This window comes from Pedobacter humicola (assembly GCF_056490705.1).
On the sequence record NZ_JBWJIG010000028.1, the window covers coordinates 1 to 43,409 of the forward strand.

39 protein-coding genes are annotated in these 43,409 nt (G+C 40.5%); 8 read left to right on the forward strand and 31 right to left on the reverse strand.

The window, feature by feature from the left end; translation table 11 throughout:
- Positions 1 to 64: 64 nt before the first annotated feature.
- The 4 genes from AC04Q1_RS25670 to AC04Q1_RS25685 form a co-directional block, all read right to left on the reverse strand.
- Complete coding sequence (locus AC04Q1_RS25670; RefSeq protein WP_478367391.1) at positions 65 to 742, reverse strand: YiaD family glycine zipper/OmpA-like lipoprotein; 678 nt, start codon at positions 740 to 742, stop codon at positions 65 to 67.
- 177 nt (positions 743 to 919) lie between these two features.
- Positions 920 to 1,612, reverse strand: coding sequence for an ABC transporter ATP-binding protein (locus tag AC04Q1_RS25675; RefSeq protein WP_478367392.1), 693 nt, complete (start codon positions 1,610 to 1,612; stop codon positions 920 to 922).
- Between the two features lie 2 nt (positions 1,613 to 1,614).
- Positions 1,615 to 3,087, reverse strand: coding sequence for a DUF5687 family protein (locus tag AC04Q1_RS25680; protein ID WP_478367393.1), 1,473 nt, complete (start codon positions 3,085 to 3,087; stop codon positions 1,615 to 1,617).
- 67 nt (positions 3,088 to 3,154) lie between these two features.
- Complete coding sequence (locus AC04Q1_RS25685; RefSeq protein ID WP_478367394.1) at positions 3,155 to 4,435, reverse strand: replication-associated recombination protein A; 1,281 nt, start codon at positions 4,433 to 4,435, stop codon at positions 3,155 to 3,157.
- Positions 4,436 to 4,553: 118 nt separating this feature from the next.
- Between AC04Q1_RS25685 and AC04Q1_RS25690 the strand changes: the two genes are divergently transcribed.
- The gene (locus AC04Q1_RS25690; protein ID WP_478367395.1) at positions 4,554 to 4,934 is read left to right on the forward strand and encodes a VOC family protein; all 381 of its coding nucleotides are present in this window, start codon (positions 4,554 to 4,556) and stop codon (positions 4,932 to 4,934) included.
- A gap of 99 nt (positions 4,935 to 5,033) precedes the next feature.
- Here the strand turns inward: AC04Q1_RS25690 and AC04Q1_RS25695 are convergent, their stop codons facing one another.
- Complete coding sequence (locus AC04Q1_RS25695) at positions 5,034 to 6,329, reverse strand: MFS transporter (RefSeq protein WP_478367396.1); 1,296 nt, start codon at positions 6,327 to 6,329, stop codon at positions 5,034 to 5,036.
- Between the two features lie 177 nt (positions 6,330 to 6,506).
- Between AC04Q1_RS25695 and AC04Q1_RS25700 the strand changes: the two genes are divergently transcribed.
- Positions 6,507 to 7,238: a class I SAM-dependent methyltransferase gene (locus tag AC04Q1_RS25700; protein ID WP_478367397.1), complete on the forward strand. Its 732-nt coding sequence runs from the start codon at positions 6,507 to 6,509 to the stop codon at positions 7,236 to 7,238.
- Between the two features lie 188 nt (positions 7,239 to 7,426).
- Here AC04Q1_RS25700 and hisS read toward each other — a convergent pair whose 3' ends face one another.
- The 7 genes from hisS to AC04Q1_RS25735 form a co-directional block, all read right to left on the reverse strand.
- On the reverse strand, positions 7,427 to 8,818 hold the full coding sequence (gene hisS, locus AC04Q1_RS25705; protein ID WP_478367398.1) for a histidine--tRNA ligase: 1,392 nt from the start codon (positions 8,816 to 8,818) through the stop codon (positions 7,427 to 7,429).
- Between the two features lie 169 nt (positions 8,819 to 8,987).
- Positions 8,988 to 9,602: a LytR/AlgR family response regulator transcription factor gene (locus tag AC04Q1_RS25710; RefSeq protein WP_478367399.1), complete on the reverse strand. Its 615-nt coding sequence runs from the start codon at positions 9,600 to 9,602 to the stop codon at positions 8,988 to 8,990.
- Positions 9,592 to 9,786: a hypothetical protein gene (locus tag AC04Q1_RS25715; RefSeq protein WP_478367400.1), complete on the reverse strand. Its 195-nt coding sequence runs from the start codon at positions 9,784 to 9,786 to the stop codon at positions 9,592 to 9,594. The genes AC04Q1_RS25710 and AC04Q1_RS25715 overlap by 11 nt, the downstream gene beginning before the upstream one ends.
- Before the next feature lie 404 nt (positions 9,787 to 10,190).
- Positions 10,191 to 10,934, reverse strand: a complete 744-nt coding sequence (locus tag AC04Q1_RS25720) for a LytR/AlgR family response regulator transcription factor (protein WP_478367401.1) — start codon at positions 10,932 to 10,934, stop codon at positions 10,191 to 10,193.
- Between the two features lies 1 nt (position 10,935).
- Entirely contained in the window at positions 10,936 to 12,693 is a 1,758-nt protein-coding gene (locus AC04Q1_RS25725) for a sensor histidine kinase (RefSeq protein ID WP_478367402.1), read from the reverse strand.
- Between the two features lie 305 nt (positions 12,694 to 12,998).
- Entirely contained in the window at positions 12,999 to 13,349 is a 351-nt protein-coding gene (locus tag AC04Q1_RS25730) for a translation initiation factor (RefSeq protein ID WP_090504011.1), read from the reverse strand.
- Positions 13,350 to 13,437: 88 nt separating this feature from the next.
- Positions 13,438 to 14,319: a diacylglycerol/lipid kinase family protein gene (locus AC04Q1_RS25735; RefSeq protein WP_478367403.1), complete on the reverse strand. Its 882-nt coding sequence runs from the start codon at positions 14,317 to 14,319 to the stop codon at positions 13,438 to 13,440.
- A 223-nt stretch (positions 14,320 to 14,542) separates the two neighbouring features.
- On the opposite strand from AC04Q1_RS25735, the gene metK reads away from it, so the two are divergent.
- A complete protein-coding gene (gene metK / locus AC04Q1_RS25740) occupies positions 14,543 to 15,793 on the forward strand; it encodes a methionine adenosyltransferase (RefSeq protein ID WP_478367404.1) in 1,251 nt (416 codons plus the stop codon).
- A gap of 686 nt (positions 15,794 to 16,479) precedes the next feature.
- Here metK and AC04Q1_RS25745 read toward each other — a convergent pair.
- The 6 genes from AC04Q1_RS25745 to AC04Q1_RS25770 all read right to left on the reverse strand — a co-directional run bounded on the left by AC04Q1_RS25745 (position 16,480) and on the right by AC04Q1_RS25770 (position 21,713).
- Positions 16,480 to 18,591, reverse strand: coding sequence for a peptidase domain-containing ABC transporter (locus AC04Q1_RS25745; protein WP_478367405.1), 2,112 nt, complete (start codon positions 18,589 to 18,591; stop codon positions 16,480 to 16,482).
- Between the two features lie 6 nt (positions 18,592 to 18,597).
- Positions 18,598 to 19,656 (reverse strand): HlyD family secretion protein, encoded by a 1,059-nt coding sequence (locus AC04Q1_RS25750; RefSeq protein WP_478367406.1) that lies wholly within the window; start codon positions 19,654 to 19,656, stop codon positions 18,598 to 18,600.
- A 163-nt stretch (positions 19,657 to 19,819) separates the two neighbouring features.
- Positions 19,820 to 20,026: a bacteriocin gene (locus AC04Q1_RS25755; RefSeq protein WP_478367407.1), complete on the reverse strand. Its 207-nt coding sequence runs from the start codon at positions 20,024 to 20,026 to the stop codon at positions 19,820 to 19,822.
- Positions 20,027 to 20,334: 308 nt separating this feature from the next.
- Positions 20,335 to 20,862 carry an ExbD/TolR family protein gene (locus AC04Q1_RS25760; RefSeq protein WP_478367408.1) on the reverse strand — a complete coding sequence of 176 codons (528 nt, stop codon included), beginning with the start codon at positions 20,860 to 20,862 and terminating at the stop codon, positions 20,335 to 20,337.
- Between the two features lie 66 nt (positions 20,863 to 20,928).
- On the reverse strand, positions 20,929 to 21,123 hold the full coding sequence (locus tag AC04Q1_RS25765) for a hypothetical protein (protein ID WP_478367409.1): 195 nt from the start codon (positions 21,121 to 21,123) through the stop codon (positions 20,929 to 20,931).
- Positions 21,124 to 21,182: 59 nt separating this feature from the next.
- Entirely contained in the window at positions 21,183 to 21,713 is a 531-nt protein-coding gene (locus AC04Q1_RS25770) for a superoxide dismutase family protein (protein ID WP_478367410.1), read from the reverse strand.
- Between the two features lie 119 nt (positions 21,714 to 21,832).
- Here AC04Q1_RS25770 and AC04Q1_RS25775 point away from each other — a divergent pair, with 119 nt between their 5' ends.
- A complete protein-coding gene (locus AC04Q1_RS25775) occupies positions 21,833 to 22,180 on the forward strand; it encodes a hypothetical protein (protein WP_316843503.1) in 348 nt (115 codons plus the stop codon).
- 113 nt (positions 22,181 to 22,293) lie between these two features.
- On the forward strand, positions 22,294 to 23,145 hold the full coding sequence (locus AC04Q1_RS25780) for an EamA family transporter (protein ID WP_478367411.1): 852 nt from the start codon (positions 22,294 to 22,296) through the stop codon (positions 23,143 to 23,145).
- Here the strand turns inward: AC04Q1_RS25780 and AC04Q1_RS25785 are convergent, their stop codons facing one another.
- Positions 23,146 to 23,430, reverse strand: a complete 285-nt coding sequence (locus tag AC04Q1_RS25785) for a putative quinol monooxygenase (RefSeq protein WP_478367412.1) — start codon at positions 23,428 to 23,430, stop codon at positions 23,146 to 23,148.
- Positions 23,402 to 24,031 carry an NAD(P)H-dependent oxidoreductase gene (locus tag AC04Q1_RS25790; RefSeq protein ID WP_478367413.1) on the reverse strand — a complete coding sequence of 210 codons (630 nt, stop codon included), beginning with the start codon at positions 24,029 to 24,031 and terminating at the stop codon, positions 23,402 to 23,404. Before AC04Q1_RS25790 ends, AC04Q1_RS25785 begins: the two co-directional genes overlap by 29 nt.
- Before the next feature lie 98 nt (positions 24,032 to 24,129).
- Here AC04Q1_RS25790 and AC04Q1_RS25795 point away from each other — a divergent pair, with 98 nt between their 5' ends.
- Together AC04Q1_RS25795 and AC04Q1_RS25800 are read left to right on the forward strand one after the other, a co-directional pair.
- On the forward strand, positions 24,130 to 25,032 hold the full coding sequence (locus tag AC04Q1_RS25795; protein WP_478367414.1) for a LysR family transcriptional regulator: 903 nt from the start codon (positions 24,130 to 24,132) through the stop codon (positions 25,030 to 25,032).
- Positions 25,033 to 25,120: 88 nt separating this feature from the next.
- On the forward strand, positions 25,121 to 27,616 hold the full coding sequence (locus AC04Q1_RS25800) for a PAS domain S-box protein (protein WP_478367415.1): 2,496 nt from the start codon (positions 25,121 to 25,123) through the stop codon (positions 27,614 to 27,616).
- Between the two features lie 20 nt (positions 27,617 to 27,636).
- Here AC04Q1_RS25800 and AC04Q1_RS25805 read toward each other — a convergent pair whose 3' ends face one another.
- Both AC04Q1_RS25805 and hutH read right to left on the reverse strand, forming a co-directional pair.
- Positions 27,637 to 29,643 (reverse strand): urocanate hydratase, encoded by a 2,007-nt coding sequence (locus AC04Q1_RS25805; protein WP_478367416.1) that lies wholly within the window; start codon positions 29,641 to 29,643, stop codon positions 27,637 to 27,639.
- Positions 29,644 to 29,662: 19 nt separating this feature from the next.
- Positions 29,663 to 31,198: a histidine ammonia-lyase gene (hutH, locus tag AC04Q1_RS25810; RefSeq protein WP_478367417.1), complete on the reverse strand. Its 1,536-nt coding sequence runs from the start codon at positions 31,196 to 31,198 to the stop codon at positions 29,663 to 29,665.
- 76 nt (positions 31,199 to 31,274) lie between these two features.
- On the opposite strand from hutH, the gene AC04Q1_RS25815 reads away from it, so the two are divergent.
- Positions 31,275 to 32,168 carry a LysR family transcriptional regulator gene (locus AC04Q1_RS25815; RefSeq protein ID WP_478367418.1) on the forward strand — a complete coding sequence of 298 codons (894 nt, stop codon included), beginning with the start codon at positions 31,275 to 31,277 and terminating at the stop codon, positions 32,166 to 32,168.
- A 52-nt stretch (positions 32,169 to 32,220) separates the two neighbouring features.
- Here AC04Q1_RS25815 and AC04Q1_RS25820 read toward each other — a convergent pair whose 3' ends face one another.
- From AC04Q1_RS25820 to tssD, 9 genes are all read right to left on the reverse strand, one after another.
- Positions 32,221 to 32,661 (reverse strand): hypothetical protein, encoded by a 441-nt coding sequence (locus AC04Q1_RS25820; protein ID WP_478367419.1) that lies wholly within the window; start codon positions 32,659 to 32,661, stop codon positions 32,221 to 32,223.
- Entirely contained in the window at positions 32,651 to 32,788 is a 138-nt protein-coding gene (locus tag AC04Q1_RS25825) for a hypothetical protein (RefSeq protein ID WP_478367420.1), read from the reverse strand. The genes AC04Q1_RS25820 and AC04Q1_RS25825 overlap by 11 nt, the downstream gene beginning before the upstream one ends.
- Before the next feature lie 68 nt (positions 32,789 to 32,856).
- A complete protein-coding gene (locus AC04Q1_RS25830) occupies positions 32,857 to 33,747 on the reverse strand; it encodes a hypothetical protein (protein WP_478367421.1) in 891 nt (296 codons plus the stop codon).
- A gap of 10 nt (positions 33,748 to 33,757) precedes the next feature.
- Entirely contained in the window at positions 33,758 to 38,392 is a 4,635-nt protein-coding gene (locus AC04Q1_RS25835; RefSeq protein ID WP_478367422.1) for an RHS repeat-associated core domain-containing protein, read from the reverse strand.
- A 49-nt stretch (positions 38,393 to 38,441) separates the two neighbouring features.
- A complete protein-coding gene (locus AC04Q1_RS25840; protein ID WP_478367423.1) occupies positions 38,442 to 39,725 on the reverse strand; it encodes a tetratricopeptide repeat protein in 1,284 nt (427 codons plus the stop codon).
- Positions 39,726 to 39,742: 17 nt separating this feature from the next.
- Positions 39,743 to 41,560, reverse strand: a complete 1,818-nt coding sequence (locus tag AC04Q1_RS25845) for a type VI secretion system Vgr family protein (protein WP_478367424.1) — start codon at positions 41,558 to 41,560, stop codon at positions 39,743 to 39,745.
- A gap of 23 nt (positions 41,561 to 41,583) precedes the next feature.
- Complete coding sequence (locus AC04Q1_RS25850) at positions 41,584 to 42,426, reverse strand: hypothetical protein (protein WP_478367425.1); 843 nt, start codon at positions 42,424 to 42,426, stop codon at positions 41,584 to 41,586.
- The gene (locus AC04Q1_RS25855; protein ID WP_478367426.1) at positions 42,426 to 43,145 is read right to left on the reverse strand and encodes a hypothetical protein; all 720 of its coding nucleotides are present in this window, start codon (positions 43,143 to 43,145) and stop codon (positions 42,426 to 42,428) included. The genes AC04Q1_RS25850 and AC04Q1_RS25855 overlap by 1 nt, the downstream gene beginning before the upstream one ends.
- Positions 43,146 to 43,228: 83 nt before the next feature.
- Positions 43,229 to 43,409 (reverse strand): type VI secretion system tube protein TssD (gene tssD, locus AC04Q1_RS25860; RefSeq protein ID WP_478367427.1); only part of this gene is annotated, 181 nt, incomplete at its 5' end.

Sequence of the window (43,409 nt, forward strand, 5' to 3'; positions counted from 1 at the left end):
CCCCGGTGGATGTACACCGGGGTTGCATATATAATGACCTCATAGGTAGAGGGAAATTGCAATATTATCCTTGTTTTTGTGCGGTAGCTTTTAATGCATCGTTCGCTACGATTACAATTTCTACACGACGGTTGGCTGCACGGCCAGCATCAGTTTCGTTATCAGCAATTGGCTCGGCAAAACCTTTACCAATGGTAACCAATCTGCTAGATGGCACACCTTGAGAAACTGCATAAGCTTTAACAGCTGCTGCCCTTCTTTCTGACAGGCCCATGTTATATTGTTCGGTACCGCGGCTATCGGTATGACCGATAATTTTGATATCTGTATCAGGATATTGATTCAATGAAGAAGCCAAACTCTGAACGTTTGCTTTCGCTGCATCTTTTAAAGCTGTTTTATCGAAATCGAATAAAATACCGCTATCAAATTTTACAATAATCCCTTCACCCTCACGAATAACTTCTGCATTTGGAATAGCTTTCTGGATTTCAGCCGCCTGTCTGTCCATTCTACGACCGATAAAAGCTCCGGCTGTACCGCCAATAGCACCACCAATTAAGGCACCAACTGCTGTATTACCGGCTTTTTTACCGATTAATGCACCAATTACACCACCTGCTGCAGCACCAATACCGGCACCTTTTTGTGTTTTAGTTAAACTATCACAACTTTGGAATGCCATAGATCCCACGGCTAATCCTATACTTAATGTCGCTATTCTTACTTTTGAAATACTCATGATATGCTAGATTTATAATTTCTACCCGGTATATTCAAACACAATGCCAAAAACACCATAACCTGTATTTTCTGCCTATTTTGGCCAATTTTGAAAGCAAAGCAGTAATCCTTGTGGCCAAAAAAGGGCGCTGAAGAATCAGCACCCTTTTATATTGTATCATTCTTAGTACAAAAACTATGCGGAGAAATAACTCTCCAGCTCTTTCAATGTATTTTCATCTGTTGTAAAATCCTTGATTACTTTTCCCTTTTCTACCAGGATAATCCGGTTACATACATCGGTCACATGGTTTAAATCATGACTGGAAATAAAAGTGGTCATGTTACCGGTATGCTCCTTCAACAACTTCTTTAAACGGATCTGCGTGGTAGGATCAAGGTTGGCAAAAGGCTCATCTAAAATCAAAATTTCAGGCTTCTGCATCAATGCCGCTGCGATACCTACTTTGTTTTGGTTTCCCTTACTAAAATCACGGATGTATTTTCCGCTGTTTAATATTTCGCCGTTAAAAAACTCGCCGTATTGAGTAAGGTAAGCGGAAACATCGGCCACACTCATATTGTGTAAGCTGCCAATAAAAATGAAATACTCTTCAGGGGTTAAATAATCGATCAGGAAACCCTCATCTAAAAATGACGCGGTATAATTTTTCCAGTTATCGCTCTGCATTACATTTTCGCCTTTTGATATTACCTCTCCATTGGTGGGGCGGATCAAATCTAAAAGCATGCGGAAGAAAGTGGTTTTACCAGCACCATTATTTCCAACCAAGCCCACAGTTTCGCCGGCAGCAATCTGCAAGTCTTCGATGTTTACAACGGTTTTATCGCCATAAACTTTCTGTAAATTCTTAACTTCTAAAATCATAATTATTCTCTAAAGCCTTCGGCTATTTTATATCGTTGTTTTTCAAATCTTTTTGCAATGTAGTTTACCCAGAAGCCACGCAACAATAACATGGCTAAACCAAAAACAGATACCGCAACCAAACCCCAATAAGGTTTATGCAATATCCCAAATGGCACATAAATTAAGATGGGCGTAAGGGCATAAGGAAACATCAGTAACCATTGTGTAGCGCCCGTTCCCTCGTAGTTAAAACTAGCTGCCTTCGTAATATCCAGTCTTTTATAATTCAGTGTAGCCAAATAAAGCACCACTACGGTTCCGAAACCGATATTGTATAAATAGGCAGCCAAATGCAACAGCAATAATTTCGGACTTAAAAACCCGTAAAAACTCGCCAATAGTGTAATAATGGTACAGCCAATGGTAAACAACAGGAATTTAGCCCTGATAAAATCCTTAAAATTGATTTTATTGGCCAGTAAACCATCAAAATGGGCACTTTGCCAGGCAAACATAAACTGTCCGTAAATAATAATCGAGACACCCGTCATAAAAATAGCACCGAACATCATTTGTCCAAAAGCATCGCTATTAATCGCTTTTTCTTTATAAAAGATAAAACCATAAAAAAGGAAGAAAAAACCAAGGATAACCGAAGAACGCGGACGTTTGTGGCGAAGGATTAACTTAAGCTCCAGGGCCGCCAGTTCGCCAACTTTACCAAAACGGTTAAGGAAGGCATAATCGGTACTGCCTTTTTTCTCCTGCCTGGTACTTAGCTCCTCAACATATAAGTTTTTACGCAGGAAATTGGAGTTAAAGAAGAATATCGCGACTGCAGCCAGTGTAAAGGCAAAACCATATAAAGGATGTGCAGCGATGGCCCTGAACACAAAATCGGAACCCGCCATGATGGAGATCACCTTATAGTATTCCAATGCTGCAAAAGCCGCGATAACCACCAGCCCCAAAAAAGTATATAAGGTATTGGTGATCGATTTCCGCTTGATGTACAACACCAGATAGTTATTAAAAATCATGATCGAAAGTATAGAGACGATGTACATGATCGTAACAAAGGCCCCATACTCACCAGAAATTTTAATAAAACAAAAAGGCAGAAAAATAAAGAATGGCCATATATTAAACGCCGAGAACAGTGCCTTAACATTTAAAAAATTAATAATCTTACTTTTCTGGATCTTGAGGTGAAGGTAAGGGATAATACTTAGGGTTGGCAATTCCTGGAACTGCAAACGCATGATAAAATCGAAGGCAAAATAATACAGGATAATTCCGTTAAAACTCGAGATTACCTCTTTGTTTGGGAAAATTTTTGGCAGGAAATGCGACATCCCAAAACCCACGCCAACGGCAATGGCAAAGAAATAGAGCATAAAGAAACCCAAAACAATCTGGCCGGCAATGCTACTGCCCCTGTTTCGCGAACGCCAGAAAGATTTTCTTTGATGGCTTAAAAAAGTACTCAGCATATTTAGTTTAGGTGTTTGATTTTTAGTCAATATACCTATTAGTATGCATTCGGCAGAAAATGTTACACTAATAGTTGTATTTGTCTTTCCAATTCTGACGAAGTTTCTCCCGCAGCTTCTCTTCTGCTGCGTTTTTACCCGGATCGTAGAGTTTCGTACCACTTAATTCATCAGGAAAATATTCCTGCGGCGAAAAATTGCCTTCATAACCATGCGAATATTGATAATCCTTTCCATAACCGATATTTTTCATCAGTTTGGTCGGCGCATTGCGGATGTGCAGCGGCACAGGTAAATTCCCGGTCTGTTTAACCAAAGCCTGTGCTTTGTTAATGGCTTCGTAAGAGGCGTTACTTTTAGGCGAACTGGCCAGATAGGTTACACACTGCGACAGGATAATCCGTGCTTCGGGATAACCGATTACGTTTACCGCGGTAAAACAGTTATTGGCCAAAAGCAGGGCATTGGGATTGGCATTTCCGATATCTTCTGAGGATAAAATCAATAACCTGCGGGCAATGAACAGTGGGTCTTCTCCTCCTTCAATCATCCGCGCCAGCCAGTAAACCGCTGCATTGGGGTCGCTGCCCCGGATAGACTTAATAAAGGCCGAAATGATATCGTAATGTTGTTCTCCGGCTTTATCATACAAGGCAAGGTTTTGCTGTGCATGTGCCAGCACATTTTCGTTGGTGAGCACAATCTTATTTCCGCCGATACCGTTAATGGCGATTTCGAGCACATTTAACAACTTCCGAGCATCGCCACCCGATAAACGGATTAAAGCCTCATGTTCTTTTATGGTAATCTTTTTCTCCGCCAGGATAGGATCCTTTTTAATAGCCGTTTGCAGTAAACCAGCCAATTCGGTTTCTGTCAGCGATTTTAAAATGTATACCTGACAACGCGAAAGTAAAGCGGAAATAACTTCGAATGATGGATTTTCGGTCGTGGCGCCGATTAACGTCACCAGTCCCCTTTCAACCGCACCCAATAAACTATCCTGCTGTGATTTACTGAAACGGTGAATCTCATCGATAAACAGAATGGGTAAACCCAAAAAACTATCCTTTAGCTGTGCCGCCCGGTCGATCACTTCGCGGATATCCTTCACGCCGCTGTTAATGGCGCTCAGATTAAAAAAAGGACGGTCTAACGCCTGCGAGATGATGTAGGCCAGGGTGGTTTTACCTACTCCGGGTGGCCCCCAAAAAATCATGGATGGGAGCTGGCTGCTTTCGATCGCTTTGCGCAACACTGCTCCCGCTCCTACTAAATGCTGTTGACCAACATATTCATCGAGATTTTGAGGGCGCATACGTTCGGCTAAAGGAGGCAGGTTTTGCATAATGGTAAATATATAAAAATTGAGTATTTTGTTGGTCGATATTTACTAACCAAATATCGGCAGCATAATTCCTTAGCCTAAAACAAAAGGATGCCTGCTTTAGTTCTAATTTAATATTATGGACATCAAAAACTTAGATCATCTGGTATTAACCGTTGCCAATTTAGAAAGTACCTGTAAATTTTACAGCCTGGCTTTGGGTATGGAAATCATCGAATTTGGCGAAAATAGAAAAGCCTTAAAATTTGGCAATCAAAAAATCAACCTTCACCAACATGGGCGCGAATTTGAGCCCAAAGCATTTAAACCTATGCCCGGAACCGCCGATTTATGCTTTATTACCGATTTTCCATTGCGCGAAGTGATGCAGGAACTGAAAGAAAAATGCATCGAAATTGAAGAAGGACCTGTAGAACGGACTGGTGCAAATGGAAAGATCGTTTCTATTTACCTCCGTGATCCGGATATGAATTTGATTGAGGTGAGTAATTATTTGTAGTTGGACGTCACCCTGAATTTATTTTCAGGGTCTTATCTTTCCTTTGATAGATGCTGAAATGAATTCAGCATGACGACATCTCCACATTCTGCTCGCAAATTAATCCTCAATCTTCGAGTGGTGTTTGGTATCCTTCATGGTGGTATACAAAATCAGCGAGATTAAAATACATCCGGTTACATACCAGTAGAAATAACTTTCGTGACCAATATTTTTAAACCAAAGCGCTAAATATTCTGCCGTGCCACCAAAAATGGCAACGGTTAAGGCATATGGTAAACCTACCCCTAAGGCCCTGATCTCAGCAGGAAACAGCTCTGCCTTAACCACCGCGTTAATACTGGTATAACCGCTCACAATAATCAAAGCGCCGATCATTAACAGAAATATGATGGTGGTATCCGTTTCTCCAGCTAAACCGGTTAATATTGGATAAGTACATAAAGTGCCCAAAACACCAAAACCGATTAACAAAGGTTTGCGACCGATTTTATCAGATAACAAGCCGAATAAAGGCTGCATAATAGCAAAAACCAGCAACGAAACAAACGATAAGGTGGTGGAGCTTTCTTTACTCAGATGCACGGTATTCACGAGAAACTTTTGCATATAGGTACTAAAAGTATAAAAGGCAATTGTGCCGCCCAAAGTTAAACCCACAACGGTAAAAACCTCTTTAGGATAGGTTAACAGCACCGCAATACCTCCTTTTTTATCTGCCGAACTTTTACTTTTAAAAGCAGAAGTTTCGTCAATATGCCGGCGTAGATATAAAGCAATAAAAGAGAGTATAGCGCCTATAAAAAAAGGAATCCGCCAGCCCCAATCGTGCAGTTCGGCAGATGTTAGCAACCAGTTCTGTAAAATTAACTGAATGCCCAAAGCCAGTAACTGTCCACCAATGAGGGTCACATATTGAAAGCTCGAATAAAAACCCCGGTGTTTTTTGGTGGCCATCTCACTAAGGTAAGTGGCAGAAGTTCCATACTCCCCGCCTGTACTCAATCCCTGGATCAGCCTCGCAAAGATGAGTAATAAGGGAGCGGCAATGCCTATCTGCTTATACCCGGGCGTTAAACCGATAATCAGGGAACCTATGGCCATAATGAATACTGAAAGCGTCATCGATCGTTTTCGGCCTAATTTATCGGCAATGCTGCCAAATAGCCAGCCACCAATCGGCCGCATTAAAAAACCTACGGCAAAAATTCCTGCAGTATCCAGTAACTGCGCCGTTGGATTACTATTGGGGAAAAAAGCCGGAGAAAAGTAAAGGGCAAAAGCCGAATAGGTATACCAATCGTACCACTCTACCAGGTTACCAACTGAACCACCGAAAATAGATTTCAACCGGTATTCTACATCCTTAATTTCGTTCTGTTGTGCTTTATCCATAGTTGAAAATGAGTGATGAGCGCATTATTGAATAACTGGGTTTTGAATGATCGAATGAAACTTAAATCAACACTACTTGTTATTCAAAAATATGATAATTTTATAAAGAAAGAGCGAAGTTATTTTCATCCTGATGCCATTCACTCCTTCTCGCACTTAACATTCAATCATTAAACCATGAAAGATAACTTTTCTACCCAATCTGCCGATTACGCCATCTACCGGCCAACTTATCCGCAAGAATTGTATGATTATCTGTTTGCTTTGGTAAAAAACAAAGAAACCGCATGGGATTGTGCCACGGGAAATGGTCAGGTGGCCCGCATATTGGCCTGGCATTTCGATGCCGTATATGCAACGGATATTAGCGAGAACCAATTAAAAAACGCATTACAGTTGCCCAATATCACCTACAAGGTTGAACCTGCAGAACAGACTTCCGTTAGTGATAACAGTTTTGATCTAATTACCGTAGCGCAGGCTATCCATTGGTTTAATTTCGAGGCCTTTTATGCAGAAGTTAAAAGAACACTAAAACCCGATGGACTTTTTGCGGTAATCGGTTATGGCATCATGTTTATCGATAAAAAAGTAGATAAAGCCATCCATAAACTGTACGAAGATATCCTTGGTAAATACTGGGACAGCGAACGCCGCTATATTGAGGAAGGTTATAAAACCATCCCCTTTCCTTTTGAAGAAATTATTGCCCCACACTTTCAGATCAAAACCACCTGGAATTTCAACCAAATGATCGGCTATTTAAATACCTGGTCTTCTTTACAGCATTATAAAAAGGCCAATGAACGGAACCCGCTTGAGTACATGTTTACCGAACTCAAAGAAGCCTGGGGCGACGATGCGGAGAAAGATGTTCATTTCCCAGTTTTATTACGGATTGGGCGATAGGGTTAACCACAGTGGGAATCGAACAAATAGAAAATTCACCAAGTCCATCGTACTGACTTATTTCAAGATCTTTAATGAGGGGAAAACCAGAAAATGTATTCAAGCGAGAATAGAAACAAGTTCAGGATGACGGCCGCACCTCCCGTCTCGGTGTATGAACTCAGCAATCTCTGTGGTTAAGTAAACGTCTATTTCAGCAACTCCAGTATACCTAAAACAGTCAGTTTTTTCTGCTCACCGCTTTGCATATCCTTTAGCGTAAGCTCGCCACTTGCAATTTCATCACCACCGATTAAAATTACATAAGGGATATGCTTCGCATCGGCATAGGTCATCTGTTTCTTCAGTTTGGCTGAGCTTGGATATAATTCAGCTGAAATTCCTGCGTTTCTAAATTGCTGAACAATCGGTAAAGCATACTTTTCCGCTTCTGCATCGAAATTGCTGATCAATACTTTTGTTCCAACCTCAGCAGATGCAGGGAAAAGATTTAATTCTTCCAATACATCGTAAATGCGGTCGGCACCAAAAGAAACACCCACGCCGGTTAAATCTTTCAAACCGAACATGCCTGTTAAATCATCATAACGGCCACCGCCACCAATACTGCCCATAGCCACTTCGTTGGTTTTAACCTCGAAAATACAGCCGGTATAATAGTTTAAACCACGGGCCAAAGTAATATCCAATTCCAATTTCGCAACCAATGGCAAACCATAAGAAATCAGACTTTCTACATATTCAAAAACCTGTTCAATTTCTGCTACACCCTTTAAACCGGTTTCCGATTGGTCCAAAACATCTTTTAAACTGGCCAGTTTTTCTTCGTTGCTGCCCTCCAATAAAATCACCGGACGGAGTTTTTCCAGATCGTCTTCAGTAAAGCCACGTTCCAGCAATTCTTTACTTACGCCATCCAAACCGATTTTATCCAGCTTATCAATGGCCACCGTCATATCGATGATCAGATCAGGTTTACCAATGATCTCGGCAATACCTGATAAAATTTTCCGGTTGTTAATTTTTATACTGAAATCTTTTAGTCCCAATTTGCTTAAAGCTTCATTGTAGATTAAAATAAATTCGGCTTCATTTAATAAACTTTCAGAACCCACTACATCCACATCACATTGATAAAATTCCCGGTAACGGCCTTTTTGCGGTCGGTCGGCACGCCACACCGGCTGCACCTGAAAACGTTTAAAAGGCAAGGTGATTTCGTGCTGGTGCATCACTACATAACGCGCAAATGGCACTGTTAAATCGTAACGTAAGGCTTTTTCGGAGATGAGCGGGATCAGCTTGTTGCTGTTGTCTTCTTCTGCAAAATCGAATAATTTCTTTTTTGGATCTTTAAGATACTCGCCGCTATTTAAAATTTTAAAAATCAGTTTATCGCCTTCATCGCCGTACTTTCCGGTTAAGGTAGACAGGTTTTCGAAACTTGGGGTCTGGATTTCTGCATAACCATATTTCCTGAAAACCGTTTTAATGGTATCGTAAATAAAATTGCGTTTTACCATTTCAACCGGGGTAAAATCGCGGGTACCTTTTGCTAATGAGGGTTTAATAACTGACATAGCCGCAAAAGTACAAAAATGTAAGGTTTAAAAATAAAGTTTCGTCATTGCGACAAGGAACAACGAAGCAATCTTAAGCACGAATCAGTTGTTGTAAGATTGTTCCCCGAAAAGTCGCGACAGGCAGTCGGCTGAAAAAGCCCTCTCGCAATGATGATCAAAGGAAAAATTACTTTCCCAGCATCTCTTTTACCATTTCCCTATTTGGTTTACTTACCGGAATTTTATCCCCACTATCCATTAATAAGGTTCCGCCATCTTCCTTTAACCAGCTTTTTACAAACTTTGGGTTTACGAGATGACTTTGATGTGCCCGTACAAAACCATGCGGTTTTAGCAGGTCTGCATATTCTTTCAATGATTTTGAAATCAACAGCTGATCCCCATCGCTAAAAAAGAAATTGGTGTAATTGTTATCCGCTTCGCACCTGATGATTTCTTCAGGGTTTACGTACCTGATTTCATTTTGCTGGGGCAAAGCAATCCTTCCATTTAATTTAACAGCTTCTTTTTTATCGGCCTTTTCATCAGTTTTCCGGCTTTGATAAGCAACCGGAGGAGGGAAATTAATCGCCACAGTATTGGGTGCCACATGTGGAGGCGTATTGCGGCTTTTTTTGATTAAAAAGTAGATCAACATAAAAATACCGCCAAAGAAACCAAAAAAGAGCAGTCCCGCAACCAAAAGTATGATGATTTCAGGTGCTCCTAACATGGCGGCATGAGCTACCTGTACGCCATAAACAAGGATAAAAATTAACCCGAAAATTATCTTATTTTTCATTTTGATCATGCTTAAGCTTCTTAATTAAATATAAACATAAGAAAACAAAACCGACCATCGCGGCAATTGCTACAAAACCAACAATGAACAGGATTATTAGTTCAGGTACGCCAATAGTTGCGGCATGCGCAACCTGTAAGCCAAAAGAAATGATAAAGAAGAATAAAAATAATACCTGTTTCATGTTAATTGATTTAAATGTTTAACGAAAGTACCGCTAGGGTATACATTTAAAAAATCAGTAATGAGAATCGGCAGGCCTCCAGTGAGTATTGGCAGCTGGGATTTTAGTATTTGATAAGCCGCCAATCCTGATGTGATATACCAAATAGGCATAACGGCACAAAGCAGTTTTGCTAAGGGAAACTAAAGTAAACCATATCAGATTTTGATACTGATCAAAACCGGACCATCATCGGACCTTTCGGGTTTTGATCCGATTAAAGTTGGATGGAAACCGATAAATATTGCATCTTAAATGTTCATTCATCTGAGGTGTCGAGAATAGGTATGAAGATGAGCACACAGAAGCATGAGCACACAGAAGCAATGGCCCTGGCATTCCTGGTATGTTAGTGGTTAATAAGACTACTTTCCCAACATCTCTTTTACCATTTCCCTATTTGGTTTACTTACCGGAATTTTATCGCCATTGTTCATCAGCAGGGTTCCGCCATCTTCCTTTAACCAGCTTTTTACAAACTTTGGGTTTACGAGATGACTTTGATGTGCCCGCACAAAACCATGCGGTTTTAGCAGATCAGAATATTCTTTAAGCGGCTTGGAGATCAGAATTTTATCTCCATTGCTTAAAAAGAAAAAAGTGTAGGTATTATCGGCCACGCAGCGTACAATGTCATCAACAGAAACATAACGGATTTCGTGCTGCTGGGGCAATGCAATTTTTGGAATACTTGCCTCGCTCTTTTTAATCTGACCCAATAAAAAACTGAGCTGTTCGCCCTGTATTTTGTTTTTGATCCTGATTTCGGCCTTTTCAACAGCCGCTTTCAGTTCGTCAGGATCAACAGGTTTGAGCAGATAATCCAGAGCCGCAAATTTTACTGCCTGGATGCCATAATTATCGTAGGCGGTTACAAAAACCACTTCAAATGATTTATCGGTAAGCTGGTTTAATAAATCGAAACCTGTTGTTTTACCCATCTGGATGTCTAAAAAAAGCAGATCGGGATGGTGAAGGTTCACTTGTGCAGAGGCATCGTTAATATTGCCAGCACTGGCTACCACTTTAATGTTTGGACAATGTTTATCCAGTAAAATCCTCAGATTTTCTAAATTGGCTACCTCATCGTCTACTAAAATTGCCCGCATCTTATAACCATTGGTTTAAGGTAATCTTGATTATCGTTCCATCTTTATCTGCTTTCATGTCCAATACAAACGGGGTTGCTTTATAGATGGAATTGAGTAAAGATATCCTGTTTTTGGTTAATGCCAAACCTAAACCTTCGTAATCTTGGCTTACATTAAACCCACTTCCATTGTCTTTTATACTTAAAACCAGGTCTGCTGATTGTGCTGTAAAATCAATTTCAATCCTACCATCGGCTCCTTTCTCTGCAATACCATGTTTTACAGCATTTTCTACAAAAGGCTGCAAAAGCATGGCTGGAATTTCGATATTCTCGGCATCTAAATCAGGTGAAGCTGTGATCTGGTACTGAAACCCAAAACGCAGTTGCTCCATCTGCAGGTAATCGTCAAGCAAGGTCTTCTCAGAAGTTAAACTGATGAGTTCTTTATGATCCAACACATTACGTGTTAAGCGTGCAAACTTAACCAGGTAGCGGTTAGCATTGTCGGTTTCGTTTTTGTTCATCAATGTTTGGATGCCTGCAAGTGCATTAAACAAAAAGTGTGGGTTTAACTGCGAGCGGACAGATTCTAACCGGAGTTTGGCGATTTCTTTATCTCTATACTGTAAAGCCAGTTTTTTAGCTTCTTTCTTTTTGATGTAGGTTACCGCGCCGCCAAAAATTACTCCAGCAATGGCACAAAAGATAAGACCGTAAATAATAAGTTGTTTTTCGGAGAAAAGTTTTGTTTTGTTTTTTTCTGGCAACACGGTGAACTTATAACTCGAGGCTTTTTCTTTTATAAAAGAAACCGGTGATCCGCCTGGAGCCGGCAATTTTGGTGTCAGGATAATTTCATATTCTCCCGGCTCTTTCCAAAATTCTTTATAAATGTAGAACCTGCGATCATAATTGCCCAAATCGAGGGTTTCAGTTCTTCCATTTATGCTCCTTACCAATTGAGCACGATAACTGTAATTAAATCCACCAAAGCTAACATTAAGACGTACCAGGGAATCTCCTAAAGAAAATCTCTGATCATCCAACGATCTTGTTTCTACAAAATTATAATACTTTTTATTGCCTACTTTATCTAATGAAGCGTAAAAAGGGTCACCGGAATTTTTTTTAGTCAAATATTCTACTCCTAACCTCAATTTTGCCGGCAATACCGGCCTCCAATCCACAATTATGGCGTCTCTTTCGCGGTAGTCGTTAACATTATAGATCTCGATTTTTAGATATCCATTTCTTTGACATTCATAATTTCCTAAATAGGCAAATTCTACTTTATCATCTGAAGTTTTTTTAAATTCAGAGGGAATAGTCCATCCTTTAATTTCTTTACTATCGTTAGTAATTACATGATAACGATAATTTTTAGCGGTTTCTCTGGTAATTCTAACATCTGCAAATTCAACATTGGCATTGCCATCAATTATAAATGATCCAAAATTACCCCAATTTCCCCAATACCATTTATTTCCCTCATAAACCTTTGATCTGGTATTTGACTGAAAACGAATAGCCAAACCCTGAAGGCCTCCATAAAGCTGTTCTCCGATTGAAAAATTGAATCTGTCACTTGAAATTGATTTCAAATGCTTTTTATGCGCAATCATAGCCACCTGCTTAGGTGTTGCATACCTGACATCAACCCGTTGATTTCCAGCAAATTCGAAGTACTTATTATCTACACTAATATTAGCTTTATGCTGCGCAACCAGGCCCTTTACCAAAAATATTAATATAACGAATAGTGTTATCTTTTTCATGCGTTTAATTTTTCATAAACATCTTGCAAAAAATCTGTTCATGAAACATTAAAACAGGATATGGCATGAATAAACTTGTAAATGGCAGGTTTGGGGTAGTATTTAGATTTTGGGAGGAACTAGTTTCCGGAAGACAAATACCGCATTCCCATTGATAGTTCAAAAGAAAAATCGTCCTCTCGACTGACGCATAGCGAGATGGTGAGATCTATGTTAGATGGATTTAGCTGCTGAGCAATCGTGGTTCCCCGGCTGCGTCTCACCCGCTCGAAATGACGGTGAGCAAGAATGACAGCTTTTTCCTGTTATCCCCCGGCTTTTTTTACTTTATAGCCATCTTTCTGCAGGATGCCCATTACTTTATCACGCACATCGCCCTGGATCATAATTTCGCCATCCTTAACCGAGCCACCCACCCCACATTTGGTTTTCAGCATTTTGCCCAGTACCTCTAAATCTTCCGAACGGCCTCTAAATCCTGTAATCAGCGTTACAGCCTTGCCGCCACGGTTTTTCTTATCGAGCATGACCCTTAAATCCTGCTGATTGTTCGGAGAAGTAACGGTATCGTCAACTTCTTCTTCGTATTCGAATTCCGGATTGGTAGAATACATAATTCCGCCAAGATCGCTTAAACTGTTTTTCTTTGGTTTCATGTTTGTAAAAGTTCACTGGTCAATGGTTCATTATATGGTGGTTAATCGGTTAACTGGTTAATCAACGCCAACCGCTAAACGCCTTACGCTATGGCACAATTACCTTCAGCGAAAGCGGCCTTATCACCGCTTCAATAGCTGTTCCCATTTGTAAGGGTTCGCCATCTACATGTACCGCACCCGCTGTTTCCCTTGTTATTTTTATATTTTTCCCTTTAATAATTTCAATCATATCCGATGTTTCGGCTTTGCCCCTCAACATCACATAACCCAATACCGGCAGTTTTATAATCGGGAAAGGTTTAATAATGCAAACATCCAGCAAGCCATCTTTTACCGAAGCATTTGGCGCGATGTATACATCATTTCCATATTGTGATGAATTGGCAATGCTGATGGCAAAAGCTTTTCTGGTGTACTCAGTACCATCGATGTTTAGCAGATACGTTTGTGCTTTATAGTTAAAAACCTCTTTAAAACCCAGCTTTACATATCCAGACAAGCCACGCTTTTTATCCTTCGAAAAAACAGCGCTTAGATGGGCGTCGAAACCCATTCCCGCCAGGTTGAAAAAACATTTTTGGTTAAACTCAGCGGTATCAATGTCATCAACATTAAAATTGTTGATAATGGAAAGTGCATACCTCAGGTTTTTAGAAATATTTAAAAACCTGGCAAGGCCATTTCCCGATCCAAGTGGCAAAATGCCTAAAATCTTTTTGTGTTTTAACACTTTGCTGGCCACTTCGTTAATCGTACCATCGCCACCCGCGGCCACGATTACATCGAAGTTTTTGGTGGCTGCTTCATCTGCCAGTTCGCCGGCATGACCAACATATTCGCTAAAAACGAAGTTCGGACTAAATTTTTCCTTATCCAGAAATTTATCGATAAAATCAGGGATACGCAGCTTCCCTCTCCCACCAGAGATAGGGTTTATGATGAAGAGGATATTGATCTTTGTATACAAAGTGTAAGAATGAGTGCACAAAATAATCTATAATTTTTGAAATAAAGAAAATATGCTAATTTTGCAACAGTTAAAAGTGGATTGATTTGCTATCCCGATACTTCGGGACCGGATTGCAACCACTTAAAAAAATTGCTAATACCTCCTTTCAATTAATTAACCACCTGTACATAAGGGGTTTGGCAATCTTAAATTTGTTTATTTATCACTAAATATTTAATAAATGTCATATTTATTTACATCAGAGTCTGTTTCTGAGGGTCACCCAGATAAAATTGCCGATCAAATTTCGGATGCATTAATTGATAACTTTTTGGCTTTCGATCCAGAATCAAAGGTTGCCTGCGAAACTTTGGTAACAACTGGTCAGGTTATTTTGGCGGGTGAGGTAAAATCTAAAACATATTTAGATGTACAACAAATTGCCCGTGATGTAATCAAGAAAATCGGTTATACCAAAAGCGAGTATATGTTTGAGGCCAACTCGTGCGGAATTTTATCCGCCATACACGAGCAGTCGCAAGATATTAACCAGGGTGTAGATAGAACAAACAAAGAAGAACAAGGTGCCGGCGATCAGGGAATGATGTTTGGTTACGCCACCAACGAAACTGAAGATTATATGCCATTGGCATTAAACCTTTCTCATAAATTATTACAAGAACTGGCTGTTTTACGCCGCGAAAATAAAGAAATTACTTATTTACGTCCGGATGCAAAAAGCCAGGTTACTTTAGAATACGACGATAACAACAAACCGGTACGCATTGATGCGATTGTAATTTCTACACAGCATGATGATTTTGATGAAGAAGCAAGCATGCTGGCGAAAATCAAAACTGATTTGGTGAATATCCTGATTCCCCGAATTATCAAAAGCAACCCTGCTTACGCACATTTGTTTAACGATAAAATTGAATACCACATTAACCCAACCGGTAAATTTGTAATTGGCGGTCCACATGGTGATACTGGTTTAACCGGAAGAAAAATCATTGTGGATACTTACGGTGGTAAAGGCGCTCACGGTGGTGGTGCTTTCTCGGGTAAAGATCCAAGTAAAGTGGATAGAAGTGCGGCTTATGCTACCCGTCATATCGCAAAAAACTTAGTGGCTGCAGGTATTGCCGACGAAATTCTGGTTCAGGTATCATACGCTATTGGTGTGGCAAAACCAATGGGTATTTACATCAATACTTACGGAACAGGTAAAGTGGGTAAAACGGATGGCGAGATTGCTAAAATTGTAGAATCGATTTTTGATATGCGCCCTTACTTTATCGAACAACGTTTAAAATTAAGAAACCCGATTTATAGCGAAACTGCTGCTTACGGACACATGGGCCGTACACCAGAAACCGTTACCAAAACTTTTAGAACACCAAATGGTGAAGAAAAAACAGTTACGGTTGATTTGTTCACCTGGGAGAAATTGGATTATGTAGATCAGGTTAAAGCTGCTTTCGGCATTTAATTCTTCGCATCAAATTATAGAAAAGGCGTTTTGCAGCATTGCAGAACGCCTTTTTTGTTGTCGTGCAGTCGGACGTTACCATCTGACCGGGTATTTGTGTCGGATGGTAACAGCCAACACCACCAGATCCCATGTTGGTGGCTCACCAAACAATAGCAAATATTAGTGAACAAAATAATTAACTGGTGTTTTTTTTGAAAAGCAGGGTTCTGCGTACATCGGTTTCGAAAGCCCTGCCATTTGCTTTACCTCTCTGCGTTCGGTGCCCGCTCCTGTCAGGTTTATTTAACGGAGGCTGGTGGTTCTTAAGTAGGAATCCCAATAGAAAATAAATATTTTGGGAACTGTGCAGAATTCCGCTCATCGTAGCAAATGCCTAACCTATCCAAACCTGATCCGATAGCTATCGGATGAAATGGAAAGCACGCAATGCCGATCCTTCATCGGCAGCGGACTTGTAATGAAAAGCAGGAGGGACATTAAAAAAGCTACTGCAACTGCTTTCCAAAAAAAAGCAATAGAAAAATTACCTACTCATAGTCTGATCAGATGCTAACATTTTAAAGTTCCAAAGTATAATAACGTTTTAGCATGACAGCCCCTGATCCCGATATGAAATCGGGACAGGTGACGGAACCAGGACTTACGAAGTTTTCCCTACGCTAATGCCTGACTAAACTTAGTAATTAGGCCAAATGGTATTTCAGTTCCTGATGGCTGCCCTGCTCTACCACTACGCCTTTATCCAATACGATAATTTTATCGGCATTGTTCAGCGTACTCGACCGGTGTGTAATGACGATTACCGTTTTCTGTTCGGCTTTTAAAAGTTCGATCATTCGTTGTACATGTTGCTCTGATACCGAATCAAGAGATGAAGTCGCCTCATCTAAAATCAGAATCTCCGGATCCCGGTACAAAGCCCTTGCGATGGCAATACGCTGTCTTTGCCCACCAGATAGTGCGGTTCCATTTTCACCTAAATAGGTTTGGAAACCTTTCGGCAAAGCTTCAATAAAGCCGATTAAACCAAGTTTGGTAGCGATGTCGATAATCCTTTGCATATCGGGTTCTTCTTCACCTATGGCAATATTATCGACTACATTGCCTGCAAATAAGTCGATCTGCTGGGGCACTACCGATACCACTCTACGCAGCGACGAATTGGTAATGTATTTTAGATCGTATTTGCCAATGCGCACGTTGCCCGCCTGTATCGGATAAATATTCTGCAGAATAGACATTAAAGTTGATTTTCCTGACCCACTCTCGCCCACAATGGCTGTAAATTTACCCTGCGGAATGGTTAAGTTCAGGTTTTCGAAAACAGGCAACCGCATTCCATAACGGAAGGAAACATTTTCGAAATGGATATCGCCAATTTTATCGGCACTTAATTCGATCTGGTTTTCATCACTTTCGCGTTCCAGGTCCATAATTTCAAATAAACGATCAGCAGCAATCACCGCATCCTGTACCGTTTTGTTCATCCCGATTAATGAGGAAACCGGTCCGGTAAAATACCCGATCAAGGTATAAAATGACAATAATTCACCTGGTGTAATCGAATTGCTCAGCACATAACCTGCACCCACCCAAAGCAATATAATGGTGATCAGGCGCGAAATAAATTCGGTAGAAGTACCGGATACTACTGCATTGATGTTCGATTTAAAACCGGCCTGAAGCAGTTTAATGAAACGGGTTTCAGTTTTATCATTGGCATGGTCTTCCAGGCCGAAACGTTTAATGGTACCAACGGCATTTAAACTCTCTACCAGTTGCGATTCGAGCTCGGCTGCATCTTCCATTAACCTGCGCTGGGTACGCTTGTTAAATTTATCGGTAATATAATAAATTACCAGGTACAGCGGAATAACGGTAAGCGTGATGAGTGCCAGTTTCCAGTAATAGGTAAACATCATGATGAACGAAAAGAAAACGATAAAGATGTTGACCACAAAATTTACGCATACATCGTTTAGAAATGTTCTGATCTTTACCGCATCGTTAATCCTCGAAATAATTTCGCCCACCCGCATGGTATCAAAAAACTGCTGAGGCAGGCGGAGCAGGTGTTTGTAATAGCCTAGAATAAGCTGGGCGTCTATAAGCTGACCCGTTTTTAAGGTAAAAACAGTTTTTGCCGAACCGATAAACATCTGCACCACCAGAATCACCATCATAGCGATGCTCATGAGATTAAGCAGGTTGCGGTTGCCATCCACCAGTACAAAATCGACCAGCTTTTGCACAAAAATAGAGGTAGATAAACCCAGTACGGTAAAAACAATTGCACCAAATAAAACCTGTGTCAGAATGCCTTTGTGCGGTTTAATCAAACTCCAGAACCTGCCCTGGATTGATTTCTTTTCATTACCGATCTGAAAATCTTCTGATGGCAACAATAGAACTAAAGCACCAGTCCACTCTTTTTTAAATTCATCGTGTGTTTTACGGTGCACTTTCCCATCTATAGGATCCATCACCTCTATAAACTTGCTGTTTACCTTATAAATTACGACATAATGCTGCAGAATATCATTTACAATAATATGTGCAATGGCCGGTGTCGGAATTTTAAATAAACTATCAAAGGGTGCTTTAACACCTTTCGCTTCAAAGCCTAATTTTTGGGCTGCTTCTACCAATCCTAAAACTGTAGTCCCCTTTTTGTCTGTTCCGGCAAGCTGCCTAATCCGCGCAACAGCCAGGTCTAATTTGTAGTGCGAGGCAATTGATGCCAGACATGCCGCACCACAATCTGTTATATCCCGTTGCTTAACCTTTGTACTCATTGCCTTTTATGTTTTTTGGATTAAGTTTGGATTTACCCAATCATCTACTTTATCGTAAAGTAACTGATATAAACTGCGGTCTGTAACCTTAAACCGGGCGGTAAAATTCATTCCCTTTTTGAGGTAACCTTTGTACCCGTTCTTTAACATCAGGAAATTTTTATCCATTAAACACTTTACCTTAAAGGCGGGCTGATTATTGTTCAAGATCACAATATCATCCGAAATATCGATCACTTTACCTACTGCCAAACCCCATTGGTTATAGTTATAGGCATTGATCTGAAAATGTACATCCTGTCCTTTTCTAATCAAACCAATATCAGCAGGGTTGATATAACAGTAGGCGGCCAAACCAGCATCAGGAGAAACCTCACCAACTTTTTGGTTGGCAAATACGTAAGCGCCCTGCTGTAAGCCAACCAGGTTCTGAACAGAACCATCTATTGGTGCCCGCAATACATATTGTTTTTTCTGTTCATTCAGCTCTGCCTGCTGACCTGAAAGCTGGCGCAGCTCATTCCGGTAACCATTGGCCTCAGTTTGCCATTGGGTTTTATATTTGGTACGCACCATTAAGTAAACCGATTCGGCCTGCTCCAGTTCGTATTTGTATTTTTCATATTCAGATTGTGTAATTACTTTATTTTGATAAAGCTTATTGTAGCGCGCAAAGTTACTTGCAGCTTGTCTTTTTGCAATACCGGCATTTTTCGACTCTTGAGTATATTGTTGCCAGGAGGCCACATACTGGCCGCTTTGCAGATTGGATCCGCCGTTAAATGATAACAGCGCGCCAATGTCTTGTAAAAAATGGGTAATCTGGTTTTTACGGGTTTCGACCAAAGCATCTTGTTGTTTGGGTAAACCGGCATCAATCGCGAGGAGCGTATCGCCCTGCTTAAGTCTTTTATTATCCGACAGCCGATACTGGATCAACCGGCCATTAACAGGTACAATAAGTTCTGTTTTTTCGATGGTAGACTGTAAAACACCAGTACCGTTTATGCTAATGGGTATCTTAATAAAGGGAAGTGCTGCCAGAACAACTAAGATAGCGACCACGGCAACTACATAAATTAATTGACTTGACTTACTAATTTGAGCGCGATAAACGAGAGCAGTATCTGAAATTTTTTCTGTGGAGTAGGTGGATAGCGGCATATGGGTTTAAATCGTAAAGAATCCGCTATTCCGGATAACCGGGACAGCGGATACTATGAATTGCTTATAAACTCCAAACGAGTTTCAAAACATTGGTTAATGTTTTAGATAAAAATGCTGAAGTATCGGCACCAACTGCATTTAAAGTTCCTGAAATTGAGCCCAAAAGTTGAGATAAAGTAAAGTTGATAATACCACCACCTTCTACTTGTGACATTTCAGTTGTGTTCATTTCTTTAACACCAAGATTTTTTAATTCTAAACTTTTCATACTAGATTTTTTTTGAGTTTTAAGATCCCTACTCTTTTAAAGGCTTTTCGGGATGCGCCTGATGCTTGGCCAAACACTTCAACGAATGTAACCATATTAGCTATACAGATGTAGTATTAAGCATCTAACACAAAGCTAACGATTCGTTTAATAAGAGGGATAAAACACCTTTCACGGCATCAAAAACGCAATCTCTACTAAAAAACTAGGGTATTAGTTCTCATATTCAATTTATTCATTAGCGAATACCTGCTTTATATTCTTTTTATTCGCTGTTTTTTAAGCACCTCCTTTAAGAAACAGCTGGTTTAGAGGCCGTTCTTTTTCATAAATTCGACCTCTTTCTCGGCGATATGATCATCGTCAATCGCATATGATTTAATATTTGCGATCTTCATCTCATCAATTACATCCACAAAATCCTGAAACCTGGCGGTTTTGCCCGGCTTGATAATGACGATCATATATTTTGCGGGATCGTGTTGATGGGTTTCGGCAACCTGCTTCTCATTTTTAATGATTTCTTTTTCAATATGCGCAACAGGTATAACTTGCATATTTGCCTTTTCTACCGTACCCATGTAGCAAACAGCCTTGTTATTTTTGCCCAACAAAATCGTCATCGTACGTGATTCGGGATAATTTTCTACTACATCAGTCTTAACGGGTTTGGCAATATCTGCCGCATTTAAGCTGCCCAACGAGGTGGTAAGCATAAAAAATGTGGTTAATAAAAACATCAGGTCTACCATTGCAGTAAGATCGACTCTTGGTGTTGGTTTTTTGGTTCTTCCTTTTGCAGCCTTGCCGCTTTGAGATTCGTTTAGCGTTGCCATAATGATTTAGGTTTTTAGTGATGATGACAGGCCAGATCAAATTGCATAAAAAAAGCGGTTAAAAATTTAACCGCTTCTTTCACTTTGTAATTCTCTTTGGATTAATGCCAGTGCAATCTGAAATGATTTGATTCTCCTTATCATCAAAGTATGTTGGGCCGAACCTTCTTTCAATTTGAGTATTGCCTTTTCACATTTACCAAGTGTTGAACCCAGAGACCTATGTGCTTCTTCAAATTCGCTTATGGAATACTTCGCCATTTACCCTATTTTTTAAGGCTTTTATTTTATCAATTGTAGCACAAAATACTAAATTTAGTCTATTTCACGGCCTCGATTACACCGCAGCCTACCCTTGGTCCCGAGTTTCCTGTTGGCTGGGTAGTATAATCGTCGGTACCGCCATGTACAATGATGCCACGACCTATAATATTTTTAATATCGCCCTCCTTAGTGCTCCATTTATCGGTGGTTACCGAAAGTGTAGCATGGCCTTTACTGTCTAGCATAATATTGCCGATATCTCCGCTATGATAGGCTCCGGAGCCCCACTTTCCATGAACCTCTTTGGTTGGATTCCAATGGCCGTGGGTATTTTCGCCCATATTGCCACAATCGCCATGTTCGTGAAAGTGAACGGCAACATTGCTATCAGCCCTGGCCGCAAAATTCATCTCGATATCCATTTTAATTTTTCCGTCGCTCAATTCGTAAAATTTTGCTGTTCCAATGGTTTTGGTGTTATCAGCAGTTTCGGTTAAAGTAGCCTGGGCAATTTCTTTGTCGGTTTTGGTGCAGGCACTTACAAATGCAAGCCCCGCAACAGCTAAGCTTAAAAGATATTTTTTCATGTGATTAAAATTTAGTTTAAATACGAAACACATTGACAATCATTTAGTTTGACCTAAAACAGATACGGCTAAAACCATTTGCACTACCACTTGTTTAATGAGTATAAAATCGTATAACTATGGAACAGCCAACAGCAATGAACACTTTGAGTCAAATTTTAGAGAAATTGAGGCTGAAAGGAAAAGATAACGAACTTAAAATGTCCGATCACGGTAAGATGCAAAGTAAATCGTTGGGAAAAATTTATAAACCTGAAGATTTAACTATTGTTAAAACTTACCGCTTTGAAGGAGATTCAGACCCTGCAGATAACTCTGTACTTTATTTGCTGGAAGATCAGGATAAAAACATCGGATATATACTAGACGCTTATGGTATTTATTCGGATAATGAAGGACCATCATTTGATGATTTCTTAAAAAAGATCCCCACCGAAAACAGAGACGAACAGGAATTGTTCAGTTAAATACCTTAAATATAAAAAAGGGAGAATTGGCGTAATCTGATTCTCCCTTTTTTATATTTAAAAAATTGGGAAGTTATATTTCCGTAATTTTGCGCCTCATTTACGAGCCCCAGATGAAAAGCAAAATCAATATTCCACCCATTCCCGCTGTTTTACTATCCATTATTAGTGTACAGTGTGGTGCGGCGATTGCTAAAGGGCTTTTCCCGCAAATTGGGGCAGCAGCAACTGCATCCTTAAGGATCGGGTTGTCTGCGGTGATCTTGTTGATTGCTTTCCGACCAAACCTGCTTAAACTAAATGCCAAACAGTGGAAATACGTAATTTTATATGGCGTTTGTTTAGGGGTAATGAACATGGTGTTTTACATGGCCATTGCCCGTATTCCAATTGGTTTAGGCGTAACCCTGGAATTTGTTGGTCCTTTAGGTCTTGCCATTTTCGGATCGAAAAAACCTGTTGATTTTCTTTGGGTAGTACTGGCCGCTACAGGTATTGCACTAATTGCACCCTGGACAAGTACAGGTTTAAATGTTGGCGGTGTGCTATTGGCCCTTTTGGCAGGTGTTTTTTGGGCGGCTTACATTATCCTTGGGGGGAGGATTTCGAAAATCATGAAGGGTGGTGATGCCGTGGCCATCGGGATGTTATTTGCAACCATAGTCATTTTGCCATTTGGTATTTATGGTGGTGGATTAGGCACTTTGAACCCGAAATTACTAGGTTTAGGCGCAGCGCTTGCATTACTATCAAGCGCCATTCCTTTTACCCTCGAAATGAGGGCCCTTAAACAGCTTCCCGCCAGGACCTTCAGTATTTTAATGAGCCTTGAACCCGCCATGGCATCGCTGGCAGCCCTGGTTTTTCTTCACGAATACCTCTCATTAAAAGAATGTTTTGCAGTGGCTTTTGTGGTCATCGCTTCTGCGGGTTCTTCTTTAACAGCCAGGCGTGTGAAATTATAACTAAGCCAGTTTTTCTGTTTTGTAAATTACAATCTCTTCTGTAAGTGCAGCGGCCTGTTCTACAAAGGCCAAAATATAGGGTTGTTCGTTATGTACATCCAAGCTGCTTTGATCTTTCCATTCTTCCTGAAAAATGAAAGTATGGTCGCTTGCAGATTCGTGCAGATCGTATTGGATACAGGCTTCTTCTTTGCGCGAATTTTCTACCATATCCAATAACACAGCCCTTAAGGTTGTAATGGTTTCTTTTTTACTTTTAACTATTGCTGTTAGATAAATGCTCATATACTTCGGTATTTAAAAAGTTTTGGGTTAAATGTTGCTGATGTAATTTTAAAGCGCTCATGATATCTGCGTTTTTTTCCACGTCATGGAAATGGATGCCATCTATTCTTTCCATTCCGGTAAAAGCGTTCATTCTATGGAAGCCGAATAGCACGCCATCATCTACACTCGTTTCCATAAAAAATTCTTCCGGAAGTGTAAAGGCTTCTTTTGGCGCGTTCCATGATGAAGTGACCATATATTTCCGACCATGTAACATGCCACCGGTACCATAATTTCGGGTAGGGTTATCCGCTTTGCGACCATCGCTTACATAAATCCCTTTTTTATGCCCTTCGGTAAATACCACATCAATATACTTTTTAAATCCATGTGGCAACTGGAACCACCAGATTGGGGTATGATAAATTACCACATCGGCCCAAACATATTTTTCTACTTCTTCCTTTGGGTCGTAATTGTGGTTAATGTTGGTTGTTTTTATTTCAAATCCTTCGGCTGATGAAAAGAAATCGGCGGTGGCGTTAGCTATTGTTTCGTTAAACAGGCCTCCAGAGTGACCAAATTTTTGTCCGCCGTTGATGATGAATATTTTTGTCATTTCGTTTTTCTATTTGATAAGACAAAATTACAGCAACCATATCTATTATTAAAACAAGTTAATTCATAGCTTTGTATCAGAATTATAATAACAAGATTATGGTTAATTTAGAGTGGTACAGAAGTTTTAAGGCGATTTATAAAACAGGAACCTTAACTGGTGCAGCAGAAAACCTGTTCATTTCGCAACCTGGTGTAAGTTTACATTTAAGTTCTTTAGAAAGTTATGTGGGTTACAAACTTTTCGAACGTACTGGCCGGAAAATGATCCCGACCGAAAAGGGGAAAGTACTGTATAATTTTATTGTAGAACCCCTCAGCAAACTCGAGGACGCCGAAAAACACTTCCAAAAAAGTACGGAAAAACATACCCCGACCATTAGTGTAGGCATGTGTTTCGAAACTTTTCAGATTACACTCGAACAATATATTTCGACCTTGCCTTTTAACGTGATCATCCGTTTTGGTGAGTATCCGGAAATGCTCGATCAATTGGACAAAGGCATTTTAGATCTTATCATTACACCTCAAAAGGGGAATTCACCAAATATTGAACATGAAGCTTTTTCTTCTGAAACCATCGTTCTGGTGGGCGGCATAGAAACAGACGGGCAAACTTTTGATTCGTTGGTGAAAAAGAAAGATTTGTCGGGAATGGAAGCCTGGTTAAAACAGCAGAAATGGTACGGCACCGCAGGAGACATGGAACATCTTTTACGTTTTTGGCAACTTAATTTTGGCAAACATGCCGATTTCCGCCCCAACTACATTGTTCCCAACCTCAATTCGATTGTCCGTTGCCTATCCGGCGGAAATGGCCTGGCGATTATTCCCGATTTCCTTTGCAGAAAAGAAGTTGAAGATGGAAAGATCAGGGTAATTTGGGAAGGGATGTCAAAACTCACCAATACTTTATACTTTGGATGTAGAAAAAACACGCAATATGCTTCAGAAATTCATATAATTAAAAACCTTTTTAAGGAGGTTATGGTTAGTATATAGTTTCTATAAAAAACGATCAGCTTAAGTCTGTTATTATTTTGAAACTTAGATAAAATATTTATTTTAGATCATCCCCTAAAATTCCATAATGAGTCAATCCAGTCATCTTTTAAGTAACGATCAATTAATAGAAGTATTTAATCTAACCCATACCGCAACGGCAGTGCATGTTGGAGAAAACGCGGTTATACAGTCGGCAAATGATGCGATGCTCAGGATTTGGGGGAAAGATAGAAGTGTGATCGGAAAATCGCTTGAAGATGCTTTACCCGAATTAAAGGGACAGCCTTTTATCGATATGTTTAGAAAGGTATGGCTCGAAGGTCTTGTTCTTGCGGGAAAAGATACTGCTGCCAATATCATGATTGATGGTGAACTGAAAACTTTTTATTTTGATTTTGAGTATCGTGCTGTAAAAAACAGGGAAGGAAAAACCATCTGCATTCTGCATACTGCCATTGATGTAAGTGAACGTGTATTAAGACAGGAAGCTGTCGAAAGAGAACGTGAGAAAGCTGAAGCGTTACAGCGCGAGCAGGCCCTGAACGAAGAACTGGCCGCCACAGTGGAAGAACTGGCTGCAACCAATGAAGAGCTTGTAGCCACAAACGAAGAACTACAGGAAACACAGGAAACTTTACACGTTTTAAATAATGAACTCGAATTAAGGGTCGTGGAACGTTTTAACCAACTTTCGGAAAGTGAAAAACGTTTCAAAACCATGGCCGAAGGAACTGATATTTTTATTGCTGTGGGCGACGAAAATGGTAGCGCAATTTATTTCAACAAACCCTGGACTATATTAACAGGCCGCTCGATGAACGATCTACTTGCTTTTGGCTGGGTTGATCTGATCCATCCCGAAGACCGTGAGGGCTATTTAAATATTTACCTTTCGGCCCTGGCCGAAAAGAAATCTTTTACAGGCGAATTTAGAATCCTGACCAAAAAAGGTGATTACCGTTGGCTGCTTGCCACTGGTCCACCCCGTTTCCATGCCGACGGATCTTTTGCAGGTTACATTAGTTCCTGTATCGATATCACCGAAAGGAAATTGATCGAACTGGAACGGCTTAATTTAAATAAACTCATTGAAGCCAGTTCCGAATTTATCGCTTTGGCAGGGCTAGACCTGTCTATCCAATATTTGAATCCTGCAGCTTTAAAAAAATTAGGCTGGGCAAATATCATAAACAGAACTATTTTAGACTGTATTTTCCCTGCAGACAGACCGGCAGCCCAAAAGCTTTTACCGGGAATTTTGCAGCGTATCAATTTCAGACAGGAAATCCGTTTCTGGAATGAAAAAACGGGAAATCCGTTTTGGATTGAATGGAATGGCTTTGCCATTAAAAATGACGAAACGGATGAGGTAATTGCCATTGCTACAGTGAGCCCTGACATTACGGAGCGAAAACTTTACCAGGAAGAACTTCAGGATATTAATATGGAAATGGCGGCAGCAAATGAAGAGTTGGCCACAACCAATGAAGAGCTCGCCCAAACACACGAAGACCTGATCCAATACACCAAAAAGTTAGCCGATAGCGAAGAAAAGTTACGTCAGGCCATAGATACAGGCAGAATGGGTACCTGGAGCATCGACCCTAAAACATTAGAAATTACCATGTCGGGCTTTGTTAAAAATTTACTCGGCCTTCCATTGGATAAACCTGCAGCGATGGAGGATATCATGAGCGCGATCAACCCTGATTATCATGATATGCTAAATACCGCTTTAAGCAATGCTTTAACAAACCATTCATCAAGTGATACCGAATACCCTATAAATAATTTAGTAACCGGCGAAGAAAAATGGGTTAGGGCAACCGGACGTGTGTTCGAAGATCAGCATGGCAATGCAACCGAGTATTCAGGGCTTTTTATTGATATTACCGAACAAAAATTAGATGAGCTCCGTAAAAATGATTTCATCGGAATGGTGAGTCATGAATTAAAAACGCCTTTAACAGCCATCAATGGATTTGTTCAGGTGTTACAGCGTAAGGCTAAAAAGGATGAGGATAACTATGCCATTATTGCTTTAGACAAAGCGCATAGCCAGATCAGGAAAATGACCACCATGATTAATGGTTTTTTAAATGTATCCCGTTTGGAATCGGGCAAACTACTGATCGAAAAAAGCAACTTTAATCTGGATGAGCTACTGAAAGAAACCATTGAGGAAACTTATATTTCGCAATCTTCGCATCAGATTATATTAAACCCAACCTGTAATGTTGTCCTTAATGCCGATCGGGATAAGATTGGAAATGTAATTTCGAACCTCATCAGTAACGGCTTAAAATATTCGGATAATGGCACACGCCTCGAAGTAACCTGTAAATTGCATGATACACAGGTTGAAATTCAGATCAAAGATGAAGGCATAGGGATAAAACCTGATGATATTGAGAAACTTTTCGAACGGTATTACCGTGTTCAGGGCAATCATACCATTTCAGGCTTTGGTATCGGGCTTTATTTAAGTGCCGAAATTATAGAAAGGCATGGCGGCCGCATTTGGGCAGAAAGTGAAGAAGGTAAGGGTTCTGTATTTCATTTTACCTTGCCTTTAAGTTAGCACATTTTTACCGCAAGCGACTATAAAATCTCTAAGCCATCCAACAAGGCATCATCAACCAAATTAGGCAGCGTAATTTTTAAAGTACCCGTGCGTTCCATTTCGCGTTCAATGGCAAAACGGGCTTCCTTATTACGGGCCCAGCTCCTTCTGGCAATGCCATTGTTTACATCATAAAAAAGCATATTCTGCAATTTCTCTGCGGCTTGTTCGCTTCCATCCAGCACCATTCCAAAACCACCGTTTATGACCTCTCCCCAGCCAACGCCACCACCGTTGTGGATCGAAACCCAGGTTGCGCCCCTAAAGCTATCGCCTATTACATTATGAATCGCCATATCGGCCGTAAACCGGCTTCCATCATAAATATTGCTTGTCTCCCTAAATGGAGAATCCGTCCCACTTACATCATGGTGGTCCCGGCCCAAAATAACGGCAGCAGATAACCTGCCTGTTTTAATGGCATCATTAAAACGCAAAGCGATCTTCGCCCTGCCTTCTGCATCAGCATATAAAATTCTGGCCTTCGAGCCAACCACCAGTTTATTCTCTTTTGCTGCACTGATCCAGTTGATATTATCCTGTAACTGTTGTTGTATTTCTGATGGGGCAGTCAATTTAATTTCTTCCATCACCTCTTTAGCCATTCGATCGGTTAAATCGAGGTCTTTTTCACTGCCCGAAGCACATACCCACCTAAACGGACCAAAACCATAATCGAAACACAAGGGACCTAAAATATCTTCTACGTACGAAGGATATTTAAAATCTATTCCATTTGCCGCCATTACCTCAGCACCTGCCCTACTGCATTCCAACAAAAAGGCATTCCCATAGTCAAAGAAGTAGGTACCCTTGGCTGTATGTTTGTTAATGCTTGCAGCTTGTCTTTTTAACGAATTCCGGACATCAATTTTGAATTGATCAGCTGCATTCGCCATCAGGTCATTTGCCTCTTCAAAACTTAAACCTACAGGGTAATATCCACCAGAATATGGGTTATGAAGCGATGTCTGATCTGAACCTATCGCCACTTCAATATTTTCTGCATCAAGCCGCTCCCAAACGTCAACCACATTGCCAATATAGGCGAGGGATACCGCTTCTTTCGCTTCCTGAGCAAGCTTTATCCTTTTTACCAGTTCATCTAAATGATCAATCAGTTCATCAACCCAGCCTTGTTGATGTCTTTTTGTTGCAGCCTGTGGGTTAACCTCCGCGCAAACCGTGATGCAGCCAACAATATTACCAGCCTTGGTTTGTGCACCGCTCATACCACCTAATCCGGCCGTGAGAAAGATTTTACCTGCTACATTTTTTCCATAAAACCCTTTCTTACGAAAGGCGTTCATTAAAGTAATTGCCGTTCCATGCACAATGCCCTGGGGTCCAATGTACATGTACGAACCTGCTGTCATCTGCCCATACTGGGTTACCCCTAATGCATTAAATTTTTCAAGATCTTCTGGTGCAGAATAATTCGGTATCATCATGCCATTGGTAACTACTACACGGGGTGCGGCAGTACTTGATGGAAATAATCCCTGAGGGTGACCGCTATAAATATTCAGCGTTTGCTGATCGGTCATCGTAGCGAGGTATTGCATGGTTAACAGATATTGCGCCCAGTTCTGGAATACACTTCCATTTCCACCATAGGTGATCAGCTCTTCCGGATGCTGTGCGATTGCCGGGTCCAGATTGTTCTGAATCATCAGCATAATTGCCGCGGCATGTGGCGTACGGCAAGGATATTCGTTTATTGGTCTTGCATAAATGGCATAATCGGGTATAAAACGATACATATAAACATGTCCGTAATTTTCCAGTTCATTTAAAAATTCATATGCCAGTTCTTCGTGCCATGCTACCGGAAAATAACGCAACGCATTTTTGATGCTCAGTCTTTTCTCTTCAGTATTTAAAACCGCCCGCCTCACCGGAGCATGGCTTAATTGCGTATTTCTTGTTTTGGCCCCTGGTAATGTGGCGGGTATACCAGCCAATAGCTGTACTTTAAAATCCATATTGTGTAATTTTAAATTCCTAATTCAATGTCGATTCTGCTTGGCTTGCAACGGCTACAATTTTGCCTTTTTGTACCATTTCAATTGCATTTCCCATGCGATCATACATGATCTGATCTTCTTCAAAATGATCAATTTCGGTACGCACAAAATCATGGACCGCAGCCAATATCTTTCCAGGTTTTAAGGGATGATGATAATCAATGGCCTGTGCGGCACAAAACAGTTCGATACCCAGGATCTTCTCTACATTTTCAATCACCCGAAGCGCCTTACGTCCGCTAATGGAGCCCATGCTAACATGGTCTTCCTGACCAAGCGAAGTTGGGATACTATCGGCGCTGGCAGGGAAACAAAGTCCTTTATTTTCGCTGGCCAATGCGGCTGAGGTATATTGAACAATCATGAAGCCCGAGTTTAATCCCGTTTCTTTCATTAAAAGTTTAGGCACACCGGGGGTATTTCCTTCCAATGAAAGATAAATACGCCTATCACTGATGTTCCCGATTTCCGAAGCGGCTAAACAGGCATAATCGAGTGGTAAAGCCAGGGGTTGACCATGAAAATTACCACCGCTGATCGTTAAATCATCGCTAAATATTACGGGGTTATCCGTTACCGAATTCAGTTCGATTTCTAAAGCTTCTTTTAAGTGTAACCAGGCCGTTCTGGAAGCGCCATGAACCTGTGGAATACACCTTAGCGAATAAGGATCTTGTACTTTGGCGCAATCGGCATGTGATTTCATGATTTCTGAATCCTGCAGCAGCTTTCTTACTTGCCCTGCCACAGCAATATTTGCCAGGTAAGGCCTCAACTGATGAAGTTCCGCATGAAAAGGTTTTTCAGAGCCCTGCAGGCCTTCAATCATCATGGCAGCAATAATATTAGCAGAATCCAGCACATTTTCCAGGCGTTGCACCACTTTAACCGCATGGGCAGCAATAAACTGGGTACCGTTAATTAAGGCCAGGCCTTCCTTTGGTCCCAAATGCAAAGCCTCCAGTTGATATTCTGCTAAAAGCTGCGCTGTAGCAATGATTTCATTTTTATAATGCACTTTACCTAAACCAATTAAAGGTAAAAACAAATGCGATAAAGGGGCAAGATCGCCAGAAGCCCCAACAGAACCTTGTTTCGGCACCACTGGTATAGCACCAATTTCTAAAAACCAGATCATACGGTCGAGCGTTTCGATCTGAATACCAGAATAACCTTGCGCCAACGCTTGTAATTTTAACACCAGCATCAACTTCGCTATTTCGCTATCTATCGGCTCACCTACGCCAACTGCATGGCTTTTCAAAATATTCTCCTGTAATTTACGGGTATCAGCCGCCGAAATCATGGAGGTACATAATGGACCAAAACCGGTATTGATGCCATAAACAGCCTGACCAGAAACGGCAATCCGTTCTACCACTTCACTACTCGCTATCACTTTAGCACGTGTGTTTTCACTCAAAACGCCTTTAATTTCACCATTGCTGATGGCCAAAGCCAGTTTAGCGGTTAAATGATCTGTTCCGTAATTAAAAGTCTGTTGCTCGCTCATGTTAGAAAGGTTTTAAACAAAAATAAGCCCTATATTTGATACCTATAAATACCAATTACATCATCATGTAATAACCATGGGTTATCAAATCGAACTTAGGCATTTAAAGTATTTTCAGGTATTGGCGGAAGAACTAAAGTTCAGAAAGGCTGCCGATCGCCTTTTTATTTCCCAGCCGGGACTAAGCCGGCAGATTAAACAAATGGAGGAAATTTTTAACGCCCCGCTGTTCGACCGGACGAAGAAAAAGGTGGAACTTACCGAAGCAGGCCTGTACCTTAAAGATGAGGTAGATTTTCTCTTCAGCCATATCGAAAACATCAAAAAACAGATCAGCAATATTAATGAGGGCAAACAGGGTGAATTACGGATTGGGTTTTTAGGCTCGGCAGCACAAAAAATTGTACCTGAGGTTATTTTTAAACTGAACAAAGATTTCCCTGAAATCAGAACCAACCTGGATGAAATGCCCAATAGGTTACAGGTTGAGTTATTGGAAAAAGATATGCTCGATGTGGGTTTTGTAAGGATGCAACAGTTTAAACCAGGTATTTCTAAACACATGATCCATCAGGATACTTTTTCGCTGGTTCTGCCTAAAAGCCACCCCATGAAAAAGGCAAGTTTTGAAGCGGTAAAAAAACTGGGTAACGAACCTTTTATCTTTTTCTCGAGTGATGATAGTCCCTTTTATTACGACCTGATGATGAGCATTTGTGAAGATCATGGTTTCAAACCCAAAACCTACCACAAATCGGTGAATGCGCTCACCATTTACAAATTGGTAGAAGAAGGTTTGGGCATTGCTATTGTACCCACTGCCCTGCAATATGGCTATCAGGAAAACGTAAAGTTTGTGGAACTCACCCATATTCCGCAACGAACAGAGCTATATATGATCTGGAAAGAATCGAACCGGAACCCAGCTTTAAAGAATGTGATTAAACTGTTGTTGAAGGATAAGGTTTAGCCGATAAAAAACTTTAAGCTTAACGGGCTTATAACGTTGCAACGAATTTCTGTTAAAGATCTTCGTTTGCTTGAATAGGGTTGGGCCGTTTTAGTAAAACGTTTTCAAAAAACGCCCTCATAGATATAGAATAAAGTGTGGGGGCAGATGACGATAAGGGAAGAATATCCTTCAATAGCGAATCGAAATTTATATGATTTAAAATAGATAATCTTCGTAATTCGTTAATGTAAATCATTAATTCTCTCATGTCATCATTCAAATTTTGAATAGCAATTGCCATTAATATATTGAATACATATTTTTTTTTATCCTCCACCTGCGGTAAAAAATCCTTATTGGGTAAAAACACCATACCAAAGTTTTCATATTCAGTAAGCTTAGCAATTAGTAGCTTTCGCAGAGGTGCATCTCCTTTAAGGTATGTCTCTAGAATTGTGTGCCGAAGAGTTAGTACTCTTTCCTTTAACGTTTCATATTCCTTAGCGGGCAAAAAAAGAAAAAATGGGTAATTCTTTTTTAATATCCACTTTGTCAAATGAAGAAGCAGGCATTTTATTTAAAATTTCCCCAATCTTTTTGTCAATAACAGCAAGATCTTCATAAATATTTTTAGACATTGATTAACCGATTTTTTTTCTACCTTTTCCTTTCAGTAGTTTTTTAATCTATCTTGCTCATCACATTTTCATAATATCCTAGATTCGAGCAATAAAGTTTCTTCAGATAGCTCAATAGGAAGATAAAAAAAGCTGTTCAAATCACTTACTAATGATATTTCTTTCAACAGCCTACCTCCATTTGACACAAATAACTTAATTAAAGATATTATTTCAATTGGCATATATTGCCATCTTTCGTGATTAAAAGGAAGTGTAAGATCTGCTTTGCTATTGGATAAATGAAAAGCAGCAAGCTCTTCAATAGCATCGGAAAATTTTTGTTCGTCATTCGAGATAACACTTTCAATGGCTTCCTGATAGCACAAAATCGGTTTTATGCAATATTTTGAAATTATTGCTGCATGAGCTGAGAAATCTCTCAATTTTAGCATTTCGACTACCAAATAAAGTAAACTTCCACGGCCAAATTCTTGCACTGAATATTTCTCTAGTTTTTGTGCGTTTTCTTCAAGAAATCTTATTAATTGATTTGAAATTATTTCGATCTTATCTGGGAAATAACTTAATGTGAATAAAAGGGTCATACATAGATCTGTATGCAGTACCCCATCTATCTGTTTACTTTCCGAAAAAGCTCTAGCATTCACCAATACATCGTAGTAGTAAGCGTTAAGAAGCTCCGAAAAACTTATATTATTACTATTGTTTTCAAAGTCAATTATCGCTTTAGGGATCTTAAATCCATATGAGTATTGTTGTAAAATTCGGCTAAACTCATATTTTACAATTTTTTCCCTTCCAAAAACAACTGTCTTAAATTCAAAATCGGATTTACCCGTTTTGAGATATTCCAAATAAAAATCCTCTAAGAAATTTGCTTGTTCTTTTTCTGATTGATAAACTTTAATAAAAAACTCTTTAAGTTTCTGTTTATGACTATTTAATTTGTTATTCATTTAAGATCATTTATTTACAACTAACTCTTGCCTTTTGTGTACGGGAAATTTCATCCCAATCTGACGATAGTAAAGATTTTAATTTAAACTGTCCTTTCGCATTGCGCCCAACAAATACGTCAACGACACGCTTGTTACCAATATTATCTAATATATCATCTGCTTCAATTCTCGTTAAACCAAAATCATTAATATTTGGTTTTGTCAAAATATCTCTAATAAAAAAGTCTGAATCTAGCTGCCGAGCTGATAAATCTCCAACATTCCCAGAAATATTAGTCTTCACTTCAAAAATATCATATTTCCCATCATTTCTAATACCTACTAAATCAATACCATGGTTTGATGCATTCTGAACACTTATAACATCCTGATACTTTCCAGAATTCATCAGCGCATCCTTTACCTGCTTCTCGCCCCAATTCCCGAGATTTTGTTGCATGGTTTTGAGGCCCCAAACATCAATCCAGCTATTAACGTCAGAGACATAACCATATAAAGTGGGGTTTGCTCCCCATAAACCGATCGGATCCTGAGAGATATAATTTCCCTGCTCCGGGTCATAATACCTAAAGCGATTATAATACAGCCCCGTTTCTACATCTTCATATTGCCCTTGGTACCTAAATGGTATAAATTCCCGATCACCGCTAAGTTTACGGATTTTTCCATAAATATCAAGTTCGCAATCCCATACTTTTTTGCCTACATGATCATAAGCCTGTATAGGAGTACCCAAATAATCACTAATGATAGAATAATATTGGCCATTAACAATTTTGGCACTTGGGGTAAATTTATTTTGATCGTACACCCAGGTAATTAAGTCATTGCCAAACGGCTCCGTTTTATCATAGCTAAGCAATCCATCTTCGTTTACCACCAGATTAGGTCGCTCTTTTAATGGATAATTCCATTCGTGGAGCAGTAAATTACCATCCCACACATAACGGTATACTTTATCTTTAACAATTTTGGCTTTCCTCCTGCCTAAGGCATCGTATTCGAAACTGATGATTTCACCCTGTGGATTTTTAACGGCTTTCATCATGCCATTGGCTGCCCAGGCATAAGCCCAGTCCCCCTCTTTCCATTCAGGTAAATCCGGTTCAGCATCTGCCAGAATATCCACTGCTTCCGCTTTCGGAATATCGGGATTAGCCATTCCCCAGTTTAGCTTTTTACCAAATAAGCTATTATCTTCTGGTGCGGCCACTTCTTCTTTGGCCAGACCTATAATATTGCGCTTGCTTTTTTGAACCAGGTTACCTTTGGCATCATAACGGTAATACCATTGGTCATCTTTAAGCAGTTTGCCTCCTTTATCGTAACGCCTGTCACTGCGGTCTGCGGTTTTATATAAGTTTCCTATCTCGTCAGGATTTTTATAGATTACCTTGCCATCATCACTGTAACTTGCCGAAGCCAAACTGCCAAAAGTATCGTACCTGTAATTGATGCTTCCACCGGTAATGCTGTTTAAGCAGTTATTAAGTTTATCATTTGGCCCCCAGGCATATTGTTTAAAAGCAGTGATCGAACCATTGGCTTCTACCTTTTGACTAATTGGATGGCCTTCGTGATCGTAATCGAATGTTGCCCTAACCCCACCGCTTAAACTGCGGCTGGTTTCCTGTCCGTTTTTATTACGGCCAATCCTTGCTGTCCATTCTGCTGATCCGCCACTTTTTGCGGCAATACCATTCAGATAACCTGTTTCATCATAATCGTATTGAATATCGGCCCCTAGTGAACTTTTTAAACTGGTCAGGTTACCAAAAACATCATATTGATAATTGATCTGGTAGCCATCCTGTATTTCCTGGGTAACCATACCCAATGGATTTCGCTTAAAATTAACCGAAGAAAGTTCGTTCTCTGCGGCAATAAGCAACCCAAGTTTATTGTATTGGAAAGCTTCGTAGGTACCATCTTCGTAGCTGCTATACACCAAACGGCCGCTTAGGTCGTAATTGTGATAAACAGCCTTTCCATCAGCCTGTATGGTTTTAATGATCTGCCCATCCTGGTTGCGGATATATTGTTGCTCTTGCCCGTCGAAACCAATTTCTTTTACCACGTCATCGTTTGCATCCCTTAAAAAGAGGTATTCTTCACCTTTTTCGTTGGTAATGCCTTTCAAATTTTCCCATTTATCGTAGGTAAAATGAAGGGTCTGGATATACTGACTGGATGTTTGACTGCTTCTTTTTTGTGTTTTTAGGCTACCCATAGGCGTATAAGCCATATACCATTCTTCACGGCCATCGGTAGCGTAAACCGGAAGATCATAAGCGTCGTATTCAAAGCGCAAAGGCTCTTCACCAAAATCTTTTACCAGGGTAACACGGCCCATTTCATCCCGTTCCCAAATGGTAGTTTGATCACCGTCGGGGCTAAAACGGATCAAACGACCGTAATCATCGTAAGTCCAACGGCGAATATTGCCTTCGCTCGAAACCGATTCGATCAGCTGGTTTAAACTGTTATAAGTCCAATGGATTTCATGCCCTTCATGATCACGGCAAAACACTGGTAATTTTTGCCCTTCGGTATAATAAAAATCGACTACCCGATTGTCTTTTTGCACATGTTTAAGCAATTGGTTCTGCTCATTATACAGCCAGGTTTCATTCGACCCAGCCGGATCACTCCTTAAAATCAGGTTATTGTTTTCATCGTAGGCATACTGGTATTGCTCGCCATCCGGGGTATGGTAAGTGGTAATGTTGCCCCGATTGTCGTACTCGTAACCGATTACTTTACCTTCAGGACTGGAAACCATTTTCTCTTCGTTGTAGCGATCGTGTTCATACCAGGTTTCGCCGCCCAAAGCATCTACTTTTTTGTAAACCAGGTCGTTTTCATCATAATAATAACGTTCTATTTTACCATCGCGATAGTATACCTCATTATATCCTTGCTCCGGGAAATAGCTTATCGAGCCACTCATGAAACCATCTCGGCCTTCCGTATGGATTACACGTCCTTCCGCATCATAAGCCCAGAAATAAGCCATACCGTTTCGGTTGGTCCTTTTCACTACACGGTTGTGGTCATCGTACTCGAAACTAATGGCTTTACCTGCCTGATCGTATACCTTGATCATATTGCCCAGCTGGTCGTAATCGTAACTCACCAGCAGATCGCTGGCATTTTTATAGTGATAGTAGACTGCTTTAATGGCCGTACTTGCTTCGTTATGCTGCATTTCGAGCACACGTCCCGAATTTTCTACAATGCGGGATAAAAGTTGTCTTTTATAATAAAATGTAAGGCTGGTACCGTTGGTGTATTCGATCTGATTAATGCGGTAGATATCACCATCTTGCCCGCCACTAAAAAGTGTATAAGTATAAATATCCTGATCAATGGTAAGCACCCAGGTATTTTCATCAGGCCTTTCCATCCAAACTTTCTGCGCACGGTCGTATTGCTTACCTGAATATGGCTCAATATAAGGCAAAGGCATCACCATATTTTCAGTAGGATGACTAAAACCCACAATTCCAGCTTCAGGATCAGGGTAAATGTAAAGGTCGTAATTGTTATAAACCTGATTGCCCAACATGCCCGCATAAGGTTTATCACTGCGCCAAACATTGTTCCAGGCCAGTGTTTGCCCACCCGGTAGTTCGAAATCTGTCCACTCGAAAAACATGGCACCTGAAACGAAATTAACAGGTTCTAAACCCCAATGGCAAAGCTTTTTGGATATGGGATTATTTTTAAACAAGCCTCTGAGTACTTTATTTACACCCTTTAAAGCCGCCTTAGATAGCGCACTTCCCAATTTGCTAAGCCCCCGCATAATACCTATGGCAGCAAAGCGCATTAAATATTCTTTCAGTGTATAATTGTGCGGAGCAAAAGTACCCCCGACCAGTACAGGTTTACCAGTATTAATCTGCACGTACATGCTTAATAAATCGCTATAAAATGCGAAGTATGCCAAAGGATTTTTCTTTAATTTCCCTGGTACGGTAGGTAAGGGCTTTAAGCCCATAGGCGGGCACCAGCAGGTAAGCACCTGCCCGGGATTAGAACCACTCATTTCCGATCCCTGCCCTTTTACCGTAGTAGAGCCCCAATACACTTCGCCCTCATGCGGCGAACCGGGTATGTTCACAATAAAATAGACCGGTATGGAAGTGATGTGCCTGAAAGGCAATAAAACCCCCATTACGCTGGTGGTGGTTGTAGCCTTATGCCTGCCATGCACAAAAATAGAACCACCCATCGGGATGCTGGCCGCACCGATTAAACCCTGCGCAAATTTTGGAATAGGAATGTTAAAACGCAGATAATCCATCGGATCGAACACCATGCCAATGAACGGATGAGGTAAGGGCAAAGGTATAAAACCGAAAGACGGCGGAATGGGAATGGTTGTCCAGTGAAAATCGATCGCCAATACCACATCAAAATGTTTACTTACATGCTGTACCGCCGTATTGGCCATCGCAGGTTTTTTGGCTTTTAAAAGCTTTAACGTACTCTTTGCCGCAGGTGGATTGCTTCCCAGGGCAACAGCTCCGCCACCGCCGCCACCAACAGCTTTTGGTTCGGCTTTGGTTAAGCTTGCAGATAGGCTGATTGACCTATCGATAGACATATTCGGTTTACTTGCTTTTACTTTTTTCATCCGTATAGTTTTTTTAAGGCAATGTTATTTTCAATTATTGCCAATCATCTTACGACAATGGATTGGCATGGTTTGCAGGCACTTCTGCCATCGATTTCCAGTCTTCTCCATAATCCTGTCTCATCTCCAAATCCAGTTTTTTACCTTCAGGGCTCTCTTCGCCATATTTTTTTAACATGATCGATGCGGTGTAAGCCATCGAACTTTGCCGCCGTTTTTCTATCGGCATTTTCTTTGCAATTTCCAGGCACCTAACATAATAAGTCATTGCTTTTGCCGAGCCTGTTATTTTGCTTTCCGAAAGTTGGCCAAGCAAACGGGTACATTCCATGGCGATAAAATCATTTTCAATTATTTTGGCAATCTGAATTGCTTTTTCAAAATATTTTTTGGCTTCATCCTTACCCGCATGCGCCAATAAAAAACTGCCATAACTCATATGGATATGCGCACTTAGCTGTGAGTGCTCTCCGGCCCGGGCCAAAGCCATTTCGTATTGTTGGCGCGCTTCGTTTTTTTTGTTTTTTATCGCTAAACTCTGTGCCAGCATAATCCTGGCGGCAACAACAGCTTCCTGCAATCCCTGTTTCTGGGCAATGACAATTGCACGTTCCAAAACGGCATTCGCCTGCTCGTGTTTACCTTTGCTCAAATAATTACTGGCAATCAATATCTGTTGCTGGTAATCGGCTTCAGGATCATTTTTTTCGCGGTTGGTATGCGCCGCGGCATTCTGCATCAGCTGGCTTACATCTATATTGAGCTTAAATTCTGTTCCCTGTTTTAATTTTTTTAAGGTACGGTGTATGTGGTGCTCGGTGTAAACGAGTTTAATATTATCGTTATTTAATGTTTTAATGCAAGTACAACACTCGTTAATCCATTCAGAAAGACCAGCAACATCATCGATAGCTGTTGGTGCCAGCTGAATATATATTTTCTTAAAGTTCAATTCAGGATAAAGCTTGCAAAGCCTTACCAAGGCCACAATAGGCACATATGCATCGGTCTTATAATCGTTTGCGTATTCACCTGACTCAATATCCCAAACAATGCCTTTGCCGGTGTCCTTCTGCCATAAATCAAAGATCTCTTTCCATTCCTTCACTAAACTTTTGCCATAATCGTTTTTGTTGTTAAAACCCTGATGATGGAGCAGGAACATGTCGTCGGTCCGGCTTTCTTCTGTTAACTGATATTTAAAATAAGCCTCGAATAAGTTTACCTCATGCCGCTCACCTAAACAGAGAAACAGGGTTTCTGATGGATGTTGTCTTACTACTTGTTGCCATTGTTTATCTATTTTAAATAGTTCGAGTTGTATCGGATTCATTGGAGCTTAAGTCGGCATTAGTTTAGGTTAATCGTTCCACTACTGATATTCGTTTCGCTTTCGCCACCTACGTTAATCTTTTTCGAAGCTAGGTTAGCCTCGGTTTCGCCACTCATCGAAAGTGTTTTGGTACCGATATCCAGGGTTTGCGCTTCGATACCGATACCAGAGGTTGGCGTACCGTCTTCGGGGCCAACACCTATACCAATACTTACAGAAGCTGAATTCCCAATGTTTTCGCCCAATGTTAAAATATCCTTCCCCTTGATGATAATCTTGCCTGTTTTATCCATAAAAATGCTGCTCTCCCCACATTTAATCAGGATCGATTCTTTGGTTTCAAAAACAGCCTTACCGGCTCCGTCCAATTCGATAAAATTGCTGTCTTTATCGCGCATAATCATACCTGCACCGTCATCCATGGTTAAAGTATGCCCACTTTTAGAAGTTAAACTTTTGCTGTTATTGCTGGCGCTGCCTCCGCTCCCACTTTTACCATGAAATACTGATCCTAATACAATCGGACGGGCAATATTCCCTTCTTCAAAAGTTAAAGCTACCTGATCGCCGATTTCCGGAATAAATACAAAACCCCTGTTTTTGCTAACCTTATCACTGCTTCCGGCATCTGGTGTAATTACCCGCAGCCACTCCGTTACATCGTTGGTTTTACATTCCCATTTAAATTTCACCTTAATGCGTCCCTGCCCTTGCGGGTCGGCATTATCAATCACATCTGCGAGTTGCATATCAGGGTTTGGCTTAGCATAGCTTTTTACCGAAAGCCGCTCTGTTGTAGCTACTACACCCTCGAAGGTATTGTAATATTTACCTGTACCATCAATGTCGTGGTTAATGCTCGTGATGAGGAATTTGCCAAGGCTTTCGGTAGAAAAAGATAGCTCTTTCCGCACACTCATCGTAATTTCTGCAATACTGCCTATACCTAAAGCAGCATTATCGCCACTGGCATTTACTTTTAACAGGTTACTGATATGTGCCTTTTCTTCATTCTGCACATGGCTTTTAATATCATTGTTATTGTCTACACGGATAAGCGCGGGCTGGTTAAAGGTTTTGCTGTACATGGCATTAGATACCTGTATGGCATGCGCCAGGTCTGGCGATCCATCACTTGCACCGCTGCTTTCGCTCTGCAGCATTTCATCCTGTTTGGGATTGTAGGCAAAACGTTTGTTTTTGATCGGCGCAATCTCCATGGCATACTGCAGGTTTTGTACATCGCGACCATAAATCAAGGCCACTTCTTTCTGATCATCGGGTTTGCCAAAATTCAGTTGTTTGCCATCATAATAAAACCATTCGTGGTATTCGCCCGAAAGCCTGTTCAGAAAATCGAAATCACTCTCCCTGTATTGGATCAGATAATCAATGGGCTCCTTTCTGGCTGCGTTGGCTACAATTTTAATGTCGTTTGAAGGTACATCCGAAGTAGCGAGATTTACAATGCTATTGAGATCTTTATCCAGATAAGAACCTAAATCCGGTCCGCGGTCGATCAGAATAGTAGGACTATAACCACTCACAATCAATACCCCGTGATAACCATGGCTTTGCGCCAGTTCTACTTTAGTTACGAGGCCGGCAAATTCCTGTAGACTACCAGAATCGTAGCCAAAGGAAGCGGTAAGGGTTTTACCCACAAAATCGCGACTATCATTTAAACTGATCATTCCAGGAGAGCCCATTTGATCGTGATTAAACCGCAGCTCGAAATAATGATGTGCATTAAAGGCCTGTTTTAAGCTAAAAGAAGCAAAATGTGTAATGGCCTTATCTTCTATGTTAATTTCGGTGATTAATTTCTTTTCCATATCAACTAAATAATAGTTTATGACTACTTGAACATTCCATCGTGATAGGTTAAAACGTTCCTTTTTCCAGTGAGCACAGCTCCATCCTTTGTTTCGTTAACCCCGGGATAACTGATGGTTTTACTGTCTGGATTATATGTTATTGCCAACCGGGCAATCAGCTTTTCCCTATCATCGTCTTCTTTAAGCGTTGCAGATGCGAATAGCTGTGTTTTAATTGCTTTGCCCGTTTTGAACAAAGGTTTATTGATGCTAAATTTTGCATGGTCGATTACCAAAGTGTGGCATACACTATAAGGTTCGGTGCCACTCATTTGCCCATACCCTGTAAGAAGATATGTTTTTTGAGGCAATGTATTTAAAGTATAAATGTGTTCAAAAAACGGAGTAGGACTGCCTTCATCGTCTTTATCCTCATAAAGGCTATTAAACGAAAGGGCCGTTGCCACATCATTTTCATCCTTATACTGCACAATATTTTGCACATGCCACATCGAACCCGAATAGGGTGAAAGCCAATAAAACACCCTAAGTTTGCCATCATCGGCAGTTAATACCTTAATTTCATATTTTTTCAGATTGGCAAAATCGGTTTCAAAAGACCCTGGTAGCTTTAATGCTTCAACAAATGCTTTGATAAATATTTCTTCGGCTTCAGTGTTCCCATCATTCCGGTAATTTTCTCCGGAAGCCACCATATTAGCGGCCAAATTTTCGAGCGAATCGGTTTTGGCAGGAACCGAATCTACTTTTCGTTTTACAACAGTATCGGCACTGGTTTTTCCAGGCTGCTGCTTATCATGCTTTGCTTCGCAAGAAAAGAGCAAAAACACCAGAGACAAGTATAAAAAGAGTGTTGCTTTCATTATTGTCTTGGTATATTGATTAATCCTCTGTTTTCCATTGCCTTTAAAATAACGGCCGTTCCAATCTGCTTGTTTACATAATCGAGACTAAAAAAATGATCTCTTGGGAAACCTCCTTTAGTATACAGATTGGAACCGCCCCATAAGTAAGGCGAATTGATATTGTTGTTCTGATAAGCTTTTGCAATCCCATTATATTGCTCTAAACGCAATAAAACTTTCGGCAGCGACCAAACGGTTTCCTTATCCAGACCACGTAGTTTTAGGGCATCAACTGCGCTTTCTTCAAAAGTAAACGGTGGCCCATGGTTTATTTTAGGCCGGTTAGCAGGATGCTGTCTGGTAAAACCACTTAAGGGATCGCCGTTATGCAGATGTTTAGTAAAATCAGAACCGCTTTCCCTATAGTGTACACAGGCAATAAAGTACCATGGGATGCCTGTATTTTCTGAAAAAATACTGTTGTTTACAAAGGTTCTGCTAAAAAAACTATTGCCAATTTTAGGATTCCTTTTGAGGAACAGATCATCAGGTTCAGTTACAAAACAGGTACTGCGATAGGTATATTTGTTTAAGTTTAATAGTTTATTCCTTACTGCCTGATATCTTGATTTATTAGTTATGATTTTATCATCAATAATCCGGTTGATCTCAACAGATTTCAACGGCGCTATTGTGCAGGAATTAAACAGCTTAATGTATTCTAAGTCGGTAGCCATAGTTAGCTCTTTATATCACACCTCTAAAGCCAAAAAAACCGTTATTAGGCCAGAAATCAGCAGCTAATAACGGTTTAAATGGATTAAGCCTTAGGCCAATCGTTTTCGTGTTCTGCATTGCCCAGCTTTAACTTACGGGCAGAAACTACAAAACTTAAAGTCATCGGTGTATTGTCGTTTACCGCAATACCCTCGTTATACTGGATGATGTAACCATCTTCGAATGACAGTTCCTTCATTTTTGAATCTTCTTCGCCTTTTTTG

Coding starts and splice junctions, on each gene's coding strand:
- AC04Q1_RS25835 (WP_478367422.1), bottom strand. CDS start 38,392: ATGAAAAAAGTAAAAGCAAGTAAACCGAATATGTCTATCGATAGGTCA.
- AC04Q1_RS25760 (WP_478367408.1), bottom strand. CDS start 20,862: ATGGCAACGCTAAACGAATCTCAAAGCGGCAAGGCTGCAAAAGGAAGA.
- AC04Q1_RS25685 (WP_478367394.1), bottom strand. CDS start 4,435: ATGCAAAACCTGCCTCCTTTAGCCGAACGTATGCGCCCTCAAAATCTC.
- AC04Q1_RS25815 (WP_478367418.1), top strand. CDS start 31,275: ATGGGTTATCAAATCGAACTTAGGCATTTAAAGTATTTTCAGGTATTG.
- AC04Q1_RS25825 (WP_478367420.1), bottom strand. CDS start 32,788: ATGTCTAAAAATATTTATGAAGATCTTGCTGTTATTGACAAAAAGATT.
- AC04Q1_RS25765 (WP_478367409.1), bottom strand. CDS start 21,123: ATGGCGAAGTATTCCATAAGCGAATTTGAAGAAGCACATAGGTCTCTG.
- AC04Q1_RS25680 (WP_478367393.1), bottom strand. CDS start 3,087: ATGCTGAGTACTTTTTTAAGCCATCAAAGAAAATCTTTCTGGCGTTCG.
- AC04Q1_RS25695 (WP_478367396.1), bottom strand. CDS start 6,329: ATGGATAAAGCACAACAGAACGAAATTAAGGATGTAGAATACCGGTTG.
- metK (WP_478367404.1), top strand. CDS start 14,543: ATGTCATATTTATTTACATCAGAGTCTGTTTCTGAGGGTCACCCAGAT.
- AC04Q1_RS25710 (WP_478367399.1), bottom strand. CDS start 9,602: ATGAAAAATAAGATAATTTTCGGGTTAATTTTTATCCTTGTTTATGGC.
- AC04Q1_RS25795 (WP_478367414.1), top strand. CDS start 24,130: ATGGTTAATTTAGAGTGGTACAGAAGTTTTAAGGCGATTTATAAAACA.
- AC04Q1_RS25700 (WP_478367397.1), top strand. CDS start 6,507: ATGAAAGATAACTTTTCTACCCAATCTGCCGATTACGCCATCTACCGG.
- AC04Q1_RS25725 (WP_478367402.1), bottom strand. CDS start 12,693: ATGAAAAAGATAACACTATTCGTTATATTAATATTTTTGGTAAAGGGC.
- AC04Q1_RS25720 (WP_478367401.1), bottom strand. CDS start 10,934: ATGCGGGCAATTTTAGTAGACGATGAGGTAGCCAATTTAGAAAATCTG.
- hisS (WP_478367398.1), bottom strand. CDS start 8,818: ATGTCAGTTATTAAACCCTCATTAGCAAAAGGTACCCGCGATTTTACC.
- AC04Q1_RS25755 (WP_478367407.1), bottom strand. CDS start 20,026: ATGAAAAGTTTAGAATTAAAAAATCTTGGTGTTAAAGAAATGAACACA.
- AC04Q1_RS25850 (WP_478367425.1), bottom strand. CDS start 42,426: ATGAAAGCAACACTCTTTTTATACTTGTCTCTGGTGTTTTTGCTCTTT.
- AC04Q1_RS25830 (WP_478367421.1), bottom strand. CDS start 33,747: ATGAATAACAAATTAAATAGTCATAAACAGAAACTTAAAGAGTTTTTT.
- AC04Q1_RS25780 (WP_478367411.1), top strand. CDS start 22,294: ATGAAAAGCAAAATCAATATTCCACCCATTCCCGCTGTTTTACTATCC.
- AC04Q1_RS25775 (WP_316843503.1), top strand. CDS start 21,833: ATGGAACAGCCAACAGCAATGAACACTTTGAGTCAAATTTTAGAGAAA.
- AC04Q1_RS25715 (WP_478367400.1), bottom strand. CDS start 9,786: ATGAAACAGGTATTATTTTTATTCTTCTTTATCATTTCTTTTGGCTTA.
- AC04Q1_RS25670 (WP_478367391.1), bottom strand. CDS start 742: ATGAGTATTTCAAAAGTAAGAATAGCGACATTAAGTATAGGATTAGCC.
- AC04Q1_RS25855 (WP_478367426.1), bottom strand. CDS start 43,145: ATGGCTACCGACTTAGAATACATTAAGCTGTTTAATTCCTGCACAATA.
- AC04Q1_RS25805 (WP_478367416.1), bottom strand. CDS start 29,643: ATGGATTTTAAAGTACAGCTATTGGCTGGTATACCCGCCACATTACCA.
- AC04Q1_RS25675 (WP_478367392.1), bottom strand. CDS start 1,612: ATGATTTTAGAAGTTAAGAATTTACAGAAAGTTTATGGCGATAAAACC.
- AC04Q1_RS25840 (WP_478367423.1), bottom strand. CDS start 39,725: ATGAATCCGATACAACTCGAACTATTTAAAATAGATAAACAATGGCAA.
- AC04Q1_RS25770 (WP_478367410.1), bottom strand. CDS start 21,713: ATGAAAAAATATCTTTTAAGCTTAGCTGTTGCGGGGCTTGCATTTGTA.
- AC04Q1_RS25745 (WP_478367405.1), bottom strand. CDS start 18,591: ATGAGTACAAAGGTTAAGCAACGGGATATAACAGATTGTGGTGCGGCA.
- AC04Q1_RS25690 (WP_478367395.1), top strand. CDS start 4,554: ATGGACATCAAAAACTTAGATCATCTGGTATTAACCGTTGCCAATTTA.
- AC04Q1_RS25790 (WP_478367413.1), bottom strand. CDS start 24,031: ATGACAAAAATATTCATCATCAACGGCGGACAAAAATTTGGTCACTCT.
- AC04Q1_RS25785 (WP_478367412.1), bottom strand. CDS start 23,430: ATGAGCATTTATCTAACAGCAATAGTTAAAAGTAAAAAAGAAACCATT.
- AC04Q1_RS25730 (WP_090504011.1), bottom strand. CDS start 13,349: ATGAAACCAAAGAAAAACAGTTTAAGCGATCTTGGCGGAATTATGTAT.
- AC04Q1_RS25800 (WP_478367415.1), top strand. CDS start 25,121: ATGAGTCAATCCAGTCATCTTTTAAGTAACGATCAATTAATAGAAGTA.
- hutH (WP_478367417.1), bottom strand. CDS start 31,198: ATGAGCGAGCAACAGACTTTTAATTACGGAACAGATCATTTAACCGCT.
- AC04Q1_RS25845 (WP_478367424.1), bottom strand. CDS start 41,560: ATGGAAAAGAAATTAATCACCGAAATTAACATAGAAGATAAGGCCATT.